The 56,689-nt window shown below is 72.3% G+C and carries 50 protein-coding genes, 9 tRNA genes and 3 pseudogenes (2 of these 62 cut by a window edge); 33 read left to right on the top strand and 29 right to left on the bottom strand.

Translation table 11 applies throughout. The features are described from left to right. The 5 genes and pseudogenes from K7B10_RS21395 to K7B10_RS21415 form a co-directional block, all read left to right on the top strand. A pseudogene (locus K7B10_RS21395) lies at positions 1–622 on the top strand (DNA polymerase III subunit gamma and tau); the annotation flags it as partial. 60 nt (positions 623–682) lie between these two features. Further along, positions 683–1,936 (top strand): phosphoribosylamine--glycine ligase, encoded by a 1,254-nt coding sequence (purD, locus tag K7B10_RS21400; RefSeq protein WP_229338137.1) that lies wholly within the window; start codon positions 683–685, stop codon positions 1,934–1,936. A 289-nt stretch (positions 1,937–2,225) separates the two neighbouring features. Beyond that, positions 2,226–3,833: a M48 family metalloprotease gene (locus tag K7B10_RS21405; protein WP_229338139.1), complete on the top strand. Its 1,608-nt coding sequence runs from the start codon at positions 2,226–2,228 to the stop codon at positions 3,831–3,833. A gap of 190 nt (positions 3,834–4,023) precedes the next feature. Continuing rightward, positions 4,024–5,520 (top strand): N,N-dimethylformamidase beta subunit family domain-containing protein, encoded by a 1,497-nt coding sequence (locus K7B10_RS21410; protein ID WP_229338141.1) that lies wholly within the window; start codon positions 4,024–4,026, stop codon positions 5,518–5,520. Positions 5,521–5,605: 85 nt separating this feature from the next. Beyond that, positions 5,606–6,508: a phosphoribosylaminoimidazolesuccinocarboxamide synthase gene (locus K7B10_RS21415; RefSeq protein WP_229338143.1), complete on the top strand. Its 903-nt coding sequence runs from the start codon at positions 5,606–5,608 to the stop codon at positions 6,506–6,508. 120 nt (positions 6,509–6,628) lie between these two features. Here the strand turns inward: K7B10_RS21415 and K7B10_RS21420 are convergent. From K7B10_RS21420 to K7B10_RS21445, 6 genes are all read right to left on the bottom strand, one after another. Beyond that, positions 6,629–6,704 (bottom strand) — tRNA-Gly (locus K7B10_RS21420). Between the two features lie 24 nt (positions 6,705–6,728). Continuing rightward, positions 6,729–7,340 (bottom strand): response regulator transcription factor, encoded by a 612-nt coding sequence (locus tag K7B10_RS21425; protein ID WP_229338145.1) that lies wholly within the window; start codon positions 7,338–7,340, stop codon positions 6,729–6,731. After that, positions 7,337–8,563 (bottom strand): sensor histidine kinase, encoded by a 1,227-nt coding sequence (locus K7B10_RS21430; protein WP_229338147.1) that lies wholly within the window; start codon positions 8,561–8,563, stop codon positions 7,337–7,339. The genes K7B10_RS21425 and K7B10_RS21430 overlap by 4 nt, the downstream gene beginning before the upstream one ends. A gap of 70 nt (positions 8,564–8,633) precedes the next feature. Continuing rightward, positions 8,634–8,706 (bottom strand) — tRNA-Gly (locus K7B10_RS21435). Between the two features lie 80 nt (positions 8,707–8,786). After that, positions 8,787–8,858 (bottom strand) — tRNA-Gly (locus K7B10_RS21440). A 151-nt stretch (positions 8,859–9,009) separates the two neighbouring features. Further along, a complete protein-coding gene (locus K7B10_RS21445; protein WP_229338149.1) occupies positions 9,010–9,327 on the bottom strand; it encodes a histone-like nucleoid-structuring protein Lsr2 in 318 nt (105 codons plus the stop codon). Positions 9,328–9,650: 323 nt separating this feature from the next. Between K7B10_RS21445 and purS the strand changes: the two genes are divergently transcribed. The 5 genes from purS to K7B10_RS21470 all read left to right on the top strand — a co-directional run bounded on the left by purS (position 9,651) and on the right by K7B10_RS21470 (position 14,643). Beyond that, the gene (gene purS / locus K7B10_RS21450; protein WP_008740952.1) at positions 9,651–9,902 is read left to right on the top strand and encodes a phosphoribosylformylglycinamidine synthase subunit PurS; all 252 of its coding nucleotides are present in this window, start codon (positions 9,651–9,653) and stop codon (positions 9,900–9,902) included. A gap of 2 nt (positions 9,903–9,904) precedes the next feature. After that, complete coding sequence (gene purQ / locus K7B10_RS21455; RefSeq protein ID WP_229338151.1) at positions 9,905–10,609, top strand: phosphoribosylformylglycinamidine synthase subunit PurQ; 705 nt, start codon at positions 9,905–9,907, stop codon at positions 10,607–10,609. Then, positions 10,606–12,855 carry a phosphoribosylformylglycinamidine synthase subunit PurL gene (gene purL, locus K7B10_RS21460; RefSeq protein ID WP_229338153.1) on the top strand — a complete coding sequence of 750 codons (2,250 nt, stop codon included), beginning with the start codon at positions 10,606–10,608 and terminating at the stop codon, positions 12,853–12,855. Before purQ ends, purL begins: the two co-directional genes overlap by 4 nt. A gap of 137 nt (positions 12,856–12,992) precedes the next feature. After that, a complete protein-coding gene (locus tag K7B10_RS21465; RefSeq protein WP_229338155.1) occupies positions 12,993–13,784 on the top strand; it encodes a maleylpyruvate isomerase family mycothiol-dependent enzyme in 792 nt (263 codons plus the stop codon). A 46-nt stretch (positions 13,785–13,830) separates the two neighbouring features. Continuing rightward, positions 13,831–14,643, top strand: coding sequence for an META domain-containing protein (locus K7B10_RS21470; protein ID WP_229338157.1), 813 nt, complete (start codon positions 13,831–13,833; stop codon positions 14,641–14,643). A 270-nt stretch (positions 14,644–14,913) separates the two neighbouring features. Here the strand turns inward: K7B10_RS21470 and K7B10_RS41625 are convergent. Then, positions 14,914–15,246: pseudogene (locus tag K7B10_RS41625) on the bottom strand (sulfatase-like hydrolase/transferase); the annotation flags it as partial. 48 nt (positions 15,247–15,294) lie between these two features. Beyond that, on the bottom strand, positions 15,295–15,423 hold the full coding sequence (locus K7B10_RS41630; RefSeq protein WP_372481557.1) for a putative leader peptide: 129 nt from the start codon (positions 15,421–15,423) through the stop codon (positions 15,295–15,297). A gap of 114 nt (positions 15,424–15,537) precedes the next feature. On the opposite strand from K7B10_RS41630, the gene purF reads away from it, so the two are divergent. Beyond that, positions 15,538–17,055, top strand: a complete 1,518-nt coding sequence (gene purF / locus K7B10_RS21480) for an amidophosphoribosyltransferase (protein ID WP_030160137.1) — start codon at positions 15,538–15,540, stop codon at positions 17,053–17,055. 108 nt (positions 17,056–17,163) lie between these two features. After that, entirely contained in the window at positions 17,164–18,234 is a 1,071-nt protein-coding gene (gene purM, locus K7B10_RS21485; protein WP_030857983.1) for a phosphoribosylformylglycinamidine cyclo-ligase, read from the top strand. Between the two features lie 90 nt (positions 18,235–18,324). Here the strand turns inward: purM and K7B10_RS21490 are convergent, their stop codons facing one another. Then, a complete protein-coding gene (locus tag K7B10_RS21490; RefSeq protein ID WP_229338159.1) occupies positions 18,325–18,591 on the bottom strand; it encodes a DUF3073 domain-containing protein in 267 nt (88 codons plus the stop codon). A gap of 281 nt (positions 18,592–18,872) precedes the next feature. Continuing rightward, positions 18,873–19,985 carry a Leu/Phe/Val dehydrogenase gene (locus tag K7B10_RS21495; RefSeq protein WP_308284616.1) on the bottom strand — a complete coding sequence of 371 codons (1,113 nt, stop codon included), beginning with the start codon at positions 19,983–19,985 and terminating at the stop codon, positions 18,873–18,875. Between the two features lie 195 nt (positions 19,986–20,180). Here K7B10_RS21495 and K7B10_RS21500 point away from each other — a divergent pair, with 195 nt between their 5' ends. Together K7B10_RS21500 and bldC are read left to right on the top strand one after the other, a co-directional pair. Continuing rightward, positions 20,181–21,035, top strand: coding sequence for a DUF8083 family protein (locus K7B10_RS21500; protein ID WP_229338161.1), 855 nt, complete (start codon positions 20,181–20,183; stop codon positions 21,033–21,035). Positions 21,036–21,535: 500 nt separating this feature from the next. Then, on the top strand, positions 21,536–21,742 hold the full coding sequence (gene bldC / locus K7B10_RS21505; protein WP_003949541.1) for a developmental transcriptional regulator BldC: 207 nt from the start codon (positions 21,536–21,538) through the stop codon (positions 21,740–21,742). 532 nt (positions 21,743–22,274) lie between these two features. On the opposite strand, the gene K7B10_RS21510 is transcribed toward bldC, so the two are convergent. Both K7B10_RS21510 and hrpA read right to left on the bottom strand, forming a co-directional pair. Next, positions 22,275–22,348, bottom strand: a tRNA-Asp gene (locus tag K7B10_RS21510). 69 nt (positions 22,349–22,417) lie between these two features. Further along, positions 22,418–26,377, bottom strand: coding sequence for an ATP-dependent RNA helicase HrpA (hrpA, locus tag K7B10_RS21515; protein WP_229338163.1), 3,960 nt, complete (start codon positions 26,375–26,377; stop codon positions 22,418–22,420). A gap of 118 nt (positions 26,378–26,495) precedes the next feature. Here hrpA and K7B10_RS21520 point away from each other — a divergent pair, with 118 nt between their 5' ends. Genes K7B10_RS21520 through K7B10_RS21530 form a run of 3 tightly spaced genes read left to right on the top strand, consistent with a single transcriptional unit; the run spans position 26,496 to position 28,610 of the window. Continuing rightward, positions 26,496–26,936, top strand: a complete 441-nt coding sequence (locus K7B10_RS21520) for a hypothetical protein (RefSeq protein WP_229338164.1) — start codon at positions 26,496–26,498, stop codon at positions 26,934–26,936. Between the two features lie 55 nt (positions 26,937–26,991). Beyond that, a complete protein-coding gene (locus tag K7B10_RS21525; RefSeq protein WP_229338166.1) occupies positions 26,992–27,768 on the top strand; it encodes a DsbA family protein in 777 nt (258 codons plus the stop codon). Next, on the top strand, positions 27,765–28,610 hold the full coding sequence (locus tag K7B10_RS21530) for a cytochrome c biogenesis CcdA family protein (protein WP_229338168.1): 846 nt from the start codon (positions 27,765–27,767) through the stop codon (positions 28,608–28,610). The genes K7B10_RS21525 and K7B10_RS21530 overlap by 4 nt, the downstream gene beginning before the upstream one ends. A 36-nt stretch (positions 28,611–28,646) precedes the next feature. Here the strand turns inward: K7B10_RS21530 and K7B10_RS21535 are convergent. From K7B10_RS21535 to K7B10_RS21545, 3 genes are all read right to left on the bottom strand, one after another. Then, positions 28,647–28,723 (bottom strand) — tRNA-Phe (locus K7B10_RS21535). Between the two features lie 22 nt (positions 28,724–28,745). After that, positions 28,746–28,819, bottom strand: a tRNA-Asp gene (locus K7B10_RS21540). A 38-nt stretch (positions 28,820–28,857) separates the two neighbouring features. Next, positions 28,858–28,930: transfer RNA gene (locus tag K7B10_RS21545), tRNA-Glu, on the bottom strand. Between the two features lie 127 nt (positions 28,931–29,057). Here K7B10_RS21545 and K7B10_RS21550 point away from each other — a divergent pair. The 6 genes and pseudogenes from K7B10_RS21550 to K7B10_RS21575 all read left to right on the top strand — a co-directional run bounded on the left by K7B10_RS21550 (position 29,058) and on the right by K7B10_RS21575 (position 33,864). Beyond that, positions 29,058–29,408: a metallopeptidase family protein gene (locus tag K7B10_RS21550; RefSeq protein WP_030857999.1), complete on the top strand. Its 351-nt coding sequence runs from the start codon at positions 29,058–29,060 to the stop codon at positions 29,406–29,408. Continuing rightward, positions 29,405–29,911, top strand: coding sequence for a fluoride efflux transporter FluC (locus tag K7B10_RS21555; RefSeq protein ID WP_372481440.1), 507 nt, complete (start codon positions 29,405–29,407; stop codon positions 29,909–29,911). Before K7B10_RS21550 ends, K7B10_RS21555 begins: the two co-directional genes overlap by 4 nt. Next, positions 29,908–30,282: a fluoride efflux transporter FluC gene (locus K7B10_RS21560; protein ID WP_229338170.1), complete on the top strand. Its 375-nt coding sequence runs from the start codon at positions 29,908–29,910 to the stop codon at positions 30,280–30,282. Before K7B10_RS21555 ends, K7B10_RS21560 begins: the two co-directional genes overlap by 4 nt. A 213-nt stretch (positions 30,283–30,495) precedes the next feature. Then, positions 30,496–31,008, top strand: a complete 513-nt coding sequence (locus K7B10_RS21565) for a hypothetical protein (protein WP_229338172.1) — start codon at positions 30,496–30,498, stop codon at positions 31,006–31,008. A gap of 277 nt (positions 31,009–31,285) precedes the next feature. Then, positions 31,286–33,629 (top strand): annotated as a pseudogene (locus tag K7B10_RS21570) (DEAD/DEAH box helicase). Positions 33,630–33,791: 162 nt separating this feature from the next. After that, positions 33,792–33,864 (top strand) — tRNA-Lys (locus K7B10_RS21575). Between the two features lie 50 nt (positions 33,865–33,914). Here the strand turns inward: K7B10_RS21575 and K7B10_RS21580 are convergent. After that, entirely contained in the window at positions 33,915–34,070 is a 156-nt protein-coding gene (locus K7B10_RS21580; RefSeq protein ID WP_229338174.1) for a hypothetical protein, read from the bottom strand. Positions 34,071–34,397: 327 nt separating this feature from the next. Here K7B10_RS21580 and K7B10_RS21585 point away from each other — a divergent pair, with 327 nt between their 5' ends. Further along, positions 34,398–35,381 carry a helix-turn-helix transcriptional regulator gene (locus K7B10_RS21585; RefSeq protein ID WP_229338175.1) on the top strand — a complete coding sequence of 328 codons (984 nt, stop codon included), beginning with the start codon at positions 34,398–34,400 and terminating at the stop codon, positions 35,379–35,381. A gap of 29 nt (positions 35,382–35,410) precedes the next feature. Here the strand turns inward: K7B10_RS21585 and K7B10_RS21590 are convergent, their stop codons facing one another. From K7B10_RS21590 to K7B10_RS21645, 12 genes are all read right to left on the bottom strand, one after another. Next, positions 35,411–35,905 carry a rhodanese-like domain-containing protein gene (locus K7B10_RS21590; RefSeq protein ID WP_229338178.1) on the bottom strand — a complete coding sequence of 165 codons (495 nt, stop codon included), beginning with the start codon at positions 35,903–35,905 and terminating at the stop codon, positions 35,411–35,413. Beyond that, positions 35,841–36,869 (bottom strand): hypothetical protein, encoded by a 1,029-nt coding sequence (locus K7B10_RS21595; RefSeq protein WP_229338180.1) that lies wholly within the window; start codon positions 36,867–36,869, stop codon positions 35,841–35,843. Before K7B10_RS21595 ends, K7B10_RS21590 begins: the two co-directional genes overlap by 65 nt. Then, positions 36,866–38,509, bottom strand: a complete 1,644-nt coding sequence (locus K7B10_RS21600; RefSeq protein ID WP_229338181.1) for a methionine--tRNA ligase — start codon at positions 38,507–38,509, stop codon at positions 36,866–36,868. The genes K7B10_RS21595 and K7B10_RS21600 overlap by 4 nt, the downstream gene beginning before the upstream one ends. Next, on the bottom strand, positions 38,506–39,144 hold the full coding sequence (gene epsC, locus K7B10_RS21605) for a serine O-acetyltransferase EpsC (protein WP_229338183.1): 639 nt from the start codon (positions 39,142–39,144) through the stop codon (positions 38,506–38,508). Before epsC ends, K7B10_RS21600 begins: the two co-directional genes overlap by 4 nt. Then, complete coding sequence (locus tag K7B10_RS21610; protein ID WP_229338185.1) at positions 39,131–40,339, bottom strand: NAD(P)/FAD-dependent oxidoreductase; 1,209 nt, start codon at positions 40,337–40,339, stop codon at positions 39,131–39,133. Before K7B10_RS21610 ends, epsC begins: the two co-directional genes overlap by 14 nt. Beyond that, positions 40,336–40,794 carry a cupin domain-containing protein gene (locus tag K7B10_RS21615; protein ID WP_229338187.1) on the bottom strand — a complete coding sequence of 153 codons (459 nt, stop codon included), beginning with the start codon at positions 40,792–40,794 and terminating at the stop codon, positions 40,336–40,338. The genes K7B10_RS21610 and K7B10_RS21615 overlap by 4 nt, the downstream gene beginning before the upstream one ends. A gap of 15 nt (positions 40,795–40,809) precedes the next feature. Continuing rightward, entirely contained in the window at positions 40,810–42,135 is a 1,326-nt protein-coding gene (locus K7B10_RS21620) for a SidA/IucD/PvdA family monooxygenase (protein WP_229338189.1), read from the bottom strand. Further along, positions 42,132–43,550, bottom strand: a complete 1,419-nt coding sequence (locus K7B10_RS21625) for a diaminobutyrate--2-oxoglutarate transaminase family protein (protein ID WP_229338191.1) — start codon at positions 43,548–43,550, stop codon at positions 42,132–42,134. Before K7B10_RS21625 ends, K7B10_RS21620 begins: the two co-directional genes overlap by 4 nt. Before the next feature lie 20 nt (positions 43,551–43,570). Then, complete coding sequence (locus K7B10_RS21630; RefSeq protein WP_229338193.1) at positions 43,571–44,914, bottom strand: lysine N(6)-hydroxylase/L-ornithine N(5)-oxygenase family protein; 1,344 nt, start codon at positions 44,912–44,914, stop codon at positions 43,571–43,573. Continuing rightward, positions 44,911–46,425 carry an ABC transporter substrate-binding protein gene (locus K7B10_RS21635; RefSeq protein WP_229338195.1) on the bottom strand — a complete coding sequence of 505 codons (1,515 nt, stop codon included), beginning with the start codon at positions 46,423–46,425 and terminating at the stop codon, positions 44,911–44,913. Before K7B10_RS21635 ends, K7B10_RS21630 begins: the two co-directional genes overlap by 4 nt. Positions 46,426–46,528: 103 nt before the next feature. Beyond that, a complete protein-coding gene (locus K7B10_RS21640) occupies positions 46,529–47,809 on the bottom strand; it encodes an ATP-grasp domain-containing protein (protein ID WP_229338197.1) in 1,281 nt (426 codons plus the stop codon). Beyond that, positions 47,806–49,077 (bottom strand): ATP-grasp domain-containing protein, encoded by a 1,272-nt coding sequence (locus tag K7B10_RS21645; RefSeq protein WP_229338199.1) that lies wholly within the window; start codon positions 49,075–49,077, stop codon positions 47,806–47,808. The genes K7B10_RS21640 and K7B10_RS21645 overlap by 4 nt, the downstream gene beginning before the upstream one ends. Positions 49,078–49,313: 236 nt before the next feature. Between K7B10_RS21645 and K7B10_RS21650 the strand changes: the two genes are divergently transcribed. The 9 genes from K7B10_RS21650 to K7B10_RS21690 form a co-directional block, all read left to right on the top strand. Beyond that, positions 49,314–50,558 (top strand): MDR family MFS transporter, encoded by a 1,245-nt coding sequence (locus K7B10_RS21650; protein WP_229338201.1) that lies wholly within the window; start codon positions 49,314–49,316, stop codon positions 50,556–50,558. A 115-nt stretch (positions 50,559–50,673) separates the two neighbouring features. Continuing rightward, a complete protein-coding gene (locus K7B10_RS21655; protein WP_229338203.1) occupies positions 50,674–51,303 on the top strand; it encodes a DinB family protein in 630 nt (209 codons plus the stop codon). 46 nt (positions 51,304–51,349) lie between these two features. Beyond that, entirely contained in the window at positions 51,350–52,126 is a 777-nt protein-coding gene (locus tag K7B10_RS21660; protein WP_229338205.1) for a 2OG-Fe dioxygenase family protein, read from the top strand. Beyond that, complete coding sequence (locus tag K7B10_RS21665) at positions 52,126–52,623, top strand: GNAT family N-acetyltransferase (RefSeq protein ID WP_229338207.1); 498 nt, start codon at positions 52,126–52,128, stop codon at positions 52,621–52,623. Before K7B10_RS21660 ends, K7B10_RS21665 begins: the two co-directional genes overlap by 1 nt. Then, the gene (locus tag K7B10_RS21670; RefSeq protein WP_229338209.1) at positions 52,611–53,492 is read left to right on the top strand and encodes an AzlC family ABC transporter permease; all 882 of its coding nucleotides are present in this window, start codon (positions 52,611–52,613) and stop codon (positions 53,490–53,492) included. The genes K7B10_RS21665 and K7B10_RS21670 overlap by 13 nt, the downstream gene beginning before the upstream one ends. Next, entirely contained in the window at positions 53,489–53,815 is a 327-nt protein-coding gene (locus tag K7B10_RS21675; RefSeq protein ID WP_229338212.1) for an AzlD domain-containing protein, read from the top strand. The genes K7B10_RS21670 and K7B10_RS21675 overlap by 4 nt, the downstream gene beginning before the upstream one ends. Positions 53,816–53,936: 121 nt before the next feature. Further along, positions 53,937–54,010: transfer RNA gene (locus K7B10_RS21680), tRNA-Met, on the top strand. Between the two features lie 211 nt (positions 54,011–54,221). After that, complete coding sequence (locus K7B10_RS21685; protein WP_372481441.1) at positions 54,222–55,451, top strand: PP2C family protein-serine/threonine phosphatase; 1,230 nt, start codon at positions 54,222–54,224, stop codon at positions 55,449–55,451. Between the two features lie 293 nt (positions 55,452–55,744). After that, a protein-coding gene (locus K7B10_RS21690) for a M23 family metallopeptidase (protein WP_372481442.1) crosses the window boundary here: on the top strand, positions 55,745–56,689 show its 5' portion. Its footprint extends 78 nt past the window's final position; the window shows 945 of its 1,023 coding nt (coding positions 1–945); the start codon lies at positions 55,745–55,747; the stop codon falls past the right edge of the window. After that, a protein-coding gene (locus K7B10_RS21695) for a PrsW family intramembrane metalloprotease (RefSeq protein WP_229338214.1) crosses the window boundary here: on the bottom strand, positions 56,676–56,689 show its 3' portion. 1,339 nt of this gene lie beyond the right edge of the window; the window shows 14 of its 1,353 coding nt (coding positions 1,340–1,353); its start codon lies off the right edge, out of view; its stop codon occupies positions 56,676–56,678. The genes K7B10_RS21690 and K7B10_RS21695 overlap by 92 nt on opposite strands.

Consider the following 56,689-nt stretch of genomic DNA (forward strand, 5'->3'; position numbering starts at 1 on the left):
CGCCCCGGCCCCCGCGGCCGCTCCCGCCGCCGCCCCCTCGCCCGGCATGGCCGCCGGCGCCGGGCAGGTCCAGGCGATGTGGCCCGGCATCCTCGAGGCCGTCAAGAACCGCCGCCGCTTCACCTGGATCCTGCTCAGCCAGAACGCCCAGGTCACCGGCTTCGACGGGACCACCCTGCAGCTGGGCTTCCCCAACCCCGGAGCCCGCGACAACTTCGCGAGCAGCGGCAGCGAGGACGTGCTGAAGGCGGTCCTCGCCGAGCAGTTCCAGGTCAACTGGAAGATCGACGCCGTGGTCGGCGCGGGCGGCGGCCAGCCCGCACCGGCCCCGTCCGCGTATGCGGCCCCGCCCGCCCACAACCCGGCTCCCGCCGCCCCGGCCCCCACCCAGCAGCCGGGTCCCGCCGCGCAGCAGCAGCCGTACCAGCCGCCGCAGTCCCCGGCCCAGCAGGGCGGTTCCGCACCGCAGCCCCCCGTACAGCAGGCACCCCCGCCGGTCGCGCCCGAGGACGACGTACCGGAGGAGGACGATCCGGACCTGGTCGACAGCGCCCTGACCGGACACGACCTCATCGTGCGCGAGCTCGGAGCCACCGTCATAGAGGAATACACAAACGAGTAGGGCCGTCTCATTGGGTGGCCGCACGAAGGGCATCCCGCCGCGCGGGCTAGGCTGCAGGGCGTGAAGGTCCTCGTCATCGGCGGCGGCGCCCGCGAACATGCCCTGTGCCGCTCTCTGTCCCTCGACCCCGACGTCAACGCGCTGTACTGCGCTCCCGGCAACGCCGGCATCGCCGAGGTGGCGGAGCTGCGCCCGGTCGACGCCCTCGACGGCGCGGCCGTGGCCCGCCTCGCCACCGAACTCGGAGCCGACCTGGTCGTCGTCGGCCCGGAGGCGCCCCTGGTCGCCGGCGTCTCCGACGCCGTCCGCGCCGCGGGCATCCCCGTCTTCGGCCCGTCCGCGCAAGCGGCGCAGCTGGAGGGCTCCAAGGCGTTCGCCAAGGACGTGATGGCCGCGGCCGACGTCCCGACCGCCCGCAGCTACGTGTGCACCACCCCCGAAGAGGTGGACACGGCCCTCGACGCCTTCGGCGCCCCGTACGTCGTCAAGGACGACGGCCTGGCCGCCGGAAAGGGCGTCGTGGTCACCGGGGACCGGGCCGCCGCCCGCGCGCACGCGCTCGGCTGCGACCGCGTCGTCATCGAGGAGTACCTCGACGGTCCCGAGGTCTCCCTCTTCGCCATCACCGACGGCGTCACCGTGCTGCCGCTCCAGCCCGCGCAGGACTTCAAGCGCGCGCTCGACGGCGACGAGGGCCCCAACACCGGCGGCATGGGCGCATACTCGCCACTGCCCTGGGCCGACCCGAAGCTGGTCGAGGAGGTCATGGAGACCGTCCTCCAGCCGACCGTGGACGAGCTGCGCCACCGCGGCACCCCCTTCTCCGGACTGCTGTACGCCGGTCTCGCGATCACCTCGCGCGGCGTCCGCGTCATCGAGTTCAACGCCCGCTTCGGCGACCCCGAGACCCAGGTGGTCCTGGCCCGGCTGCGCACCCCGCTCGCGGGCGTGCTGCTGCACGCCGCCAACGGCACCCTTGACGCCGAGCCGCCGCTGCGCTGGAGCGCGGACGCGGCCGTGACCGTCGTCATCGCCTCCCACAACTACCCGGAGACCCCGCGCACCGGGGACCCGATCGAGGGCCTGGCCGAGGTGGCCGCCGAGGACGGTCCCGACGCGTACGTCCTGCACGCCGGGACCCGGCGCGAGGGCGAGGCGGTCGTCAGCGCGGGCGGCCGCGTGCTGTCGGTGACGGCGACCGGTTCCGATCTGGCACGGGCCCGCGAGAAGGCGTATAAGGCCGTCGCGCGGATCCGGCTGGACGGCTCCCAGCACCGTACGGACATCGCCGCCAAGGCGGCCGAAGGCCGCTGAGCGGCGGGGCAACCGTCACGCGGGCCCGGTGCGCACCCAGGTGCGACCGGGCCCGCGCGCGTGTCCGCGTACGAGTGCATCCGGCCGCGTTCGAACGCAGCCACCTTTACCCAAAGCCATTCCATCGGGTGATGGTCACCCGGTCCGGCTGACTGCCGGTCGCTCCCCAACTAGGGTGCGATGCCAAGCATTCCGGCACTTGGCCCACCGGCATTGCGATGTCAGTGGCGGGTGTCACAGTGGGGGAGTGAGCAAAACCGCCGCAGGGCAGAGGGGGTGAGGTCCGGCCGTGTCCGGAACGGGTTCGATCGTTGAAGGGGGCGCGCCGTCCGCGCGTTCCCGGGCCCTGGCCGTGCTGCGCGTACGCAGCCGGGCACTGGCCCTCGGGGTGCTGCCCGCCGCCCTGGCGGTGGTGCTGCTGAGCGCCCGGATGACGGGTCGGCTGGCCGGTGGTCCCTGGCCGGTGGTGACGCTCGTCGTGTGCGTCGTCGCCGTACTGGTGCTGCTCGTCGGCGGGGTGTTCGCCGCGGTGGTGCTGCGGGCGAGCCCGGCCGTGACGCCGACGGTGCCGCTGCCGGAGTCCACCGCGCCCGACCTGTACCGGCTGGTGCGGGATCTGGCCGACCGGATGGACGTGCCGGCGCCCTCGGCGATAGCCCTGACGCCGGACTGCGACAGCTGGCTGGAGGACCGTACGCATGCGGCCCACCGGCGCAGCGGAATACCGGGCGGGCGCGAGGCGGAGCCGGGTGCGGCTCCCGTGCTGGTGATCGGCTCGCCGTTCCTCTGGTGGATGCGGGTCGCCGAACTGCGGGCGGTCCTGGCGCCGGTCGTCGCCGGTACGGGCCCTTCGGCCCATCCGGACATAGCCGACGCCCGGGGCTTCGTGCGCGGGCTCGACGCCGCCGTGGACGTGGGCAGCAGGCCCGGCCTCGGCTGGATCGGGGGCCCGGCCCGGCTGCTGCTGAGGCTGTGCCAGGCGGACGCCGCCGAGATGGAGCGCGGGGTCGCGGCCGCTGCCTCGGACCGTGCGCAGGGCGTGGACTACGGGCTGCGCATCGTCGCCCAGGAGCAGGTCGGCCTCGCCTACGCGGGCTGGGACCGGCTGTTGACCAGGGTCGCGCTGCCCGCGTGGCGGATGGGCCGCTGGCCGGCGCACCTCGACGCCGGGGTGGTCTCCGCGCTGACCGAGCTGTCCCGGCGGGACCGGCTGGCCGAGGGGTTCACCTCGCGGCTCGGCGAGCGGCCCGCGTGCGATCTGCTGGAGCGGCCCGGAGTGATCGACGAGGCGGCTTCGCTGCTCGCCGCCCGGCTGTTCCACGGCGGTCCGGCCGAGGCCGGCCCGGACTGGTCGCCGGTGGACTGGGCGGCGTATCCGGAGGAGGTCGTGGACCGCAAATGGCGTGCGGAGGCGACCCGGCTGCACGCGGCGCTGGACGCCCTCGCCGTCCCGCCCGGCCCGGGGCCGACGCTGGACCGGGTGCTGGGCTATCTCACGGACGCCGCCGGAGAGGGCGCGGCCGGAGAGGCGCTGGCCGGCCGGCTCAGCGGTGACCTGGCCAGGGAGGACCGCTCCACGGGAGCGGGAAGCGCCGGCGCCGGAGTGGCGCGCGGGGCGGACACCGTGCCGCTGTTCCCGCTCCAGCCGCCCCGCAGCGGGCGGGACCTGCTCGCCGACCACGTCACGGCGATGGTGTGCGCCGCGGCCGTCGACTCGGCCGATGCCGCGCCCGGGCTGGACTGGCTGGACGGCCCGGTGCTCCTGGTCGGCGGCGAACGGCGCGCGGACCTGGCCCCCCGGGTGCTGACCCTGGTGGAGGACGGGGACCCCGAGCCCCTGCGCGACTGGCTCGCGGAGCTCGGCGTACGCCCGGAGAAGCCGGTCCGCCTCCTCTGACGACGCGGGCGATCGCCCCTTCGCCGTCCCGGCCCGGCGGACCGAGCACTTCACGCCTCCGGATGTGGCGAACGGTGACGGAATGCGTGCGTTATGTGATGTGCTGGGACCGGTGGCGGTTCGTTGTCCCGCAACCGTGCCGTGCCGGCGTGTTCAGAGAACGTTCGGGGGAGCGAGGGAGGGGAGCGGTATGGGTGGTGCGGACCAGATCCGGCGTTGGGAATCAGGTGCGCTCGCGCACGCGGTGACCGACCCCTTCGGCCAGGGCCCGCTGCCGTGGTTCCGGGGCAGCGAGCTGTACTTCGACGACACCGGGCACGTCGTGCCCTGGTACGTGGACCCGGCTCTCGCCGACCCCGCGCTCGCCCCCGGCCAGATCCCGCGCGCCCGCGGCACCGGCGGCCCGCGCACCGCCGACGACGTGCACCGGCAGATCAAGGGCTTCGCCTCCACCGGGGCCGTCACCCCCGGCGAGGCCATCGACTTCCACATCACCGTGGACCCGCCCCAGCAGTTCTCCGTCGACGTCTACCGCATCGGCCACTACGGCGGCGACGGCGCCTCCAAGATCACCACGAGCCCCCGGCTCTCGGGCATCGTCCAGCCGGCCCCCCTCACCGCCGACCGCACCGTCTCCTGCCACCACTGGTGGCTCTCCTGGAGGCTCCAGGTCCCCTCCTACTGGAGCGTCGGCGCGTACGTCGCCGTCCTCACCACCGCCGACGGGTACCGGTCCCACATCCCCTTCACCGTTCGCGACGACCACCCCGCCGACCTCCTCCTGCTGCTGCCCGACATCACCTGGCAGGCCTACAACCTCTACCCCGAGGACGGGCGGACCGGCGCGAGCCTCTACCACGCCTGGGACGAGGAGGGCCGGCTGCTCGGCGAGCAGGACGCGGCCATCACGGTCTCCTTCGACCGGCCCTACGCGGGGGCCGGCCTGCCCCTGCACGTGGGCCACGCCTACGACTTCATCCGCTGGGCCGAGCGCTACGGCTACGACCTCGCCTACGCCGACACCCGCGATCTGCACGCCGGCCGTGTCGACCCCACCCGCTACCGCGGCCTGGTCTTCCCCGGCCACGACGAGTACTGGTCGGCCCCCATGCGCCGCACCGTGGAGCGCGCCCGCGACCACGGCACCTCGCTCGTCTTCCTCTCCGCCAACACCATGTACTGGCAGGTGGAGCTGGGCCCCTCCCCCTCCGGGGTCGACGACCGGCTCCTCACCTGCCGAAAACGCCGCGGCCCCGGCCGCCCCAGCCTCTGGCGCGAGGTCGACCGCCCGGAGCAGCAGCTGCTCGGCATCCAGTACGCGGGGCGGGTCCCCGAGCCCGCGCCCCTGATCGTGCGCAATGCCACGCACTGGCTCTGGGACTCCACCGGCGCCGCCGAGAACGACGAGCTCCCCGGCCTGGTCGCCGGCGAGGCCGACCGGTACTTCCCGCGCACCCAGCTCCCCGAGCACCAGGACCGGATCCTGCTCGCGCACTCCCCGTACCGCGACGGCGAGGGCGCGAAGCGCCACCAGGAGACCTCCCTGTACCGGGCCCCGAGCGGCGCCCTGGTCTTCGCGTCGGGCACCTTCGCCTGGTCCCCGGCCCTGGACCGCCCCGGGCACGTCGACGAACGGGTCCAGCGGGCCACCGCCAATCTCCTCGACCGGATCTGCAAGCGGGACTGAGCGGGGCCGGACACCCCCGGAGCCGGGCACGGCCCCCGGTACGGGAGAATGGGGCTGCGCTCGTACAGAACCACAGGGAGACCCCGTGTCCGGATTCGTCGAAAAGCCCGAGCCGGTTCAGGTGCCCGGCCTCGTCCACCTCCACACCGGCAAGGTGCGCGACCTCTACCGTGACGGCGACGGCAATCTCGTCATGGTCGCCAGCGACCGGATGTCCGCGTACGACTGGGTGCTCCCCACCGAGATCCCGGACAAGGGCCGCGTCCTGACCCAGCTCTCGCTCTGGTGGTTCGACCAGCTGAGCGACCTCGTCCCGAACCACGTGATCGGCACGGACCTGCCCGAGGGCGCCCCCGCCGACTGGGCCGGCCGCACGCTGATCTGCAAGAACCTCGAGATGGTCCCGGTCGAGTGCGTGGCCCGCGGCTACCTCACCGGTTCCGGCCTCGCCGAGTACGAGAAGACCCGTACGGTCTGCGGACTCGCCCTCCCCGAGGGGCTCGTGGACGGCTCCGAGCTGCCCGCCCCGATCTTCACGCCGGCCGCCAAGGCCGCCGTCGGCGAGCACGACGAGAACGTCTCGTACGAGGAGGTCGCGCGCACCACCGGCGCCGAGACGGCGGCGCTGCTGCGCCAGACCACCTTGGCCGTGTACGGCCGGGCCCGGGACATCGCCCGCGAGCGCGGGATCATCCTGGCGGACACCAAGTTCGAGTTCGGCTTCGACAAGGAGGGCGTCCTCGTCGCCGGCGACGAGGTGCTGACCCCGGACTCCTCCCGCTTCTGGCCGGCCGACCAGTGGGAGCCGGGCCGCGCGCAGCCCTCCTTCGACAAGCAGTTCGTCCGCGACTGGCTCACCTCCCCCGCCTCCGGCTGGGACCGCACCGGCGAACTCCCGCCGCCGGCCCTCCCGCAGGAGGTCGCCGAGCAGACCAGCGCCAAGTACATCGAGGCGTACGAGCGCCTCACCGGCCTCGGCTGGGCCTGACGCCCGGTGTCCCAGGCCCGAACCGGGCCTGGGACACGGCCCGGACCCGGCGCGGGACACAGCCCGGACCGGCCTGAGACACGAAGAAGCCCCCGGTCACAGGACCGGGGGCTTCTTCGATGGAGCGGACAACGCGACTCGAACGCGCGACATCCACCTTGGCAAGGTGGTGCTCTACCAACTGAGCTATGTCCGCAGGTGCGCCGTAACGCGAGACCTACTATACCCAACCTCGCTCGCGTGCGAGACGCACTGCCGTGTGCCGGTTCTCGGCGCCCAGCTTCGTCGCCGCCGACGACAGGTAGTTCCGTACGGTCCCCGGCGAGAGCGAGGCCCGCTCGGCGATCTCCGCGATCGGCGCCCCGTCCCCCGCGAGTTCCAGCACCTCGGCCTCGCGCGCGGTCAGCGGGGAGTCTCCCGCGCTGATCGCGTCGGCCGCCAACTCGGGGTCCACATAGCGCCCTCCGGAGTGCACGGTCCGGATCAGCTCGGCCAGCCGCTGCGCCGACACCGTCTTCGGCGCGAAGGCGCGCACCCCCGCCGCGAGGGCCCGCTTCAGGTGCCCGGGACGCCCGTGGCTCGTCACGATCATCGTCTTGCAGTCGGGGAGTTCGGCCCGCAGCGATGTGGCCACACTCACACCGTCCGCCCCCGGCATCTGCAGGTCCAGCACCGCCACGTCCGGCCGGTGGGCGCGCGCCATCGCGAGCGCCTCCGGCCCCGAGGCCGCCTCCGCGACGACCAGCAGATCGTCCTCCAGGGCCAGCAGCGCCGCGAGCGCCCCGCGGATCAGGTGCTCGTCGTCGGCCAGCAGTACGCGTACGGGGCTCATGCCCGCGCCTCCAGTCCTCGCAGTCGTCCCCCCGGGATCCGGGCCTGCAGCCGGAACCGGCCGCCGCCGACCGGTCCGGCCTCCAAGGTGCCGTCCAGGGCCGCGAGCCGCTCCCGCAGGCCCGCGAGGCCGGAGCCCGGCGGTCCGGCCGGCACCTCGGGGGCCCCGTCGTTCTCCACCACCAGCGTCAGCGCGCCCCCGTCGGGCGCCGTGAGCCGGATCACGCAGCTGCGCGCGTCCCCGTGGCGCAGGACGTTGGTGGTGGCCTCCCGGACCACCCAGCCCAGGGCCGACTGCACGTCGGGGCGCAGCACCCCGCCCGCCTCGACCTCGACGCGGCAGTCCATCCCGGCCGCGCTGAGCACCCCGCGCGCGCCCTCCAGTTCCGCGGTGAGATCGGCCTCGCGGTAGCCGCGTACGACGTCGCGCACCTCGCGCTGCGACTCGCCGGCGATCCGCTGGACCTCGATCATTTGGTCCACGGCCTCGGGGCGTTCGCGCCGGGCCAGCTGGACGGCCAGCTCGCTCTTGAGCGCGATCACCGCGAGGTTGCGGCCCATCACGTCGTGCAGGTCCCGTCCGAAGCGCAGCCGCTCCTGTGCGACGGCGAGCTGCGCCTGGAGCTCTCGGGCCCGGTCGAGCTCGTAGACCGTCTTCAGCAGCCAGGAGGAGAAACCGCAGGCCAGGACGAGCAGGACGCAGGTGAGGAGGACGCCGACCCCGTAGCCGGCCGCCTCTCCGGCAGGGTGCCCCACCGCCAGGGCCACGGCCGCCGCCGCGGCGCCCGCGGCAGGGGCCACGCAGAGCATGTGCCGGACCCGCGTCAGGGCCAGCGTCAGCGAACCCGATGCGAACGCGACCGTGTTGACCACGAGGGCGGGGGCGACGCCCGCGTGGGAGACGGTGCCGGCCGAGCGCAGGACCAGGACGGCGACCGCCAGCGCGGCGGTCAGCACGGCGACGGCCACCGCCAGGCGTACGGGCCGCTCGCGGCGGCCGAGCACCCAGTCCAAGGCCCTGGAGGACAGCACTCCGCACAGCGCGATCTGCGCGCACAGGGGCAGGAGCAGGGCGCCGCTGACGGCTCCGAGTCCCTCGGGTGCGAGGCCGAAGAGCACCGAGGAGGATTCGAGGAGGACGAACAGGTGGAACGACCAGCGGGTGTAGAGCTCGATCTTGGCCGCACTGCTGCGGTTCCTCCACCACCCCGTCAGCTTCGACACGGTCCCACCCCCCGGTGATTGAACGCATACGACAAAGGCCCTGATCGATGATCAGGGCCTTTGCACGCTGAGCGGACGACGCGACTCGAACGCGCGACATCCACCTTGGCAAGGTGGTGCTCTACCAACTGAGCTACGTCCGCATGCTGCCTCGGCATGAATGCCGCTGCGATGCGTGCATCACTCTACCCGATCCACCGGAGTGGTCGGTAAAGCGTTGCAGAGCGGGTGACAGGGATCGCACACTGCGCCTTCCCCCTGGAAGGGGGATGTTCTGCTACTGAACTACACCCGCACGACCTTCGGGGCTTTGACCTGCGGCCTCGCCCCTCGGCGTGATCCACACACTAGCGGATCGGAGGGGGTGGATGGCAAATCGGCCCCCGGCAGGCCCCGTTAGCGGCCCTCGGCGGGGCCCGCGGCGCGCGCCGCGGGCCCCGGTGGACTCAGTGGGCCTCGTTGTACGCCGCGTACACCCGCTTCGGGATGCGGCCGCGCGGCGGCACGTCGAGGCTGTTGGACCGGGCCCAGGCGCGGACGACCGCCGGGTCCGGGGCCAGCGAGGTGTGCTTGTAGGTCTTCCCGGAACGGGCCTGCCGGCGCCCGGCCGCCACGAAGGGCGCGAGGCTCTTCCGCAGTTTCTTTGCGTTGGCCAGATTGAGATCGATCTCGTACGACTTACCGTCCAGGCCGAACGTGACCGTTTCCGCCGCTTCCCCGCCGTCGATGTCGTCGGAGATCGTGACTACTACGCGATGCGCCACGGATATCGGTCCCTTCGCGCGACGCCGCCCACCCGTCGGGACGTGCGGTGATGTCGCCTGTGTGGATGTTTCGGAGCAATGCGTGATTCTGCTGGAATCCTGATGGAATCCTTTGTATCGCGATTCCCATTGCATTGCGAAGCCCAGTTAATTGTCTCCGCGTGTCCCGCCGCAATCCCGGGTGCGTGTTTTTCCGGTGGATTTTGCGAAGCGTTGGTGAAGCCGAAACGGGGGGTCGGAGGCGCCCGAAGGATATCTACCCGCGTAGAAATTTCGGCCGGGTACGCTGAGGGAACCGCCTTCGCACCAACCACCCATCGGGAGTGCCAGTGGCACGCGTCGTAGTCGACGTCATGCTCAAGCCGGAGATCCTCGACCCTCAGGGCCAGGCGGTGCAGCGTGCACTGCCGCGCCTGGGCTTCGAGGGCATCGCCGACGTCCGCCAGGGGAAGCGCTTCGAACTGGAAGTGGAGGGACCGGTCGACCAGGCCGCCCTCGACCGCATCCACAAGATGGCCGAAACGTTCCTCGCCAACACCGTCATCGAAGACTTCACCGTGAAGGTCGAGGCCTGACGGTGACCACTCGCATCGGAGTCGTCACGTTCCCCGGAACGCTCGACGACCGTGACTCGCTGCGCGCCGTCCGCCTCGCGGGGGCCGAGCCCGTCTCGCTGTGGCACCGCGACAAGGACCTGCACCAGGTCGACGCGGTCGTCCTCGCGGGCGGCTTCTCCTACGGGGACTACCTGCGCGCCGGAGCCATCTCCCGGTTCTCGCCGGTGATGGAGACCATCATCGAGCAGGCCAAGGCCGGCATGCCGGTCCTCGGCATCTGCAACGGCTTCCAGATCCTCACCGAGGCCCACCTGCTGCCGGGGGCGATGCTCCGGAACAACCACCTGCACTTCATCTGCCGCGAGCAGAAGCTGCGGGTGGAGAACGCGGAGACCGCGTGGACCGGCGACTACACCGCCGGCCAGGAGATCTCCGTACCGCTCAAGAACATGGACGGCCGGTACGTGGCCGACGAGCACGTCCTCGACGAGCTCGAGGCCGAAGGCCGCGTGGCCTTCCGGTACGCGGTCGACGGCGAAGCCGCCGACGGGTACGGCAACCCGAACGGGTCGCTGCGCGACATCGCCGGCATCACCAACGCCGCGGGCAACGTGGTCGGCCTCATGCCGCACCCCGAGCACGCGGTCGAGCCGCTGATCGGGACGGGCCGCACCGACGGCCTCCCGTTCTTCACCTCGGTCCTGAAGAAGCTGGTCTCCGCATGAGCCTCGACACCGTCAAGAACGCCACCGAGACCCCGGACGCCTCCCAGCCCTGGAAGGAACTCGGCCTCAAGGAGGACGAGTACGCCCGGATCCGGGAGATCCTCGGCCGCCGCCCCACCGGCGCCGAGCTCGCCATGTACTCGGTCATGTGGTCCGAGCACTGCTCGTACAAGAGCAGCAAGGTCCACCTGAAGCAGTTCGGCGAGAAGGTCCCCCAGAACGACGCCATGCTCGTCGGCATCGGCGAGAACGCGGGCGTCGTCGACGTCGGCCAGGGGTACGCGGTCACCTTCAAGGTCGAGTCGCACAACCACCCCAGCTACATCGAGCCCTACCAGGGCGCGGCCACCGGCGTCGGCGGCATCGTCCGCGACATCCTCGCCATGGGCGCCCGCCCGGTCGCGGTCGTCGACCCGCTGCGCTTCGGCGCGGCCGACCACCCCGACACCAAGCGCGTCCTGCCGGGCGTGGTCGCGGGCATCGGCGGCTACGGCAACTGCCTGGGCCTGCCGAACATCGGCGGCGAGGTCGTCTTCGACGCCTGCTACCAGGGCAACCCGCTGGTCAACGCCGGCTGCATCGGCGTGATGAAGCACGAGGACATCCACCTCGCCAAGGCCTCCGGCCCCGGCAACAAGGTCATCCTCTACGGCGCCCGCACCGGCGGCGACGGCATCGGCGGCGTCTCGGTCCTCGCGTCCGAGACCTTCGACGACAGCAAGCCCACCAAGCGCCCCGCGGTGCAGGTCGGCGACCCCTTCCAGGAGAAGCTCCTCATCGAGTGCACCCTGGAGATCTTCAAGGAGAAGCTGGTCGCGGGCATCCAGGACCTCGGCGGCGCCGGGCTCTCCTGCGCCACGTCCGAGCTGGCCTCCGCCGGTTCCGGCGGTATGCGCGTCGAGCTGGACACCGTCCCGCTGCGCGACGCGACGCTCTCGCCCGAGGAAATCCTCATGAGCGAGTCGCAGGAGCGCATGTGCGCGATCGTCGAGCCGCAGTACGTCGACCGCTTCATGGAGATCTGCGAGAAGTGGGACGTCATCGCCACCGTCATCGGTGAGGTGACCGAGGGCGAGCGCCTGGAGATCTTCTGGCACGGCGAGCAGATCGTGGACGTGCCCCCGGGCACCGTCGCCCACGAGGGCCCGGTCTACCACCGCCCGTACGCCCGCCCCGAGTGGCAGGACGCCCTCCAGGCCGACGACGCGGGCAAGCTGCCCCGTCCGCAGACCTCCGAGGAGCTCCGCGCGCAGGTCCTGGCGCTGGTCTCGTCCCCGAACCAGGCCTCGAAGTCCTGGGTCACGGACCAGTACGACCGCTTCGTCCAGGGCAACACGGTGCTCTCGCAGCCCGAGGACGCCGGCATGGTCCGCATCGACGAGGAGACCAACCTCGGCGTGGCCATGGCCACCGACGGCAACGGCCGCTTCGCGAAGCTCGACCCGTACACGGGTGCGCAGCTCGCGCTGGCGGAGGCGTACCGCAACGTCGCCGCGACCGGTGCCAAGCCGCTCGCCATCTCCGACTGCCTGAACTTCGGCTCGCCCGAGGACCCGGGCGTCATGTGGCAGTTCGCCGAGGCCACACGCGGTCTCGCGGACGGCTGCCTGGAGCTGGGCACCCCGGTGACCGGCGGCAACGTCTCGCTGTACAACCAGACCGGTGAGACCGCGATCCACCCGACCCCGGTCGTGGCGGTCCTCGGTGTGATCGACGACGTCAACCGGCGTACGCCGATGGCGTTCGCCGAGGCCGGCCAGCTGCTGTACCTGCTGGGCGACACGGCCGAGGAGTTCGGCGGCTCGGCCTGGTCCCAGGTCGTCCACGACCACCTCGGCGGCATGCCGCCCAAGGTGGACCTGGGCCGCGAGAAGCTGCTCGGCGAGATCCTGATCTCGGCGTCCCGCGACGGCATGGTCGACGCGGCGCACGACCTGTCCGACGGCGGCGTGATCCAGGCGCTCACCGAGTCCTGCCTGCGCGGCGGCAACGGCGCGCGGATCGTCGTGCCCGAGGGCCTGGACGCCTTCACCTTCCTGTTCTCCGAGTCCGCGGGCCGGGCCATCGTGGCCGTCCCGCGCAGCGAGGAGCTCCGCTTCACCGACATGTGCGGTGCGCGGGGCCTGCCGGCCACCCGCATCGGTGTGGTGGACGGCGAGGAGATCGAGATCCAGGGCGAGTTCACCATCCCGCTCGCGGAACTGCGTACCGCGCACGAGACGACGATCCCGGCGCTGCTCGCCTGATCCCGCGCTCGTTCCCGAGCCCCCGTCCGGAGACTTCGAGTCCTCCGGGCGGGGGCTCGGGCGTTGGCGGGTGCGTCCGGTGCCGTGCGGTGTTGCGCGCCCGGTCCGTTGTCGGCCCCGGCGGATAGGGTCGGGCCATGCCACCCGCCAAGAAGAGGGCGCGTACCTACGACGCCGTGAAGATCCGGGCCGCGGTCACCGCGCAGTTCGGGCATGTGAGCGATGCCGTCAGGGAGTTGGACGAGGAGCAGCTCGCGCGGCCCAGCGGGGTCGGGGAGTGGAGCGTCGCGGAACTCGCCGCGCACATCGCGTGGATCGCGCACTCGCTGGCCGCCGGACTGGCCCGGCCCCCGGCCGCCGTGCCGGAACTGACGGCCGTCGAGTGGCCCTTCGCCACCGCGTCCCTCGCGGGGAAGATCGCCGAGGCGGCCAGGGAGACCCTGGGCGGCGCCCCGCTGACCGAGCTGTACGAGCGCGCCGGCGCCCGTATGGCCGAGGAGCTGGCCGCGAACCCGGGCGGCCGGGTGATGGACCTGTGGATCGGGGACATGACCCTGGCCGACTTCCTGGTCACCCGCACCGTGGAGCTCGTGGTCCACACCGACGACCTCAACCGGGCGGTCGGGGCGGACGTCCCGATCGACCGGCAGGCCCTGGCGGCCTGTACGCGGCTGCTCGCGGACGCCCTCGCGCTGAAGGCCCCGGGCGGCTCGGTGGAGGTACGGATCCCGCCGTTCGCCGTGGTCCAGTGCATCGAGGGGCCCCGGCACACCCGCGGCACCCCGCCGAACGTGGTGGAGACGGATCCGCTGACCTGGATCCGGCTGGCCACGGGGCGTACGGACTGGGCCGCGGCCGTGGAGAACGCGCAGGTCAGAGCCAGTGGCGAGCGGGCCGACCTGTCGGCGCTGCTCCCGGTCATGAGCTGAGCCGCCCCGCGTGGAACCGGTGCCGCACGGGATCCGTCCCAGGGGCATGCGAACGCCACGGCACCTCCCCGTCGCCCTCGTCGCCCTCGTGACCCTGGCCGCAGCCACCGCCTGCAGTGACGGCGGTCCGCGCGGCACGCTCCCCGGCCACGGCTCGGCCGGGACCTGGTTCGTCCAGAGCCTGACCACGGGCGGTAAGACCCTCACGGCGCCGCCCGTCGCCCAGGTCCGCTTCCCGGCGTCCGAATCCGACCGGGCCACCGGAAACTACGGCTGCAACGGGTTCATCGCGAAGGTCACGTACGACGGCCCGGGCGCCATCACCGTGGAGCCGGGCTCCACCACCGCGATGGCCTGCGAGAACACGGAGTTCGAGACCGCCTTTTCGAAGCTGCTCACCGGCCGTCTGGCGGTCGAGCACCAGACGGGCCGGCTCACCCTGAAGACCGCCGACGGGAGCACCATCGCGATGAGCTCGGAACCCCCGGCTCCGGACGCCCCGCTCACCGCCACCGCGTGGACGGTGACCTCCCTGCTCAGCGGCGAAACCGCCGCCTCCGTACCGGCCGGGGCGGCCGGCAAGGCCGTCTTCACGATCGCCCCCGACGGCGCCGCGAGCGGCAGCCTCGGCTGCAACCGCTTCAGTGCCAAGGCGGCCGTCGAGGGCCCCAAGGTCTCCTTCGGCCCGCTGACCAGCACCCGGATGGCCTGCCAGGGCCCGCAGGGCGAGCTGGAGGCGAAGCTGACCGCCCTGTTCGGCAGCGGTCCGCTCGGCTGGAAGGTCCGGGGCGACACCCTGACCCTGACCGCGGCCGACGGCAGCGGCCTGACCGCGAAGGCGGCGTCGGCCGCGGAATGACCGGCCGCGAGGCCCTGCACGGCCACCGGTACCCGCCCCCCCGGGCGCCTGCCCGGGTACGGCAGCAGCCCCGCGTCCACCTTCTCCCAGGCCGCGCGCAGCTCTGCCAGCCGGGCCGGCTCCAGGGCCGCCTTGTCGGCCTGTTCGCGGACGTCCCCGGCCAGGTTGAACAGCCCCGTCCAGCGGGTGGGCCGGGTCCGGCCGGGTCCGGGCCAGCTCCGGCAGGGTCGCCGTCCAGTGCCACAGGCCCCGCGCGTCGCCGGCCTTGATCCGCCGCTCGACCTCGGCGCTCGCCGCGGTGTCCCCGCAGGTGGCGGAGCCGGAGTAGGCGTCGGTGAAGCGGAGCCCCCGGCGGGCGAGCCGGTCGAGGTTCGGGGTCTTGATGCGGGGGGAGCCGTACGAGGACAGGTCGGCCCAGCCCAGGTCGTCGCCGAGGGTGAACAGGACGTTCGGGCGCCGCGAACGCCGGCCGCGGCGGTCGCGCCGACGGCACTTCCGAAGGCCTGGCGGGACAGGTTGCCGTTGGACGAAGACACAGGGACTCCGAGGCGCGGCTCGGCGGCCCCGCCCCGGGCGGGCGCGGGACGGCGCGCGGCACGGCAGGGCGGGGCTCGGCGGAGCGAAAGGGAAAAAGAAGAGGGAGAGTTGTGGCTACGCGGAACAGCGACAGACGGCGCTCGCGACGCGGACCAGGTCTACGTGGCGGCGCTCGACGAGGGTGACGGAACGGTCACCGAGAGGCTGCTTGGGGCGAGAGCCTGTACGAATACCTTCGTAGATGTCAACAAAGGCTCCGAATAGCGAGACAGAGTCACGCCGTCACCCTCTGTGCTGTGACATTTCCCGGCCATCCCCAATTCGGACCAGTGGTCGATCTCGCCTACACTCGGGAGCGTGCCTCGTGGTGATGGACGACTCAACCACGACCTGCTCCCCGGCGAAAAGGGCCCCCAGGACGCTTGCGGCGTCTTCGGTGTCTGGGCTCCGGGTGAAGAGGTCGCCAAGCTCACCTACTTCGGACTGTATGCGTTGCAGCACCGTGGACAAGAGTCCGCGGGAATCGCTGTGAGCAACGGTTCCCAGATCCTCGTCTTCAAGGACATGGGCCTCGTTTCCCAAGTCTTCGACGAAACCTCTCTCGGCTCGCTCCAGGGTCATATCGCGGTCGGTCACGCCCGCTACTCGACCACCGGAGCCTCCGTCTGGGAGAACGCGCAGCCCACTTTCCGCGCGACCGCCCACGGCTCCATTGCCCTGGGTCACAACGGCAACCTGGTGAACACCGCCGAGCTCGCCGAGATGGTCGCCGACCTCCCCCGTCAGGACGGCCGCGCCACCCAGGTGGCGGCCACCAACGACACCGACCTGGTCACCGCCCTGCTGGCCGGCCAGACGGACGACGACGGCAAGCCCCTGACGATCGAGGAGTCGGCCACCAAGGTCCTCCCGAAGGTCAAGGGCGCCTTCTCGCTCGTGTTCATGGACGAGGGAACCCTCTACACCGCCCGTGACCCGCAGGGCATCCGCCCGCTGGTCCTCGGCCGCCTGGAGCGCGGCTGGGTGGTCGCGAGTGAGACCGCCGCCCTCGACATCTGCGGCGCCAGCTTCGTCCGCGAGGTCGAGCCGGGCGAGCTCATCGCGATCGACGAGAACGGTCTGCGCACCTCTCGCTTCGCGGAAGCAAAGCCCAAGGGCTGTGTCTTCGAGTACGTCTACCTGGCGCGCCCGGACACCGACATCGCCGGCCGGAACGTCTACCTCTCGCGTGTCGAGATGGGCCGGCGCCTGGCCAAGGAAGCCCCGGTCGACGCCGACCTGGTGATAGCGACACCGGAATCCGGCACGCCCGCCGCCGTCGGCTACGCCGAGGCCAGCGGGATCCCGTACGGATCCGGCCTGGTCAAGAACGCCTACGTGGGCCGGACCTTCATCCAGCCCTCGCAGACGATCCGCCAGCTGGGCATCCGGCTGAAGCTCAACCCCCTCAAGGAAGTCATCCGGGGCAAGCGCCTGGTGGTCGTCGACGACTCGATCGTCCGCGGCAACACCCAGCGCGCCCTGGTCAAGATGCTCCGCGAGGCCGGCGCGGCGGAGGTCCACATCCGGATCTCCTCGCCGCCGGTGAAGTGGCCGTGCTTCTTCGGCATCGACTTCGCCACCCGGGCCGAGCTGATCGCCAACGGCATGACGGTCGACGAGATCGCCACGTCGCTCGGCGCGGACTCGCTCTCGTACATCTCGCTCGACTCGATGATCGAGGCGACGACCATCCAGAAGCCCAACCTCTGCCGTGCCTGCTTCGACGGCGAGTACCCCATGGAGCTGCCCGACCCGCAGCTCCTGGGCAAGCAGCTCCTGGAGAGCGAGCTGGCCGGCGGCACCGACGCCGCCGACGCGCTCCGGCGCCCGTAGCGCCGCGACCCGCGACCCCGGCTCCACCTGCGCCGGGCCCTGCCTTTACGAGTGCTTCTCCCAGGGCCCGGCACCACCCGCAGTAACGACACGAAAGCTCTCCCTGTCATGACAGAGAAGACCACCGGTGCCAGCTACGCAGCCGCGGGCGTGGACATCGAAGCCGGAGACCGCGCGGTCGAACTGATGAAGGAGTGGGTGAAGAAGACGCAGCGCCCCGAGGTCCTCGGCGGCCTCGGCGGATTCGCCGGCCTCTTCGACGCCTCCGCCCTCAAGCGCTACGAGCGCCCGCTGCTGGCCTCCGCGACCGACGGAGTCGGCACCAAGGTGGACATCGCGCGCCAGCTCGGCGTGTACGACACCATCGGCCACGACCTCGTCGCGATGGTCATGGACGACATCGTCGTCTGCGGCGCCGAGCCGCTCTTCATGACCGACTACATCTGCGTGGGCAAGGTCCACCCCGAGCGTGTCGCGGCGATCGTCAAGGGCATCGCCGAGGGCTGCGTCCTCGCCGGCTGCGCCCTGGTGGGCGGCGAGACCGCCGAGCACCCGGGTCTGCTGGGTCCGGACGACTTCGACGTGGCGGGCGCCGGCACCGGTGTCGTCGAGTACGACCGCCTCCTCGGCGCGGATCGCATCCGTACGGGTGACGCCGTCATCGCGATGGCATCGTCCGGCCTTCACTCGAACGGGTACTCGCTGGTCCGGCACGTCCTTTTCGACCGCGCCGGCATGTCGCTCGACCAGCACGTGGAGGAGCTCGGCCGGACCCTCGGCGAGGAGCTCCTGGAGCCCACCAAGATCTACTCGCTGGACTGCATGGCTCTCACCCGTACGGCCGAGGTCCACGCCTACTCGCACATCACCGGCGGCGGACTCGCGGCGAACCTGGCCCGGGTCATCCCGGACCACCTGCACGCCACGGTCGACCGTTCGACCTGGGCCCCCGGCGCGATCTTCGACCTGGTCGGCAAGGCCGGTCAGGTGGAGCAGCTGGAGCTGGAGAAGACCCTGAACATGGGCGTCGGCATGATGGCCGTGGTCCCGCAGGAGTCGGTGGACGTGGCGCTGACCGCGCTGGCCGACCGGGGCGTGGACGCCTGGGTCGCGGGAGAGATCCTGGACCGCGAGGACCGTACCGAGGGCGCGACCCTGACCGGCTCCTACGCGAGCTGAGACGGTCGGGGCAACACTGAAACCCGGTCCGGGGCGAGGCCCCGGACCGGGTTTCAGTGTTTGTTGCTTTCGTGCAGACGCGAAAAAGCGTCAAGCGCCGCGACGCTGTGCCGACGGACCGGACTCCTCGTCCTCGTCGTCGTCATCGCTGTTGTACAGATCCGCGTACTTGGCGTACGGGTCGTCGTCGTCATCCAGATCGTCATCGACTTCGACCGGCTCGCTGACAGGCAGCAGCGGATCCGTCGGCGATGCGCCCAGCTCATTGGCCAGACGCGAGAGGTCAGTCCCGCCGCTGTTGTACTTCAGCTGGCGGGCGACCTTTGTCTGCTTGGCCTTGGCCCGGCCGCGCCCCATGGCTCGACCCCCTCGGTGACGGGGCTCGACGGCCCCAGAGTCTGACACGCGTTCATGGTTCGGAGCGGGCTCTCCGTGAAGAGACCGTCCGTAGGGGTTTAACGGTACCTGCTTCCGCGGCCATACGGTACGCCGCCCGCATGACGTGCCCCGGAGCAGGACCAATGAGGCGCCCCGTCCTCGCTGGTCAGCTGCGATTTTAACCCTTTCCTGGCGGGCGACCCGCCGAAGTGCAGTGAGTTCCGTCTCGCCGCAACCCCGGCGGGCGCACGCAGGGGGTGTTACAGGGCCGCGGACGAGCCCTTCGCGGCCTTCGCCGCGCGGGCGTCCGCCATCCGCTGCTCGGCGATCCGGTCGGCCGCCGCGGCCGGCGGGATGCCGTCCGCCTTCGCACGAGCGAAGATCTCCAACGTGGTGTCGAAGATCTTCGTGGCCTTCGCCTTGCAGCGGTCGAAGTCGAAGCCGTGCAGCTCGTCGGCGACCTGGATGACCCCGCCCGCGTTCACCACGTAGTCGGGCGCGTAGAGGATCCCGCGGTCCGCGAGGTCCTTCTCCACGCCCGGGTGGGCGAGCTGGTTGTTCGCGGCGCCGCACACGACCTTTGCGGTCAGGGCCGGTACGGAGTCGTCGTTCAGAGCGCCGCCGAGCGCGCAGGGGGCGTAGATGTCCAGGCCCTCGGTGCGGATCAGCGCGTTCGTGTCGGCCGCGACGGTGACCTGCGGGTGCTTGTCGAGGACGCGGCGCAGGGACTCCTCGCGCACGTCCGTGATCACGACCTCGGCGCCGTCCTCCAGGAGGTGCTCGACCAGGTAGTGGCCGACCTTGCCGACGCCGGCCACGGCGACCTTGCGGCCGCGCAGCGTCGGGTCGCCCCACAGGTGCTGGGCGCTGGCCCGCATGCCCTGGAAGACGCCGAAGGCGGTGAGGACCGAGGAGTCGCCGGCGCCGCCGTTCTCGGGGGAGCGGCCGGTCGCCCAGCGGGTCTCACGGGCCACGACGTCCATGTCCGCCACGTACGTGCCGACGTCGCAGGCCGTGACGTAGCGGCCGCCGAGGGACTCCACGAACCGGCCGTAGGCCAGCAGCAGTTCCTCGGACTTCAGTACGTCGGGGTCGCCGATGATGACGGCCTTGCCGCCGCCGAGGTCGAGACCGGCGAGGGCGTTCTTGTACGACATGCCGCGCGAGAGGTTCAGCGCGTCGAGGACGGCCTCCTCGTCCGAGGCGTACGCGTGGAAGCGCGTACCGCCGAGGGCGGGGCCCAGGGCGGTGGAGTGGATCGCGATGACGGCCTTCAGGCCGGAGGCTCGGTCCTGGCACAGCACGACTTGCTCGTGGCCGCCCTGTTCCGTGCGGAACAGGGTGTGCAGGACGCCGTCGGTCATTTCGGTCACGGTGGTGACTCCCATGGAAGAGATGCGGCGGAATGACGCCCGCCCTGCGGGTGGGGGAGGGCGTGCTGGGAGCAGAGTAAGACCTGCGGGCCGTGTGCAGGTGACCTGTCCGGAGATCGGGACGCTCCCGGGGTGCGGGGGCTCCCGCGGGGGGCCCGGCGAGTAGCTCCCGGCGGGGCGGGGGAGTACGAGAGCGTGAGTGAATCCTCCGACCCCAAGCTGCCCGCGGCGCGCTCGGCGCCGACCGTCCCGTACGCCTCCTACCTGCGCGTCTACGAGCCCCTGGCGGCCTTCGCGGAGCCGGAGCGCACGCACTGGGCCTCGTACGCGCGGCGCGGGGTGGTGGCGACGGCCCAGGACGAACTGCGACGGTCCCTCTCCGACTTGGTCCGGGTCCCGGTGGTCGGGGTGCCGGCGCGCGAGAGCGCGGACGCCTTCACGGCGGAGGTGGACGGGGTGCTGCTGGTCTGCCCGTGGCGGACCAGACTCCGCGGCTGGCTGGCGCTCCAGGAGCTCGTCGACCAGTTCCCGCTCCCGGTGCTGGACGCGGCCCTCCCGCCGGGCGCGCGGCGGCGTGCGACGCAGGAGTACGAGCGCTGGCGCGAGCGGAACCCGGACGCGCGCCCGTGGATCCGTACCGGGGTGTGGCAGGTGCCGCTGCGCTGGTTCGTGCTGGTGGCCGACGACGAGCGGGAGTACCTGCCGGGCGAGCGGATGCGCTACCGGACGCCGATGGTGCAGGCCCGGCGGCGGCTCGCGCGGGCGCTGCGCATCCTGCGGGAGGCTGAGGGGTACGCCGGGCTCGCGGAGGGGCTCGTGGACGTCGGCAGCTGGCTGGAGGAGTTCCACCCGCGCTCGATGGTCGAGCTGGACTACGGGGGCCTGGTGCACGCCCTGCCGGCGGACCGGCTGCGCACCGACCGGTCGGCCCGGGACGTGGCGGCGGGGATCGCGGCGCTGCGGGCCGGGGACCGGGACGTGGCGGCGGAGGCGTACGCGGAGCTGGCGGAGCGCTGGCGGGAGGTCCGGGAGAGACTGTTCGCCAACTGACCCCCGAACCGGTCGCCCGAGTTCTTGATCGCGACGCTTTCGGGCCTTAGTTCCAGGACCTACGTCCCGATACGGGCCATTGACTCAAGCGTGACGGACCGCACTATCTACACCCTTGCGCCCTTCCCCTACCCTCGTGCCAAAATAGGACAAGGAGTCCGGGGAGGGTTCCTTCCACCCAACTTTGGGCGGAATGCTCGGCATTGCACTCTACGGGGGGTCCTGACGACTCCTGATCGCTCTGTGACTGATCGTCACAGTGGGGTGACTGTCCGTTATGGGACGGTCCATCGGCTTCCGCCGCTGATGAACACCTCGGAGGGCAATTCCATCGGTTTGGCCGTCACGGCTGGACGGATGGTGTAGTTGTAGTGCCGAGGACAAGCCGTTCGTCCTATAACCGACTCGGCCCGCGTATGTCCATTTCGGGCAACGCGGGCCAAGGTGCAGAATTTAGAGGAAAGAACCGAGATGGTTCGGTTCTCCCGAGGAGGCCGCTCATGACCGCTCGCACCCCTGATGCCGAGCCGCTGCTGACCCCGGCTGAGGTTGCCACGATGTTCCGCGTGGACCCGAAGACGGTCACCCGCTGGGCCAAGGCTGGCAAGCTCACGTCCATCCGCACCCTGGGTGGACACCGCCGATACCGCGAGGCCGAGGTTCGTGCTCTGCTCGCGGGAATTCCGCAGCAGCGCAGCGAGGCCTGAGGTCGCGCAAGCACCCCGCTTTACCGGGCTTGAATCGGGTCCCCCAATCCGATGAAACCCACAACGCTTCACGCGGCCGGACCTGCCCCAACAGGTTCCTGTCGTCGGATCGCGCTGGACTCCGCCGGGTCCAGCGCGATCCTTTTTTATGCCCGGGGAGGGGTGGGGCCGGGTCCGCACCGGAGGCCCACAGGGTGGGTGCCATTGCACATATTAAATTGAGCACGCGTATGGGTGCGATAAATGTGCGAGTCCCAAAAACTCATGTGGTGACTCCCGTCACAGGCAGTAACTCTTGTACAACCCGCAATGCACCCGTAAGGGGACGTGCGTCGCAGAGTGCCTCATGCGGACGGGGGATATTTCGGCCCGGGTGCTCACGGGTGCTCACGGGTGCTCCTGGGTGCTTCCAGGTGCTGCCGGAGGTCCGGGCTGCCCCGCCGGCCCAGGTGGTCGGGCCGGCCCGGATGTTCCGGAGGGGCAAACGCAGCAGGGCCCGCATCCCTGGGGGATGCGGGCCCTGCTCTTCTTGCGAACCTGACGGGACTTGAACCCGCGACCTCCACCTTGACAGGGTGGCGAGCTAACCAACTGCTCCACAGGTCCTTGATTTGCGGCCGCTCGGCGGCTGCGAATCAGACTGTACCCCAGCTCAGGGGGTGCAGTCGAACCCGATCAGCGGGCCGGCCCGGGAGCCGCCGCGTCCACCGCCTTCACGATGCGCTTGTCGGAGATCGGGTACGCCGTCCCGAGCGCGTGTGCGAAGTAGCTGACCCGGAGTTCCTCGATCATCCAGCGGATGTCGGTGACCGAGGACGGCACCGGCCGGCCCTTCGGCAGCTGCTCCAGCAGCCACGCGTACTCGTCCTGCATCTCGTGCACCTTCTGCATGCGCGTGGTGTCGCGCTGGGCGCCCGTCGGCATCTGCTGGAGCCGCCGGTCCACCGCCACCAGGTAGCGCATCAGGTCCGGCAGCCGGCGCAGGCCCGTCAGGGTCACGAAGCCCGCCGGTACGAGGGCCGCCAGCTGCGTCCTGACGTCCTGCACGTTCGCCACCAGGGCCAGGCTGTTCGTGGCCTTCAGGCGGCGCTCACAGGCCTGCCAGGCGGCCAGCACCTGCTGTACCTGGGCCACCGTCCGCACGGTCGTGTCCACCAGGTCGGCGCGGACGGCCTCGTAGAGGGCGCGGAAGGAGGCCTCGTCCCAGGCCGGGCCGCCGTGGTCGGCGATCAGCTTGTCGGCCGCCGCGGTCGCGCAGTCGTCGAACAGCGCCTGGATGGAGCCGTGCGGATTGCGGGACAGGGCCAGCTTCTGCTGGTTGGTCAGGTGGTCCGAGGCGAACTTCGCCGGGTTCACCGGGATGTTCAGGAGGATGAGCCGCCGCGTGCCCAGCCACATCGCCCGCTGCTGTTCGGCCTCCGTGTCGAAGAGCCGTACGGAGACCGTTCCCGCTGCCGCTCCCTCGTCCACCAGCGCCGGGTACGCCTTCACCGGCTGACCGGCCCGCCGGGTCTCGAAGACCTTGGTCAGCGTGCCGATCGTCCAGTCGGTCAGCCCGGTGCGCTCCAGCGACTCCCCGCCGGCGCGCTCGGCGGTGGCCGCGGCGGCCTTGGAGAGGGCCTGGCGGGCCTTCGGCTTCAGCTTCAGCCGCAGGGCCTCCAGGTCCTTGTCCTCGGCGAGGTTCTTGCGCCGCTCGTCGACGATCCGGAAGGTGATCTTCAGGTGGTCCGGGATCCGGTCGAGGTCGAAGTCCTCGGCGGTGACCGGGACCCCGACCATCCGCTGGAGCTCGCGCGCCAGGGTGACCGGCAGCGGCTCCTGCAGCGGCACCGCGGAGTCCAGGAAGCGGGTCGCGAAGTTCGGCGCGGGCACGTAGTGCCGGCGGATCGGCTTCGGCAGCGAGCGGATCAGCTCGGTGACGACCTCTTCCCGCAGGCCCGGGATCTGCCAGTCGAAGCCCTCGTCGGTGACCTGGTTCAGCACCTGGAGCGGGATGTGGACGGTCACGCCGTCCGCGTCCGCGCCGGGCTCGAACTGGTAGGTCACCCGGAACTTGAGCTGCCCCTGGCGCCAGGAGTCCGGGTAGTCGGCCTTGGTGACCCCGGCCGCCTTCTCGGTCAGCAGCATCTCGCGCTCGAAGTCGAGGAGTTCGGGCTCCTCGCGCTTCTTGTGCTTCCACCACGAGTCGAAGTGCGCGCCCGAGACGACGTGGTCGGGGATCCGCTGGTCGTAGAAGTCGAAGAGGGTCTCGTCGTCGACCACGATGTCGCGGCGCCGCGCCCGGTTCTCGAGCTCCTCCACCTCGGTGAGGAGTTTGCGGTTGTCGGCGTAGAACTTGTGGTGCGTGCGCCAGTCGCCCTCGACCAGCGCGTTGCGGATGAACAGCTCGCGCGAGACCTCGGCGTCGATCCGGCCGTAGTTGATCTTCCGCTGGGCGACGATCGGCACGCCGTACAGCGTGACCTTCTCGTACGCCATGACGGCCGCCTGGTCCTTCTCCCAGTGCGGCTCGCTGTACGTGCGCTTGATCAGGTGCTGGGCGAGCGGCTCGACCCACTCCGGCTCGACCTTGGCGTTGACGCGGGCCCACAGCCGCGAGGTCTCCACCAGCTCCGCCGACATCAGGAACTTCGGCTGCTTCTTGAAGAGCGCCGATCCGGGGAAGACCGCGAACTTGGCGGACCGGGCCCCCAGGTACTCGTTCTTGTCGGTGTCCTTCAGGCCGATGTGCGAGAGCAGGCCGGCCAGCAGCGAGATGTGGACGCTCGTCTCGGGGGCGTCGGCCTCGTTGACGTGGATGCCCATGCCCCTGGCGACCGTGCGCAGCTGCGAGTAGATGTCCTGCCACTCGCGGATCCGCAGGAAGTTCAGGTACTCCTGCTTGCACATCCGGCGGAACGAGGACGAGCCGCGCTCCTTCTGCTGCTCGCGGATGTAGCGCCACATGTTCAGGAACGAGAGGAAGTCGCTGGTCTCGTCCTTGAAGCGGGCGTGGTTCTGGTCGGCCTGGGTCTGCTTGTCCGAGGGCCGCTCGCGCGGGTCCTGGATGGACAGGGCCGCCGCGATGACCATGACCTCGCGGACGCAGTTGTTCTTGTCCGCCTCGACGACCATGCGGGCCAGGCGGGGGTCCACGGGGAGCTGGGAGAGCTGGCGGCCCATCGGCGTGAGCCGCTGCCCCTTCTTCCCCTCCGGGGAGGACTTCTCGCCCGTCTCCAGCGCGCCGAGCTCCTGGAGCAGCTGGACGCCGTCGCGGATGTTGCGGTGGTCCGGCGGGTCGATGAAGGGGAACTTCTCGATCTCGCCGAGGCCGGCCGCGGTCATCTGGAGGATGACGGAGGCCAGGTTGGTGCGCAGGATCTCGGCGTCCGTGAACTCGGGCCGGGAGAGGAAGTCGTCCTCGGAGTAGAGCCGGATGCAGATGCCGTCGCTGGTGCGGCCGCAGCGGCCCTTGCGCTGGTTGGCGCTGGCCTGGGAGATCCGCTCGATGGGCAGCCGCTGGACCTTGGTGCGGTGGCTGTAGCGGGAGATCCGGGCGGTGCCCGGGTCGATCACGTACTTGATGCCGGGGACGGTGAGGGAGGTCTCGGCGACGTTGGTCGCGAGAACGATCCTGCGCCCCGTGTGCTGCTGGAAGACGCGGTGCTGTTCGGCGTGCGAGAGGCGGGCGTAGAGCGGGAGCACCTCTGTGAAGCGCAGGTTCCGCTTGTTCAGCGCGTCCGCCGTGTCGCGGATCTCGCGCTCGCCGGAGAGGAAGACCAGGATGTCGCCGGGGCCCTCGGAGTGGAGCTCGTCGACGGCCTCGCAGATCGCGGTGATCTGGTCGCGGTCGCTCTCCTCGCTGTCGTCCTCGAGGAGCGGGCGGTAGCGCACCTCGACGGGGTACGTACGGCCGCTGACCTCGACGATCGGGGCCTCGTCGAAGTGCCGGGAGAACCGCTCCGGGTCGATCGTCGCCGAAGTGATCACGACCTTGAGGTCGGGGCGCTTCGGGAGCAGCCGGGACAGGTAGCCCAGCAGGAAGTCGATGTTGAGGGACCGCTCGTGGGCCTCGTCGATGATGATCGTGTCGTACGCGCGCAGCTCGCGGTCCGTCTGGATCTCGGCGAGCAGGATGCCGTCGGTCATCAGCTTCACGAAGGTCGCGTCCTGGTCCACCTGATCGGTGAACCGGACCTTCCAGCCGACCGTCTGGCCGATCTCGGACTTCAGCTCCTCGGCGATCCGCTCCGCGACCGTGCGGGCCGCGATCCGGCGGGGCTGGGTGTGCCCGATCATGCCCCGGACGCCGCGCCCCAGCTCCATGCAGATCTTGGGGATCTGCGTGGTTTTGCCGGAGCCGGTCTCACCGGCGACGATCACGACCTGGTGGTCGCGTATCGCCTCGGCGATCTCGTCCTTCTTCTGGCTGACGGGAAGGTTCTCGGGATACGTGACCTCCGGCATCCGCGAGGCACGGCCGGCCAGTCGCGCGGCGGCCTTCTCGGCCTCCGCGGCGATCTCGTCGAGCACGGCCTGCTTGGCCTCGGGCTTTCGGATGCGGCGGGCGCCTTCGAGGCGGCGGCCGAGGCGGTGCGCGTCACGGAGGGAGATCTCACCGAGAAGCGTCTGCAGGGCGGCGAAGGAAGTAGACATACCTGATCGAGGATCTCACCCGCAGGCGCCGGGTGGCGAACGCATTTGTGCCCCCTCCCCGTACCATTTCGGGACGAGATCGCCTGAACCGCCCCGACGACCCAGTGAGAGGCCCGCCATGTCCCGCGCCCGTGGTGTGTGGTGGCTGCTCGCTGCCGTGATCGCGGTGCTCGTGGGGTGTGGGGTGTCCGCGGCGGCGCTTCCGGCTCCCGGTTCCGTTTCCGCTCCGGTTCCGGGTGCGGTGTCCGCTTCGGCCGGCGGCTCGGGCGCTGCTTCGGCCGCCGCTTCGGCCACTGGTCCGGCCGCCGCCGCGGACCTCGCCCCGGTCCGCGCCGTGGCCTCCGCCGACCGGGGGCCCGCGTGCGATCCCGGGACCCGGGACCACGGCCAGGCCCCCGGCGTGCCGCCCCGCGGCGCCGGGGAGCACGCCCACGCCCCGGTGGCGCGGCCCGCCGTGGAACAGGCCTGGGCGGACCGGACGGCGCCGGTGCGGGTGCTCGTACGGGGGCCGGACCAGCCGGCTCCGGGGCCCGTGGAGCTGTCCGTGATGCGGGTGTAGAGGACCGGCCCTCCCGCCGGTCCACCTTCGCCACCCGCAGCTCTGGAGCACCCGTATGTCCCCTTCTCCCTCCTCCTCCTCTTCCACTTCCGCGCGCAGGCGGCTGCTGATCTCCGCCGGAGTCGCGGTCGCCGCCGTCACCCTCGGGATCGTGTCCTGGCAGGCCACCGCGCCCGAGGACAGGCCCGCCCGGACCTCCTCCTCGGCCGCGCCCGCGCCCAAGGGCTCCGACGTCCACGCCGAGCTGGCGAAACTGGCCCGTCGTGAGTCCGGCGACAAGCTGGCCGCCGGCCGGGCGGACGCCCCCGTCGTGCTGATCGAGTACTCCGACTTCAAGTGCGGCTACTGCGGCAAGTTCGCCCGCGACACCGAACCCGCACTGGTGAAGAAGTACGTCGAGGACGGCACCCTGCGCATCGAGTGGCGCAACTTCCCGATCTTCGGCGCCGACTCCGAGGCCGCCGCCAAGGCCGCCTGGGCCGCGGGCCGGCAGGACCGGTTCGCGCAGTTCCACGCGGCCGCGTACGCCGACGGGGCCAAGGAGAAGGGCTTCGGCCAGGCGCGGCTGCTGGAGCTGGCCCGTGAGGCCGGGGTCCCGGACCTGGACCGCTTCCGGCAGGACATGGCCGGTGAGGCCGCCGCGGCCGCCCTGCAGAGGGACCAGGAGGAGGGCTACCGCATCGGCGTCACCTCCACCCCGTCCTTCCTGGTCAACGGCCGGCCGATCGCGGGCGCCCAGCCGCTCGACGCCTTCGCCGCGGCGATCGCCCAGGCGAACGCGCAGGCCCGGCCCCAGGGTGCCGGGCAGGCCGACGGCCAGGCCGCCCGGTGACCGGCGCCGGTGACGTCGGGTACCTGGCCGCGCTGCTGGGCGGGCTGCTCGCGCTGCTCAGCCCGTGCAGCGCCCTGCTGCTGCCCGCGTTCTTCGCGTACTCGATCGACTCCGCCTCGCGGCTGCTGGCGCGCACCGGGATCTTCTACGCGGGCCTCGCGAGCACCCTCGTACCGCTGGGGGCGGCGGGCTCGTACGCCGGGCGGTTCTTCCACGGCAACCGCGACGGGCTCGTCCTGGCCGGCGGCTGGCTGATCATCGCGCTCGGGGTCGCCCAGATCCTGGGCCTGGGCTTCGCCTCGAAGCGGATCTCGGAGCTGTCGGGGCGGATCCGGCCGACCACGGTGCTGTCGGTGTACGCGCTGGGCGCGGTCTACGGGCTGGCCGGGTTCTGCGCCGGCCCGATCCTCGGCAGTGTCCTGACCGTCGCGGCGGTCAGCGGCAGCCCGGTCTACGGCGGCCTGCTGCTGGCCGTGTACGCGCTGGGGATGGCCGTGCCGCTGTTCCTGCTGGCCCTGCTGTGGGAGCGGTTCGACCTGGGCCGGCGGCGCTGGCTGCGCGGGCGTGCGGTGCGGGTGGGCCGCTTCGAGCTGCACACCACCTCGCTGCTGTCGGGGCTGTTCTTCATCGCCCTCGGCGCGCTGTTCCTCGCGTACGACGGGGCGAGCGCGCTGCCGGGGCTGCTCGACGTGGACGACTCGTACGCGGTCGAGCAGCGGGTCCGTACGGTCGCGGACGCGGTTCCGGACTGGGCGCTGCTCGGGCTGGTGGCGGCGGGGGCGGCCGCGGTCGGCGTGACCCAGTGGCGCCGCGGCGAGCGCCGGGAGAGGGAGAACGGGTAACGCAGAAGGCCCCGTCCGATGGACGGGGCCTTCTTGTGGTGGCTGGGGCCGGGGTCGAACCGGCGACCTATCGCTTTTCAGGCGATCGCTCGTACCAACTGAGCTACCCAGCCACGAGACCGTTTCCGGCCTCAGCGATCCTGACGGGACTTGAACCCGCGACCTCCACCTTGACAGGGTGGCGAGCTAACCAACTGCTCCACAGGACCTAGCAGTGTGCGAGACAAGTCTTGCACACGGTAGTGCGTACCCCCAACGGGATTCGAACCCGTGCTACCGCCTTGAAAGGGCGGCGTCCTGGGCCACTAGACGATGAGGGCTAAAGGCCCGCCGGGCACTTCTTCAGCGCGTCGGGGACGTGAGAAGCATATGGGATCCGGGGAGCTATCGCCAAAACGGTTTCTCCCCACATGCGGGAGGTGCCCCCACCGGAGGGACAATGGCCCGGTGCTGGAGATGACGCGCGAGGAGTTCGAAGAGCTCGTCGCAGAGGCCCTGGACCGCATCCCGCCGGAGCTGACGCGGCTGATGGACAACGTGGCGGTGTTCGTCGAGGACGAACCGCCGGCGGACGACCCCGAGCTGCTCGGCCTCTACGAGGGGACCCCGCTGACGGACCGCGGCGAGTGGTACGCCGGGGTGCTGCCGGACCGGATCACGATCTACCGGAACCCCACGCTGCGGATGTGCGAGGACCGGGAGGGCGTGATCGCGGAGACGGAGATCACGGTGGTCCACGAGATCGCCCATCACTTCGGGATCGACGACGAGCGGCTGCACGCGCTGGGGTACGGGTGACCGGCCCGGGTGGGGACGGTGCGGCGGAGGCGATCGATCCGGACGTCGACCTCCATGTACCCGGGCAGCGCGCCGAACGGCAGGGGCCCGTGCTCGCCGCGATCGCGGTGGGCGGCGCGCTCGGGGCCTCGGCACGGTACGGGGCCTCGCTGCTGTGGCCGGCCGCCGGGCCCGGGGCCTTCCCGTGGACGACCTTCTGGACGAACGTGATCGGCTGTGCGCTGATCGGGGTGCTGATGGTGCTGATCAGTGAGGGCGGCCGGACACCGCCGCATCCGCTGGTCCGGCCGTTCGCCGGGGTCGGGGTGCTCGGCGGGTTCACCACGTTCTCCACGTACGCGGTGGACTTCTCGCGGCTGCTGGACGCGGGGGAGGCGGAGCGCGCGCTGGCGTACGCCGGGCTCACTGTGGTGGCGGCGCTGGGCGCGGTGTGGGCCGGGGCCGCGGTGACCCGTCTCGCGGCCGGTCTTCCCGCACGGGGCGGCCCGCGGAGGCGGGCGTGAACTGGATGATCGTGGTGGTGGGCGCGGTCGTGGGGGCGCCGCTGCGCTATCTGACGGACCGTGCGGTGCAGGCGCGGCACGATTCGGTGTTCCCGTGGGGGACGTTCGCGGTGAACGCGGGCGCGTGCCTGGTGCTCGGGGTGCTGACCGGGGCGGTGCTGGCCGGTGCGGCCTCCGAGCGGCTGAGCCTGCTGCTGGGGCCGGGGCTGTGCGGGGCGCTGAGCACGTACTCGACGTTCTCGTACGAGACGCTGCGGCTGTACGAGCGCGGCTGGCGCTTCCTGGCGGCGGCGAACGTGGCGGCCTCGGTGCTGGCGGGGCTGGGCGCGGTGACGCTGGGGTCGCAGGTGGCGCGGCAGTTGTTCGCCTGAGTCCCTGAGCCCCCGGGTCCCGGGTCCCGGGCCCGGGCCCGGGACCTGACGCGTCCGGGGGCCGGTGCCGGGCGGCCGGCGGATTGCGGACGGGCGGTGTCCCCAAGGGCGTGTCTCTTGCGGGGCAAAGGGAGTTGGGCACATTGACCCGCTCTCCGCGGACCCTGACCGCCCACCCCCGGCTGCCGCCGGGGGACCCCCAGGAGGTGCCCCGTGCGCCAGTTGTCCGCTTCCCTCCGGTTGGCCGCCGCCGTGCTCGCGGTCGCGGCCACGGCGGGCTGCATGAGCGTCGGCGAGGACGGCGCGAAGCCCGGGCCCTCCTCGTCGGCGGCCGGCAAGGCGGCTGCGGAGGCGGCCGGGGGTTCCGCTTCCGGCAAGGGCTCGGGGGTGCGCGGCGGGCACGGCTCGAAGCCGGGTGCGGCGGGCGAGGAGGGCAGGCCGGCCGAGGACGGCAAGGCGTCCGGCGCCACCGGGGCCACTCCCAGCCCGGGTGTGCCCGCCGGCCGGCCCGGGGCCCCCTCGCCGTCGGCCGGCCCGGGTGGCGGGCCCGGCGGCCAGGGCGGACAGCAGCCGACCTCGGGCGGATCCGGAAGTGGAGGTTCCGGTGGGACGCAGATCACACCGCCGCCCGCGCAGTCGCCCACCCCGGAGCCGCCCGTGACTTCGCCCACTCCGCCGGTTCAGACGCCCCCGGCTCCGGACCCGAGCCCGACGGCCTCTTCGTAGCCGCGGCCTCCTCCCGGGGCCGGCATCGCGCGGTTGCCGGACTCCCGGATCGGGGGAATCGTCGCAGGTCAGAGCGGATCGGGCCGAAGCGACTTGCCAGACCCCGGGGAGGGTGCGTATGGTTATAGATCGTTTGATCCCATTGCCCGGCGCCGAATCCGAAGAGCGCCGTGTGGCGCGTACTCTCCCTAGCCGTGGCTGACCGCATTGAGGCGGTCGATTTGCGATTCACGGAGTTTGGGCGCGTGCCGAGACTCCGGAAGGTTTCGCATTTCGCATGTCCATTTCCAGTTCTGACCGTGCCGTCATGCCCGAGAACGACTCGAACGAGATCGTCGACGCCGTCGAGGCCCTTGTGGTCACCGAGGCGATCGAGGCCGCTGAGGCGGACGAGATCATCGAGGCTCTTGAGGCCGACGTGACGACCGACCAGTCCATCGACGCCGAGGCGGACGACGCCGACGCCGAGCCCACCATCACCTTCGGCGACCTCGGTCTGCCCGAGGGCGTCGTGCGCAAGCTCGCGCAGAACGGTGTCACCTCCCCCTTCCCGATCCAGGCCGCGACCATCCCGGACGCCCTGGCCGGCAAGGACATCCTCGGCCGCGGCCGCACCGGCTCCGGCAAGACCCTCTCCTTCGGTCTGCCGACCCTGGCCCGCCTGGCCGGTGGCCACACCGAGAAGAAGAAGCCCCGCGCGATCATCCTCACGCCGACGCGTGAGCTCGCGATGCAGGTCGCGGACGCCCTCCAGCCGTACGGCGACGTGCTCGGCCTCAAGATGAAGGTCGTCTGCGGCGGTACGTCGATGGGCAACCAGATCTACGCCCTCGAGCGCGGTGTCGACGTCCTCGTCGCCACCCCGGGCCGTCTGCGCGACATCATCAACCGCGGCGCCTGCTCCCTGGAGAACGTCGAGGTGGCCGTCCTCGACGAGGCCGACCAGATGGCCGACCTGGGCTTCCTGCCCGAGGTCACCGAGCTGCTCGACCAGATCCCCGGCGGCGGCCAGCGCATGCTCTTCTCCGCCACCATGGAGAACGAGATCGGCACCCTGGTCAAGCGCTACCTGTCCAACCCCGTCACGCACGAGGTCGACAGCGCGCAGGGCAACGTCACGACCATGACGCACCACGTCCTCGTCGTGAAGCCGAAGGACAAGGCGCCGGTCACGGCCGCCATCGCCGCCCGCAAGGGCCGCACCATCATCTTCGTCCGCACCCAGCTGGGCGCCGACCGCATCGCCGAGCAGCTCGTCGAGGCCGGCGTGAAGGCCGACGCGCTGCACGGCGGCATGACGCAGGGCGCCCGTACCCGCGTCCTCGCGGACTTCAAGGACGGCTACGTCAACGCGCTCGTCGCCACCGACGTCGCCGCCCGCGGCATCCACGTCGACGGCATCGACCTGGTCCTGAACGTGGACCCGGCCGGCGACCACAAGGACTACCTGCACCGCTCGGGCCGTACCGCCCGTGCCGGCAAGTCCGGCGTCGTGGTCTCCCTGGCCCTGCCGCACCAGCGCCGCCAGATCTTCCGCCTGATGGAGGACGCGGGCGTCGACGCCTCGCGCCACATCGTCCAGGGCGCCGGCGCCTTCGACCCGGAGGTCGCCGAGATCACCGGTGCGCGTTCGCTGACCGAGGTCCAGGCCGACTCCGCGAACAACGCCGCCAAGCAGGCCGAGCGCGAGGTCGCCGACCTCACCAAGCAGCTGGAGCGCCTGACGCGCCGTGCCGCCGAACTCCGCGAGGAGGCCGACCGCCTGGTCGCCCGCTCCGCCCGTGAGCGCGGCGAGGACCCCGAGGCCGCTGTCGCCGAGGTGGTCGAGGCCGCCGAGGCCGAGGTCGCGGCTGCCGTCGCGGCCGCGCCGGTCGCCGAGGAGCGCCCGTCCTTCCAGGCCCGCGACGACCGCGGCAACTACGAGCGCCGCGACAACCGTCGTGACGACCGCGGTGGCGACCGCGGTGGCGACCGTGGCGGCTTCCGCCGTGACGACCGTCCCTCCGGTGGCTTCCGCTCCGGCGGCGAGCGTCGTGACGACAACCGTGGTGTTCCGCCGTGACGACCGTCCCTCCGGTGGCTTCCGCTCCGGCGGCGAGCGTCGTGACGACAACCGTGGTGGCGGCTTCCGTCGCGACGACCGTCCGTCGGGCGGCTTCAACCGTGACGACCGCGGTGGCGACCGTGGCGGCTTCCGCCGTGACGACCGTCCTTCCGGTGGCTTCCGCTCCGGCGGCAGCGACCGCCCGTCCGGCGGCTTCCGTCGCGACGACCGTCCGTCGGGCGGCTTCAACCGTGACGACCGCGGTGGCGACCGTGGCGGCTTCCGCCGTGACGACCGTCCCTCCGGTGGCTTCCGCTCCGGCGGCGAGCGTCGTGACGACAACCGTGGTGGCGGCTTCCGTCGCGACGACCGTCCCTCCGGTGGCTTCAACCGTGACGACCGCGGTGGCGACCGTGGCGGCTTCCGCCGTGACGACCGTCCCTCCGGTGGCTTCCGCTCCGGCGGCAGCGACCGCCCGTACGGCCGCCGCGACGACAACCGCCCCTCCGGCTCCGGCTCGACCGGTTCCTTCGGCGGCCGCCGCGACGACAAGCCCCGCTGGAAGCGCAACGGCTGATCCGGCCCCCCGGACCAGCGGCTGAGCTGACTGCCTGACAGGGCCCCCACGACACCGTCGTGGGGGCCCTGTCCGCGATTTGTGAGCCGCGCCGGACCCGGTCGGCCGATACTCGATCGGCTGACGGTTGGTCTCCGGCTATGCTCTGGGGTGAGCACCCACGGGCCATTAGCTCAATTGGCAGAGCAGCGGACTTTTAATCCGTTGGTTGTCGGTTCGAGTCCGACATGGCCTACAGCTCACGAAGCGCCCCACCCGATCCTTCGGGTGGGGCGCTTCGGATTTTCAGGACCAGCCCGGGTCTTGAGGGGCTGACACCGACCAGCCCGGGTCCTTGGGCGGGGCTGCGAGGGTCTGAGCCTGGCCGGCGGTGCCGGTGGCGATCACCGCGATCAGGGCGGCGGCGGTGACGGTGATCAGAGTGACGAACGAGCGACGCATGGTGACGGTGCCTCTTGTTGAGCGGGTGCGGATGCGGATGCGGGAAGGGGCGGGAGTGGTTGGCCGGATCTCTCGTTCCGGCGTGTCGCCATCGTGCCGAGCCGGGCAGGGCCGTGTCGCCGGTTTGAGCTGGCACAAAGCGATCTGACATATCCGTGCCAGGGCGCTCGCCGTGTCCGCGTGATGGACGGTGTTTGTGCGGGCGCTGGCCGGTATGGACAATCCAGGGTGCAAGATCGGCCCATCGGAGGGGCCCATGCCGCCAGCGTTGTCGGTTCAGGTTCACGGTTGTGCTGCCGCTCCGAACCGCGAGCTGGGGGGCTCCTCTTGTTGGTTTCTCTTGGGCTGACCGAACGTTCCGACGCCCTCTATCGCCTCGTCCTCAGACGGCCGGATCTCGCCGTCCCCGATGTCGCCGTCGAACTCGCGCGGACCGAGGACGACGTGCGTGCGGACCTGGAGGAGCTGACGCGCCTCTCCCTCCTCGCGCCTTCCTGGCGGACCGACGGGCGGCTGCGCGCGGTGAACCCGAAGGCCGCGCTCGATTCGCTGCTCGCCCACCAGCAGGCGGAGATCGCCCAGCGCCACCGGGCCCTCGCCGAGAGCCAGGCGGCGGCGAGCGCGCTGCTGTCGCAGTACGCCGAACTGCACCCCGCCCAGCCGGCGCACGAGGCCGAGCGCTTCCTCGGCGTCGAGGCGGTCCGGGCCAAGCTCAGCGACATGTCCGCCCGGACCCGCCGCGAGTCGATCAGCTTCCATCCCGGCGGACCGGTCCCCGCCGCGCAGTTCAAGGCCAGCGAGCCGATCACCGAGGACCTCATCGCGCGCGGCGTGAAGATCCGGACCGTCTACCAGGACGCCATCCGCAACGACGCCGGCAGCCTGGAGCACGCCCGCTGGCTGACCGAGCGGGGCGGCGAGGTGCGGACGGCCCCCTCGCTGCCGATGCGCATGGTCATCGCCGACCGGGAGTTGGCGCTGATGCCGATCGACCCGGCGGACAGCGCGCAGGGCGCGGTCCTGCTGCGCGAGCCGGGCGCGGTCGCCGCCTTCTGCGCACTGTTCGACTCGGTGTGGGAGACGGCCACCCCCTTCGGCGAGCCGCCCCGGCGCAGCCTCGAAGACCCCGGCTCGCAGCCGCGCGAGCTGCTGCGGCTGCTGGCCCAGGGCTATACGGACGAGGCCGCCGCGCGCCGGCTGGGGATCTCCCTGCGCAGCGAGCGGCGGCTCATCTCGGAGCTGATGGAGAAGCTGGACGCGCAGAGCCGCTTCCAGCTCGGGCAGCGGGCCGTCGAAGAGGGCTTGTTGTAAGAAGCCCCCCCGGCTCAGAAGGCGCCGGTTCAGCAGCCGCAGGCCGCGTCCGCTGCGACCGGGGCCGTCAGCGGGTCCGGCGGCGACTGGCGGGTGCCGGCGGAGTCCTCGACGGGGAAGCCCTCCCGGGACCAGTACTCGAAGCCGCCGAGCATCTCCTTGACCCGGTACCCGGCGCTCGCGAAGGCGTACGCCGCCCGAGTCGCGCCGTTGCACCCCGGACCCCAGCAGTACGTGACCACCACGCTTGCGGGCGGCACCAGTTCGGCCGCGCGCACCCCGATCTCGTCGGTGGGCAGGTGCACGGCCCCCGGAATGCGGCCCTGCGCCCAGGCCTCGGCGCTGCGGCTGTCGACGAGCACGAAGCCCCCGGCGCCGGACTCCACGTCGGCGTGCACGTCGGCGACGTCGGCCTCGAAGGTGAAGCGGCGGTGGAAGTGGGCCGCGGCGGTGGCCGGATCAGCGGGCGGAACGCGCAGCACCTTCGAGGACGCGGTGACGCTCTGCAGAGTGGTCGTGGTCATGGTCGGTGGGCTCCTGAGGACGGGGGCGGCGTACGGCCGCCACGGCGATGAGGGTGTACAGGGCCGCGGTGGCTGCACCGGGGCCGATGAGCAGGACGGGCAGGTCCCAGCGGGCGGCCCGCCCGAGGGCGAGCACCCCGAGGGCGATCAGGCCCGCGGCCACGAGCCCGCCGCGCCGGGTCCGGCCGGTGAGCTCGGTCCAGCGGGCGGCGGTGGCGCGGAGGTTGGTGCGGCAGTACGTCCAGCAGAGCGCGGCGGAGCCGAGCCCGAGAGCGGCCGCCGCGGCCGGGGTCGGCGCCTGCGCGCCGACGGCCGGCGGGCCCGCCAGTACGGCGTACAGCGCGGCCGCGAGCGCGATGCCGAGCAGGGTCCCGCCCAGGGCCCGGCGCCGCGCCACGGCGGGAACCGCCCCTTCGAGGCCGACCCAGCCGAACAGCAGGGGCACGGCCACCGGGAACGCGCCCCACCCTTCGCCGCCCGGCCCCGGCAGCGGCCCGCCCAGCGCCCGCCAGGAGACGGCCAGCGCCAGTACCGCGGCCAGCCGCAGCCGCCGCCACGCCGGGGACGGTCCCCGCGGAACGCACCAGGCGTACGCGGCCGCGCTGCCCAGCACCAGGGCGGCGACGGCGTACGCCCGCCAGCCGGAGTCCCCGAGCGCGAACTCGGCGGCGCCCAGGGCCACTGCGGCCTGCCCGGTGGCGAAGCCGCCGAAGTAGAGGGCGGTGGCCGTGCGGGCCGGCCCCGGGCCGAGCCGGTCCCGTACGAAGGCCACGGGCCCCGAGTCCTCCGTACCGCCGGCGGCGGCGACGAGCAGGCACCAGCCGGCCAGCACCCCCGCCACCGCGACCCAGGTCCAGGGTCCGGGTCGCGGGCCGAGGGAGGCCGGGAGGAGCAGGGCCCCGGCCCCGAGGACGGCGCCCAGCACCTTCGCGGCGCCTCCGGACCGGGTGTCCGTACGCGTCACGACAACTCGTGGAAGAACAGCGGGGTGGCCGCCGGCAGCGCCGCGCCCTCCGCCAGGAGCCGCCCCTCCACGCCGTCCCACACGGGCATCCGCGTGCCGAGGTCCACCGGCAGGCCCAGGTGCCCGGCGAGGAAGGCGGACCAGCCCGGCATCAGCGGCGCCGCGGTGACCGCGACCGCGGCCAGCAGCTCCACGTGCGCCGCGAGCCGCCCGGCGTACTCGGCGCGCGGCCCGGCGGCCCGCAGCAGGGCCAGCTGCCGCAGGTCGGCGTCGGCCCGCTCGATCACGGTGGCCAGGACGTCGGCGGCGCGCTGCGGCGAGAAGGCCTCCGCGCCGAGGGCGGCGGCGATCTGCCCCGGCAGCGCCGCTCGTTCGGCGGACAGCGCGCCGTCAGCGGGCCCGGCGGCCGGCACGACGGAGTCGAAGTCCTGGGCGAGCAGGTCCAGTACGGTGTCGGTCCACCGCTCCAGCCCGCCGGCCAGGACGGTGCTGAGGGTGTCCGCGAACTCCTTCATGGAAAAGTTGTTCTGCGCCCGCTCCGGGCCGGTCAGGCACAGGTGGAAGCGGAGCGCGTCGGCGTTGACCCGGCGCAGGAACTCGCCGCCCCAGATGGCGTGGCCGCGGCTGGTGGAGAACTTGTCGCCCTCCAGCCGGTAGAACTCGTTGATCACCACCTGTGCCGGCAGGGTCAGTTCACCCTGGGCGAGGAGCAGCGCCGGCCACAGCACGGCGTGCGAGAACGAGCAGTCGAAGCCGATGAAGTTGACGATCCGGGTCTTGGGGTCGGTCCACAGCCGCTCCCACTGCGAGCGGTCGCCGTTCGCCTCGGCGACGCGGGCGGTGCCCGCCGCGTAGCCCCAGATGCCGCTGAACCAGGTGTCGAGGACGTGGCCCTCCCAGCCGGGCAGCGGCACCGGGATGCCGTAGTCCGCCTCGCGGCTGATCGCGGTGGCGGGCAGGGTCCGCTCGAACAGGCCCTCCAGGTAGGAGATCAGCCGGGGCCGCCACTCCGCCCTGGCCTGCGCGTCGGCGTAGTACGCCCGCAGGCGCTCGCGCCAGCGCTCCAGCGGGAAGACGATGCGGCGCATGGTCGTGGTCTCGGGGGCGTTCCAGCAGGCGGTGCAGCGGGGCGCGGCGAGTCCGGCCGGGTCCTGGGGCAGGCCGCAGGCCTCGCAGTACACGCCGTCGGAGGGCTCGGCGCAGAACTGGCACTCGCCGCGCACCTCGGCCTCGTACAGGTACCGCTCGCAGGGCACGCAGTGGAAGACGGGCAGCTCCTGCACCTCGAGGGCGCCGGATTCCCACAGTTCGAGGAAGAAGCGCTGGACGAACTCGGTGTGGGTGGGGTCGGTGAGCGGGCGGGTGAACCAGTCGTGGTGCATGGCGCCCAGCGAGAGGGTCTCCTCCATGCGGTCGCCGAAGAGCTTCGCGGTCGGGTAGGCGGTGGAGCCGATCTCGGCGGCCCGGCGCGGTACGTAGCAGGAGTGCTCGTCGGAGTAGCCCACGTAGCGGACGTCGTGGCCGCGCTGGCGCAGGTGCCGGGTCAGGACGTCGGCGCCGAGGAAGGGGCCGGAGAGGTGGCCGAGGTGGAGGTCGCCGTTCGGGTTCGGCGGGGCGCTGGTGACGACGTACGAGGTCATGATGCGTGGGTCCCTTCGGGGACGGTCAGGGCGGAGGAGTCGAGGGGGGCCGCGGTGTCGAGCGGCGGCAGGGCGGCGGAGGCGGCGGCGACGACGCGGCTGCGCGGCGGGAGGTCGTCGAGGACGACCGAGTGGGCGCCGATCCGGGAGTCGGCGCCGATGGTGACCGGGCCGAGGACGCTGGCCCCGGTGCCGATGACGACGCGGTCGCCGACGACGGGGTGGCGGCGGGATCCGGAGGGCCGGCGCAGGTCCTTCCACCAGCCGACCGAGCCGAGCGTGACCTGGTGGTAGAGCATCACGTCGTCGCCGATGCGGACGGTCTCGCCGATGACGACGGCGGTGCCGTGGTCGACGAAGAAGCGGCGGCCGATCCGCGCCCCGGGGTGGATCTCGATGCCGGAGACGGCGCGGGCCAGCAAGGACAGGGCGCGGGCGGCGACCCGGTGGCCGCGGCCCCAGAGCCAGTGCGCGACCCGGTAGGTCCACAGGGCGTGGATGTGCGGGTAGAGCAGCACCTCGGCGCGGGACGTGGCGGCCGGGTCCTTGGCGAGGACGGTCCGCACGTCCTCGCGCAGCACCTCGCGCAGCGGGCGCCGCACCTCGGCCTCCGGGCCGGTCTCACATGTGGTCATACGGGGCCTCCGGACGGATCGGGCGGCCCGCGAGGAAGCGCTGAGGCCGGTACGGTTCCAGCAGCTCCTGTACGGCCTTGCCGGGTACGGCCCCGCCCTCGACGATCTCCTTGGCGGCGAGCTCGGCCACGGCGGGGGCCAGCTTGAAGCCGCCGCCGCTGAAACCGAGTGCGAGGTACAGGCCGTCGGGGCCGGCCGCGCCCACGACCGGGCGCTTGTCCGGGGTGTAGCCGTCGAGCCCGGACCGGGTGCCCGCGAGCGGGGCGGTGGCGGCGGCCGGGACCCGGCCGGCGATCGCGGCGATCGCGGACTCCAGCTCGGCCTCGGTCAGCGGCTCCACGTCGCGGCCCAGTTCGGTGTCGGGCTTGCTGGGGACGCCGAAGTAGAAGCGGTTGAGGCCGTCGGGCCGGAAGTAGCTGCCGGTGGTGTCGTCGATGCAGGTCGGTACGGAGGCCGCCGACCCGCGCCGGCCCGCGCCCGGGAGCTCGGCCTGGGCCAGCCCGATCCGGCGCGCGGTGACCGGGATGTGGATGCCGAGGTGCTCGGCCGGGGCGGAGCCCCAGGCGCCGCCCGCGAGGACGACCAGCGGGGCGTCGATGCGGCCGATGGAGGTGAGGACGCCGGTGACGGTGCCCGCGGTCTCCAGCACCTTCATGGCCCGGATGCCCTCGGAGGGGGAGACGCCGAGCCGGTAGGCGGCGGTGAGCAGGGAGGCGGAGGCGGCCATCGGGTCGGCGTAGCCGCCCTCCGGCTCGTACGCGGCGAGGGCGACGCCCTCGGTCCGCAGGCCGGGGTAGATCTCCTTCAGTTCGGCGGCGTCGATGACCTCGACACGGCGGTATCCGGCGGCGTCCGAGGAGGCGGCGGCGTTGTGGCGGAGGTCGTCGGCGTGGTTCTCGCCGACGATCATGACGAAGCCGGTGCGGCGGTAGCCGCAGTCGCCGCCGATGACGTCCGACCACTGCTCGAAGACGGGCAGGCTGCGGGCGGCGAGCCGGGTGTCGGCGGCGGCCGTGTGGTGCAGCCGCAGCAGTCCGCCGGAGCGGGAGGTGGCGCCCTGGGCGTTGACCCGGCCCTGGTCGCACAGGACGATCCGGCCGATGCCGGCGAGGGCGAGCTGGTGCGCGATGGCCGCGCCGATCACCCCGCCGCCGACGACGATGGCGTCGGCGTGCGCGTGGACGATGGGACTCATGCGTCCACGCTCCGGTCCTTCGCCGCGGCGCCCGGGTCCGCCGGGCCCGCGCCCGCCGCGCCCGGGTCATCGATGCCGAACTCGGCGGCCCACTTGGCCCGGTCGCGGGCCACGGCGTCCGATCCGCCCCACCAGACGGTGACGAAGCGCAGCCGGACGTCGCCGTCGTTGGTCAGGTCGTGGTCCTGGAGCGGGGTGATGAACACGGTCTCGCCGGCGCGGACCCGGCGGGTCTCGGTGCCGATCCGCATCACCCCGCTGCCCTCGACGATGAAGAACATCTCGTTCTCGTCGTGGTCGTGGGGCGTGGAGGTGGCGCCGGGCGCCACGTCGACCCAGGCGCCGCCCCAGTTGGGCTCCTCGACGGCCTCGGGCCAGGGGAAGATCCGTCGGCCGCTGACGTTGTACGGCTCCTCGAAGACCATGTCGTCCTCGTGGGCGGTGAAGATGTGCATCGCGTACGGGTCCAATCAGGCGGCGACGGGGTGGCGCAGGCGGGCGCGCAGGTCGCGGTGGATGGTGTCGGCCTTGGCGGCCATCTGGCTGAAGGAGGTGGCGCTGCCGATGCCGTGCCGCCACTCGGTGAGCCCGTCGAGGTAGATCCCCACCTCGCAGTCCTCGGTGGTGCGGGCGCGGTAGGCGCGGGTGACCTCGGGACGGCCCTGCGCGTCCAGGCGCAGGTGGGGGACGAAGGCGGCCAGCGGGCGGGGCAGGGCGGCCTCGCGGTAGCCGGTGCAGACGATCACGGCGTCGGCCTCGATCAGGCCGCTCCCGCCGGTGAACACCTCCTCGGTGCGCAGCCGCACCCGGCCGTCCGGGGTCTGGTCGACCGCGGTGACCTCGGTGCGCTTGTGCATGTGCAGGCGCTGTCGGCCGGTGAACCGGTCCTGGTAGACGGCCTGGTAGAGGGCGGTGGAGACGTCGGGGTCCACGGCCGCGTAGTTCGTGGCCCGGGCCTGGTCCAGGGCGCGTTCACGCTGCTCGCCTTCGAGTCCGTAGAAGTAGTCGGTCTCGTCGGGGAAGTACACCTCGTTGCTGAAGTGGCCGAGCTCGTACATCCGGAAGCCCGCGTGGCGGACCACCGAGTGGATCTCGGCGTCCGGGTGCTGCGCCGCCAGGTGCAGGACGATCTCGCCGGCGGTCTGCCCGGCTCCGATGACGGCGATGGAGCGCGGCGGGCGGTCGCCGGAGGCGGCGAGGGCGGCAAGGGACGGCAGCAGCTTGGAGGCGTGGAAGACCCGTTCGCCCAGGTGCGGGCGGAACAGCTCCGGTACGTAGGCCTCGTGGCCGGTGGCGAGGGCGATGTTGCGGCCCTCCACGGTGTGCAGGGAGCCGTCGCGGGTGTCCCGGGAGAGCACGCGGGCGGTGCGGACGCGGCCGTCGGCGCCGGTGACGGGCTCGACGCTCAGCACCTCGCGGTGGTAGTCGACGGGGCCGCGGACCTGGCGGGCGGCCCACTGCACGTAGTCCGACCACTCCAGGCGGCTGACGTAGCCGCCCATCAGCGTGAACGGGTAGAAGCGTCCGCTCTGCTGGAGGTAGTGGGGGAAGGTGAAGCGGGAGCGGGCGTCGCGCGGGGTGGCGAAGTCGCGCAGGAAATGGTGCTGGATGTCGGTGCCGGGCAGGACCAGGTTGGGCTGCCACGCGGAGTCGGCGGCCCGCTCCAGGTAGCGGGCGGCCAGCGGGGCCGTGCCGGCTGCGTCGTCGTGGTCCTCGACGGCGGCGGCGAGCGCGATCCCGGAAGGGCCGAAGCCCGCCACCACCAGGTCCTGGACGGCGGTGTCGCGGGTGGTCATCGGGCACCCGCCGGCGTCGTCGGGCCGAGCGCGGCCAGGGCCGCGGTCAGGGACTCGCGGATGATCCGGCCGGCCTGGTCGATCTCGCGGGCCGAGCAGTTCAGCGGCGGCAGCATGCGCACGACGCAGTCGTCACGGCCGCCGAGCTCGATGATCAGGCCACGGCTGACGGCCTCCCACTGGACCCGCTTGGCGAGGGCTTCGGCGGGCAGCCCGGTCTCCGGGTCGGTCAGCTCGACGCCGGTCATCAGGCCGAGGCCGCGTACGTCGGCCACGTACGGGGTGAGCTCGCGCAGGCCCTGGAGGTGGACCATCAGCTGGTCGGCGCGGGCCCGGACGTTCTCCAGGACGCGCTCGCGCTTGACGACCTTCATGGTGGCGACGCCGGCGGCGAACGCGGGCTGGTTGCCGCGGAAGGTGCCGGAGTGGGCGCCGGGCTTCCACACGTCGAGCTTCTCGTCGTAGAGGATCACGGAGGCGGGCAGGCCCATGCCGGACAGGGCCTTGGAGGCGCACACGACGTCGGGCTCGATGCCGTACTGCTCGAAGGCGAACCAGGTGCCGGTGCGACCGCAGCCGCTCTGCACCTCGTCGACGATGAGGGGGATGCCGAGCCGCCGGGTGACCTCGCGGATCCGCTGGACGAACTCGACCTCGGCGGGGATGACGCCGCCCTCGCCCTGCACCAGCTCCATGATCACGGCGGCGGGCAGGGTGATCCCGCCGTTGACGTCGGTCAGCGCCTTCTCCAGGAACGCGGCGCAGTTGACCTGGCAGTCGTCCCGCTTGAGGCCGAGCGGGCAGTTGTGGCAGTTGGAGTACGGGAAGAAGTGCACGCCCGGCATCCGGCCCCGGACCGGCTCCTTCTGCTCGACGAGCCCGGTGACGCTCAGCGCGGCCAGGGTCGCCCCGTGGAACCCGCCCTGGAAGGTGATGATCTCCTCGCGGCCGGTGGCGGTCTTGCAGAGCTTGAGGGCGGCGTCGACGGCGTTGGCGCCGGTCGGCCCGCAGAAGTGGATCCGGGTGCGCTCGCGCATCGGCTCCGGCAGCATCCCGATGGTCAGCTCGGTGAACTCGTCCTTGACCGGGGTGGGGAAGTCCAGCCCGTGCACGAACTCGTCGAGCTGGCGGTGGGCGGCCGCGAGCGGCTCGGGGTGGTTGTGGCCCAGGGAGAGCACCCCGGCGCCGCTGAGGAAGTCGAGGAAGACGTTCCCGTCGAGGTCCTCCACGTACGAGCCCTTGCCGCGGCGGATCGCCATCGGCAGCTTGCGCGGGTAGGAGCGGGAGTTGGACTCGCGGCCGGCCTGGCGGTCCAGCAGCTCGGCGCTGAGCGGACCGGGCAGCGGACCGGTGATCACGGGGGCGGTGTAGACCCGCGGCGCGGCCGCGACCGGGGTGTCGATGGTGGCAGTCATGGGGAAGGGGACCTTTCCGGTCAGGCGGCGGCGAGTACGGCGCTGCGGTCGGCGGCGGAGGTGGCGGCGCCGGTCAGGCGGGCGGTCAGGGCGTCGGTGAGGCTCGCGGCGCGCAGCGACAGGAGGCTGAAGGAGCCCGCGTCGCCGATGCCGTGGCTGGACTCGCACAGGCCGTTCAGGAAGAGCGGCGGGGTGCCGTCGGCGACCGGTTCGAGCGCGTAGTCGGCGGACACCTGCAGGCGGCCGTCCGGCTCGGTGGCGAAGAGCTGCGCGAGCGGGGCCATCAGCGGCGGGCAGGGCTCCTCGTGCGGGCCGGGGCCCATGTTGCGGAAGCCGGTGGCGAGGACCGCGAAGTCCACGGTCTCGCTGATCCGCTCGCCGGTGGTGCGCTCGACGAAGTCGAGGGCGATCCGGTCCGCGCCCTCCCGGGCCACGCCCACGGCCTCGTGGTTGCCGCGGACGAACACCTTCTGGTCGCCGTCGAGCTCCTGCTCGTAGATCGTCATGTAGAGATCGCGCAGCACGTCGCCGTCGGCGGAGGAGTAGTTCGTGCCGTGCATGTAGGCGTCCAGGGCCTTCTTGCCCTCGCGGGAGGCCCGGAAGTAGTACTCGGTGAACTCGGGGAAGTAGCCCTCCTCGCTGAAGGGACTGGTGTCCTTAAGGCGCAGCGAGTGCGAGCGCGTGTACGTGGTCACCTTGGTGCGCGGGAACCGCCGGTGCAGGTCCAGGGCCAGTTCGACGGCGCTCTGGCTGCCCCCGATGACCGCCACCGACTCCGGGGCCCGCCCCCCGCCGGTCAGCTCCGCCAGCTTCGGCAGGTACTGGGTCAGGTGGAAGATCCGCGGGGTGCGCAGCGCGTCGTACGGAGCCGGGACGTACGGGGTGCGGCCCGGGCCCATCACCAGCGTGCGGCCGAGGTAACGGCTGCCCGACATGGTGGTCACCTCGTAGAGGCGTTCGCCGAACTCCTCGACGATCTCGACGCGTGCGGCCCGCTGGTTGCAGTCGACCAGGTGCGAGAAGAACCCGGCGGCCCAGCGGATGTAGCCCGCGTACTCCTTGCGGAGCGGGAACTCCGAGGGGAGGTTCAGGTGGCGCAGCAGCCGGCCCTGCTCGTGCAGGTAGTTCAGGAAGGTGTAGCGGCTGCGCGGGTTGCGCAGGGTCACCAGGTCGCGGCTCGGGTGGTTCTGGATGTCGGAGCCGTCCAGCAGCATCCCGGGCTGCCACTCGGGGCTCGGCCGGGCTTCCAGGAAGCGGGCCGTCAGCGGCGATTCGCGCTCCTCCAGGGCGATCGCGAGGGCCAGGTTCGCCGGGCCGAAGCCGATGCCGAGGATGTCGTGGACGGGAGTCGTGCTCGCGCTCATCGGGTGGTCTTCCTTGCCTTGACAGTGGTGAGGGTGGGGTTTCCGTCGAAGTCGATGCGCAGGCCGGTGATCCGGTCGGCTGCGTGGACCCGCTGGTCGGTCCGGTACCAGAGCGGGATCAGGGCCAGGTCCGCCATCGCGGTACGGTCCGCGCGGCGCCAGGCGTCGGCGCGCTCGGCCGGGTCCGTGGAGGCCCGGGCGCGCGCCACCAGGGCGTCGAACTCCGGGTTCACGTACCGGCCTTCGTTGTCGCCGTGGGCGGTGCCCTCGGCGTCGGGCGCGGTGCACGAGGAGTGCAGCAGCGGGAAGAGCATGTTGTCGGGGGTCGGGTAGTCGCAGGCCCAGCCGGCCCGGCAGAACCCGGCCGCCGCGACCGAGGTGCGGTGGTCCACCAGCCCGCGGGCGTCGGTGCGCAGCAGCACGATCCGCCAGCCCAGGACCTCCTCCAGGCCGCGGGCCAGCGCCCTGACCCAGTCGTCGTGCCCGGCGCCGGTGTTGTACGCGAACTCGACGCGGCTGCCGGGCCCGAGGCCCGCCCGCAGGGCCGCCGCACGGGCCCGCTCGGGGTCGTACGCCGACCAGCCGGAGTCGGGACCCGGTTCCGCCCGTGGGGTGTGGGCCTTGCCGAACCACGGCGAGAGCAGGGAGTGGGCCGCGCTGCGCCGCCCCTGGAAGTAGGTGTCGATCAGCCCCTGGCGGTCGATGGCCGCGGACAGGGCCCGGCGGGCGTCCAGCGAGTCCATCGGCGCCCGGTGGCAGAACGGGATCAGGTAGAAGAGACCGGCGCCCTCCTGCTCCAGGAAGCCGCCGTGGGCAGCCGCCTCGGCGGTGCGCGCCGGGGGGATCCGGGCGTAGTCGTAGTCGCCGGCCAGGAAGCGCTCGTACTCGTCGTCCAGGCCGGTGACCGCGTCGAGGATGTCGATGTGCACCTCGCGCACCTCGGGCGCGGGTCCCGTCCACAGGTCGTTGCGCTCCAGCCGGATCGCCGTCCCGTGCTCCCAGGGGCCGGCCATCTTGAAGGGGCCGTTCCCGATCGGGAGGTCGTTGTACCGCGGGTTCAGTGCCGGGCCGGCGCATTCCGGCACCGGGCTGAAGATCGGCTGGAGGGTCTTCAGGTCGAACTGCACGTCCGGCTCGGACAGTTCGACCACCAGCGTGGTGTCGTCGACCGCCGTGAAGGAGCGCACGCCCGCCAGGTGGTACGCGGTCTCCGTATTCGCCTCGGGGTCCAGCGCCCGGGTCCAGCCGCGTACGAAGCTGTGCGCGGTGACCGGCTCGCCGTTGCTGAACACCGTTCCGGCGCGCAGCGTGAAGGTCCAGGTCGTGGCGGTCGGATCGCTCTCCCAGGAACGGGCGGTGGCCGGGATCGGCGCGCCGTCCTCGTCCAGGGCGAGGAGCCCGGTGAACAGGGCCTTGCAGACGAGGATTCCCTCCCCTTCCTGGGCCTTGTACGGGTCGATGGCGGTGGGCTCCGTGATTCCCATCCGGAACACGGGGTCGTTGGCGTGCACGTGGGGCTCTTTCCGCGGTCGGTGGAGTGAGGGGAGTCGGGTGAAGTCACCGCTGACGGACGATGTTTCACGTGAAACATCGCCCCGGTCGGTGCGCGGCCGGTCAGGCGGCCGGTACGACGACCACGTCGAGCCGCTCGTCGAGGTCGGCGGCGATCCGCTCCACCCGGTCGATGTCGGCGGCGCTGCGGTAGGGCGCGGCCACCGCGAGGGAGCCGGCGATCTCGTACCAGCCCTCGGGGGCGCGCCGCAGCCGGTCGCCCGGCTTCGAGGCGGGGATGTACGAGCGGAAGTACGGGGAGTGCGTCGCGTCGCCGGAGTTGTTGCGGACGAGCGTCCCGGTCCGGTAGGCGAACTTGATGCAGGTGGCGGCGCGCGGGGTCGCGGCCCGGACCACCTCGCCGTCCAGGAGCGTGCCGAGGGCGTACGCGTCGTCCCCGGCGAGGACCGCCTTGGCGTAGAGGCGGACCGCGTCGATGCCGTGGACCTCGCGCAGGTTGCGGTAGTTCTGGCCGCCGCTCATGCGGGTGGCGAACTCCACGACCCGGTAGCGGCCCTCGGAGTCCTGCCGGAACTCGGCGTTGAACAGGCAGTGCCGCACGCCCAGACCCGCCACGATGCCCTCGGCGACCGCGACCAGCTCCGGCTCCTCCTCCGGGGTGCGGAACGGGAGGGTGTAGAAGTCCTCCTCGAAGTACGGGCCCGGCATCTGCATCTTGTTGGTGACGCCGACCAGGTGGAAGGTCCCGTCCAGGACCACCCCGTCGAGGGTGACCTCCTTGCCCGGGAGGAACTCCTCCAGCAGCGCGATCTCGGGGCCCTCGCTGGGGAAGTAGCCGCCCCACTCCTCGGCGAGCCGGGCCACGTCGGTCAGCGCCCGCTCCAGCTCGGCGCGGTCGCGGACCAGGCTGACGCCGATGCTGGCGGCCAGTGCGCTCGGCTTGACGATGAAGGGGTAGGTGAAGGCCTCCGCGGCGGCGAGACCGGCCTCGACCCCGTCAACGCCCGCGAACCGCGGGCCCGGCAGGCCGTGCCGCTCCAGGAAGGAGCGCTGGAGCTGCTTGTCGCGGGAGATCAGATCGGCCTCGGGACGCGGCCAGGCGTGCCCGAGGAGCTGGTTGACCCGGGAGGTGACGGCGATGTCGCTGTCGTAGAAGGTGATCGCCGAGGCGATGCCCAGCCGGCGGGCCGCGGTCGCGCAGAACTCGGCGAGCTCCGCGCCCTCCAGCCCCTCCGGGACCGGCACGACGTTCGCGAACCGGCCGTCGTCGGCGGCCTGCGCGACCCGGGTCGCCAGGTGGATCTCCAGACCCATCCGCTCCAGGGTCTCGATGTGTTCGCGGTGCCACGCGTACGTGTTCCGCATGATCAGGAGGATCTTCATGACGCGGTCTTTCCGTGGGAGGCGTGCAGGGGGGTCGTGACGACGGTGACCTTCTCGGTGAGCCGCTCGGCGGTGGCGACGGCGGCCTCGGTGTCCGCTCCGGTGACCAGCACCTGGCCGACCCGGTCCCAGTTGCCGCGCAGCTCCCCGACGCTGTCGCCGGGCCGCACGGTGGTCTCGACGTCGATGACGTCGGGCAGGGCCCGGGCGTCGTCCGCGCCCTGGATCTCCACGACCGTGCCCGGCTCGGCGGACAGGAAGCGGGTGGCCGCCGCGTGGCGGGGGAGGGGGCGCTCGGCGAGGGCCGGGATCAGCCCGAACTGCCAGGCCACGATCCACTCTTCGAGGTCGATGCCGTAGGCCGAGTCCAGCAGGTCGAAGATCCGGTCGCCGCCCATGCGGTTGTGGCTCTCGATGATCTGCGGGCCCGTCGGGGACAGCCGCAGCTCGGTGTGGGCGGCTCCGTCGGTCAGGCCCATCGCGTCGAGGAAAAGGGCGACCGCCTCCTCGACGCGCCCCTCGTCCACCGGGTCGAGGCGGGCCGGCAGGGCGTGGCCGAGCTCGATGAACCCGCCGCCGGTGAGCTTCTCGGTCACCGCCAGGACGATGTGCCGGCCGGCGAAGGAGAAGCTCTCGACGCTGTATTCGGGGCCGGGGATGTACTGCTCGGCGATGAACCGGCCGATGGTGAAGAACGCTCCCCACTGGAGGTCGGTGCGGGCCCGCAGGGCCTCCACCCCGGCCCAGGCCTCGGCGGCCTGCTCCGGCCCGTCGATCCGTACGACGCCCAGGCTGGCGGTGGCGTCGACGGGCTTGAGCACGAAGGGGTAGCCGTGCTCCGCGCCGAAGGCGGTCAGGGCCTCGGCGCTGTCGACCTCGGCGGCGGCCACCGACAGGGCCCGCACCTGCGGGGAGGGGGAAGCGGCCAGGTGACGGCGCATCGCGTGCTTGTCGCGCAGCAGCTCGGCGACCTCCTCGGAGGTGTTGCCGAGCCCCAGGTGGTCGCTGATCCGGCCGGCCGGGACCAGGCCCGGCTCGGTGATCGAGGCGACCCGGGTGAACCCGTACGCCCGCTGAGCGGCCTCCACCAGCGGCCGGGTGACGTCCCAGTCGGTGTAGTCGGCGATCAGGACGGCCTCGGCCAGCGCGGCGGCCTCGGGCACGAACTGGTCCTTGTGCTGGATCAGCACGAAGCGGATTCCGAGGGCCGCCGCCTTGCGCAGCGTCTGTATCCGTCCGCCGACGACGAGAAGCATGTGTTCGGTCATGGCCAGAACTCTGCAGCAGGATTCCGGGCCGGGAAATGGATTCGGACTGGCACAAGCGTGCCCGGCACGAATGACGCAGCAGCCCCTTTCAAGTGATCTTGAAGTGGGTGCCCGGGCAGGAATGTGCCAGCCCCCTTTGTGCCAGCCCTCAGCCCTGGGCAGGGCCTTGACCGGCGGGTTTCATGGTGAACGCCACCGCATCCGTGATGCTTTACCCGATCGAGAAGGAGCCCCCCATGGCCGGCGAGGACCCCTTGCGCCGACGATTGCAGGACCTGCCCAGAAGTGCCTGGGTGATCTTCTCCGGAATGTTCCTCATCAAATTCGGCAATTTCCTGAACGTATTCCTGGTGCTCTTCCTCGTCGCCCGGGGATTCTCCGCGTTCCAGGCCGGCGTGGCCCTCGGCGTGGTCGGAGTCGGCGCCTTCATCGGCAACGCCGTGGGCGGCGCGGTCGCCGACCGGTTCGGCCGGCGCACCGCCATCGCGGTGTCGATGTTCGGCAGCAGCGCGGCCACCGCCCTCGTCCCGCTGACGGACGGGCTGATCGCCACCACCGCGCTGGTCGGGCTCGTCGGCGTCTTCGCCCAGCTCTACCGGCCCGCGGCCGGCGCACTGCTCGTCGACGTGGTCCCCGAGAAGCAGCGGGTGACGGCCTTCGCCGTCCTGCGGCTCGCCATCAACGTCGGCATGGCGGTCGGCCCGCTCGTCGGCGGCCTGCTCAGCGGGGCCTCGTACACGTACGTCTTCCTCGGCGACGCGCTGTTCTCCTTCGCCTTCGGCGTGCTCGCGCTGAGCACGCTGCCGGGCGGGCGCCCGCCGGTGGAGGAAGCTCCGGCCGCCCGGAGCGGCAAGGGCAAGGGGGGCTACCGCGAGGTGCTCTCCGACCGCCCGTACCTGCTCTTCCTCGGCTCGATGGTCGCCGCGACCTTCGTGTACGGGCAGTCCACCGCGACGCTCCCGCTGCACGTCACCGACGCGGGCTTCGACAACAAGGTGTACGGCCTGCTGCTCGGCCTCAACGCCCTGCTCTGCGTGGTCGTCGAACTCCCGCTCACCAAGCACACCGAGCGCCGCAACCCGCGCCGGGTGATCGCCGCCGGCCTGGCCCTGCTGGGCATCGGCATGGCCCTCACGGGGGCGATGCAGGCCGTCTGGCTGCTCGCGCTGACGGTGGTGGTGTGGACGGTTGCCGAGACCGTGTACACGCCGATCGCCAACGCGTACCCCGCCGAGTTCTCACCGGCCCACCTGCGAGGCCGCTACCAGGGCGCCGAGGGCATCGCCCACACCCTCGGCGGCGCCCTCGGCCCGGCCGTGGGCGGCCTCCTCTACAGCATCTCGCCGCCGCTGCACTGGACCGCCTGCGCGGCCGTCGCCGCCCTCGGCGCCCTCCTGGTCCTGGGCGCCGACCCGGGCCGCCGCGGGCAGGTGAGCGCCCCGCAGCCCGCGGAAACCCCGCAACCCGCCCCGGCGGCCTGAGGCCCTCCGGCGCCGGATCCGCGGCCCGCGCACCGGCACCCGCACCCGCACCCGTCCCCGTCCCGGTCCGTCCCCGTACCGGCACCCACCGAGCCCACCCGAAAGGCACCCGCGCATGACCACCAGCACCACCACCGGCAGCGCCGTCACCACCGACGGCGTCCACCGCATCGACATCCCGTCCGCCACCGAGGACCCCGCCGCGTACGTCTCCGCCCTCCTCGAAGTCGCCGGTGAGCGCGACGCGTTCGACGTGCTCGCCAAGACCCCCGTCTGGGCGGCGCGGCTCTTCGCCGACCTGCCCACCGACCTCGCCGAGACCGTCCCCGAGCCGGGCGAGTGGCCCGCCGCCTTCATCGTCGGCCACCTCTTCGACGTCGACATCGTCTACGGCTTCCGCTGGCGCCTCGTGGCCACCGAGGACAACCCCGTCTACCCCGGATACGACGAGCAGCTGTGGGCCCCGCTGCCCCGGCTCCCGTTCCGCCAGATGCTCGACGCCTGGACCGGCCTGCGCGCCTCCAACGTCGCCCTCCTCGCCGCGCTCACGCCCGAGGAGTGGCAGCGCACCGGCCGCCACGGCGAGCAGGGCGGCGAAACGATGGAGGTCATGATCCGCAAGGTCATCGGCCACGACATCGCGCACATCAACCAGATCTACCGGGCCATCCGCCTCGTGCGCGAGGCCGCCGGCCTCGACGTCGCCGAGCTGGACGCCACGTACGAATCGCTGGGCCTGCGCTGAAGCCCCGGCGTCCGCCTTCCACCGCCTCCAGAGAGAGAACACCGTCGTGACCACCGTTGCCCACAGGCCCGCCCCCGACACCATCACCTCCGTCGGCCCCGACCTCCGCGACGCCCTGCGCGAGCAGCGCTACGCCCTCGTGCCGGCCGCCGACCTCACCCTGTCGCCCGAGCTCGCCGCCGCCTTCGACGGCCTCCAGGCCTCCTGGGCCCGGCTCACCCCCGACACCCACTTCGGCGGCGGCGACCGCGCCGTCCGCACCCGCCGCTACAGCGACTTCACCTACGTGCCCGCCACCGGCGAGCTCGCCCCGCTCGACCACGTCGCGTACTACCAGAGCGAGGCCATGAACGCCTTCGTGGGCGGCATCGAGCGCCACTTCGGCGACGTCGAGGAGACCACGTACCGCAACCCGCTCTTCCAGGCCCTGGTCCGCTACGACTTCGACAACCTGCCGATCGAGGACGAGTACCGCGACCGCGCCTGGGTCTGCCAGATCCACCAGATCCGCATCGAGATCAACCCCGGCAAGTACAACGAGCTGGTCCCGGAGGGAATCCACTCCGACGGTTACCCGTGGGCCGGCCTGCACCTCATCTCCCGCGTCGACGTCGAGGGCGGCCACAGCACCGTCTTCACCTGGGACGAGGAGCCGCTCGCCAAGGGCACCTTCCTCACCCCGCTCGACTCGCTGATCTTCGAGGACCGCGCGATGAAGCACCACGTCACCGGCCTCGCCGCGGGCGAGGACAAGGGCGGCTACCGCGACGTCCTCGCGATCTCCTTCTCCCTGCCCGGCTCCCCCTACGAGACGCTGGTCTGATGAGCGCCGCAGCTCTGGCGCTCGAGGAGCCGCACGTGCTGGCCGGGCCGTACGAGCCCGGCGCCCCGGCCACCGCACCGGCCGTCTCCGCGCCCATGACGGCGGCCGACATCCCGCAGGTGATCGAGCTGCTGCGGGCCGCGGCGCAGGCCGCGTACTGCGAATGGGAGGACGAGCGGCTCCTCTCCGGGCACCTCGCCCACTCCTCCGACCTGTGCCGGGTGATCCGCACCTCCTCGGGCCGCGTCGTCGCGGCGCTGCTCGCCGGCTCGTTCGGCGTACGGGGCAGCATCAGCCACGCCGTGGTCGACCCCGGCCACCGCAGGCTGGGGCTGGCCCGGGTGCTGGCGGTCGACACCCTGGCGGCCTTCCGCCGCCGCGGGGTCAACCGCATCTTCCTCGCCGTCCTCGACGGGAACGAGGCCGCGACCGGCCTCTGGACGGGCGTGGGCTTCCGCCCGGCCCTGGGGGAGAGGACCTTCGAATGCGATCTGTAGCGACGGGCTCCCCGGCCCCGGCGCACCCCGCCGCGGTCGGGGACCCGGGGGCGCGCGGGGCGGGGGCCGTCCGACCGGCCGCCCCCGTCCCGGCCGCCCCCACCGGGCCGGCCCGCGGGCCGCGGGCTCCGGGCGCCACCCGGGCCGCCTGGGCGGCGGGCTTCGGGCAGGCCGTCCCCGTGATGCTCGGCTACGTGCCGGTGGCCTTCGCGTTCGGCGTGCTGGGCCACACCGCGGGGCTGCCCTGGTGGGCGATGCTCGCCATGTCGGCCTTCGTGTACGGCGGTTCCTCGCAGTTCGCGGCCCTCCAGCTGCTGGCCGTCGGCGCCGCCCCGTACGCGATCGTCCTGACCACCTTCGTGGTCAACCTGCGCCATCTGCTGCTGTCCGCCGCGATCGCACCCCGGCTCGCCGGGTGGCGCCGCCGCGAGCAGGCGCTCTTCGCGTACGAGCTCACCGACGAGGCCTTCGCGGTGCACTCCGCCCAGTACGCGGAGCGCGCCGGGCGCCCCAAGGCCGAGGTCTTCACCTTCAACGCCGCCGTGCACGCCTCCTGGGTGGCGGGCACGCTCGCGGGCGTGCTGGCCGGGGACCTGGTCACCGACGTGGAGGCGCTGGGCCTCGACTACGCCCTGCCCGCCATGTTCATGGCCCTGCTGGCGGCCGGGATCGTCGCCGACCGGCGAGGGCTGGCCGTCGCGGTGGTCGCGGGCGGCGGGGCGGTGGGCCTGACCCTGCTCGGCCTCCAGTACTGGGCCGTACTCGTCGCGGCGGCCGTCGCGGCCACCTTCGGCCTGGCCATCGCACCCCGCGAGGGGCGCCGCGAAGACACCGACGAACCCGGTACGGAAGGAGCGGTGGGCCGATGAGCGACCTCACGCTCGCCCTGACCATCGCCGGCATGGCGGCCGTCACCTTCGGCCCCCGGCTGGTGCCCACCCTCTTCCTCGCGGCGGCCTCCCTGCCCCGCCCCGTCGTGGTCTGGCTGCGGCAGGTGCCGCCCGCGGTGATCGCCGCCCTGCTGGCCCCGTCCCTGTTCGCACCCGCCGGGACGCTGGACCTCGGTCCGGGCAACCACGGCCTCTGGCTGGCGGCACCGACCCTGCTGCTGGCCTGGCGCACCCGGAACTTCTACCTGACCATCGCCTTCGGTATCGGGTCACTGGCCCTGCTCCGCCTGGTCACGGGCTGATGCGAGCTGTCTTTCCGGCCCTCTGTACGGCTCTGACCTGCGAATATGTCGGTCCTGGAGGTGGCGGGAAGGTTAATTGGCGCAACCCCTCTCCGCGATGACGTAGAGTTGTGTTTACCGACGCGGGGTGGAGCAGCTCGGTAGCTCGCTGGGCTCATAACCCAGAGGTCGCAGGTTCAAATCCTGTCCCCGCTACTCAGCACGAAGGCCCGGTTCCCCTTGGGAACCGGGCCTTCGTCGTTTCTTCTCCTCTTTCTCCTTCCCCTCCTCTTTCTCCTTCCTCCCGCGCCGCACCCTCACCCGATCGGCCCGGGCCGGGTCGCCGCGCGGCCGCGGCTGCCGCCAGCCTTGAGGGGCGATGCGGCGGCGGCCCGCACCCGCGCGAAGCACCGGGCAGGAGAGCAGCGTGTTGGGGCAGGGGCGGCAGCAAGGTGGTGACGAGGACCCGGGCGGCACCGGCAACGGCACCCGCAACGGCACCGGCAACGGCACCGTCACCGGCAACGGCGACAGCACCGGCAACGGCGCCGCCCGCAAGGTGGTCCGCGCGCTTCCGGCCGTACTGATCGCCGTCGGACTGGCCTTCGACCTGCTCACCCCGCCGGGCTACACCGGATCCCCCTTCTTCTCCGCGGCCCCGCTGATCGCCGCCCCGCTCTCCTCCCTCCTGGTCACGTTCCTCACCGGCGTACTGGCCTCGCTCGCAGTGGTCCTGCTGCATCTCCTCAACGGCACCACCTGGAAGGTCGAGGGGCTGACCGAGCTGGTCACCGTCATCACCGTCGCCGGGCTCGCGGTCCTGATCAACCGGGTCGTCCGGCGCAGCGGCGAGCGGCTCGCCTCGGCGCGCGGGATCGCGGAGGCCGCCCAGCGCGCCGTCCTGCCGGAGCCCGCCGAGCGCATCGCCGGCCTGCACGTCCGGGCCCGCTACGAGGCCGCGCAGGCCGACGCCTTCATCGGCGGGGACCTGTACGCCGTCCAGGACACCCCGTACGGAGTGCGGCTGGCCGTGGGAGACGTACGGGGCAAGGGGCTGGGGGCGGTCGAGGCCGTGGCGGTGGTCCTCGGGGCCTTCCGGGAGGCGGCCGAGACGGAGCCGACGCTGGAGGGCCTGGCCCAGCGGCTGGAGCGGGCGCTCACCCGCGAGGGCACCCGGCGCGACACCCTGGACTCGGTGGAGGGGTTCACGACCTGCGTGCTCGGCGAGATCCCCGCGGGTGCGCAGATGCTGCGCCTGGTCAACCGGGGCCATCCCGAGCCGCTGCTGCTGCACGCCGACGGGCGCCTGGTCGTCCTCGCCCCGGCGGAGCCGGCGCTCCCGCTGGGCATGGGGGAACTGGCCGCGGGCCGGCCGGACCGGGCCGAGGAGTGGCCCTTCCCCGTCGGGGCCACCCTGCTCCTGTACACGGACGGGCTGACCGAGGCCCGCGACGCGGCGGGGGTCTTCTACGACCCGGCGGAGCGGCTGGCCGGCCGCGTCTTCCCCGGCCCCGGGGAGCTGCTCGGCGCGCTCAGCAGCGATGTGCGCCGGCACACGGGCGGCGGGGCGACGGACGACATGGCGCTGCTCGCGGTGGGTCGGCCGGGAGAAGGTGAGCCGGAGCGGCGGCGTACCGTCCCCGTGGTCGCTCCGTGACGGTGAGTAACTGAAATGATGTGTCCTGAAAGGTTTATGACGGGCCGTCAAGAGGTGGGTGTGGCTGGAGAGATGTGGATCTTGGTTGATTTTTGCCCGAGTTGATCCACTTAAGTGGCTTTAGTGATGGCCAAGGCCGCGCAGAGGGTGGCTGATTACCGCCAACGATCCATCGCAACAGCTTGGAATCACTCCCCTCCGTATATTACCGTTCGATAACGCAGCGCGGTCGTCCCAGCCGTCGCAAGAGACGGCGCCGTGCGCGTGCGCGTCCCCCTGAGGAGTGTGGCCCGGTGGCCTCCAACTCGCCTGCCCCCGAAGGCATAGAACTCCAGGAAGAGCCCACCGCGGGAGCCTGGGGTGAGTGGAACCCCACCGAGGACTCGGCCCGCCCGCCGCGCGGCAAGCACCGGGTCGCCAAGCAGCGCGGGGGACTTGCCCGCAGCTCCACCGTGCTCGGTGTCGGCGTCATCGCCGCTGTCGGCGCGGGCGGTATCGCCACTGCGCAGGACCGGCCCCAAGTCGCCATCTCCATGCCCTCGTTGCCCGACTTCGGCATGGGCGGCGGGGACGACGGGCAGCGGCACGCGGAGGCCGCGGGCCCCGCCGCGGGCGGCGGCGCCTCCGCCGGGTCGACCGGCATCATCGCGCAGCAGGCGGCCCAGCACGCCGACGCCGGCGCCACCCTGGTGGGCCGCATCCTCCAGCAGGCCGAGTCCCAGGAGACCGCCGCCGAGGCCCAGATCCGGGCGCAGGCCGAGCGGGAAGCGCAGGAGGCCGCGGCCGCGGAGGCCAAGGCCAAGCGGGAGACCGCCCAGAAGGAGGTGGAGGACGCCCGGCTGGCCGCCGAGAAGGCGGCGAAGGAAGCCCAGGAGGCCGCCGACGCCAAGGCCGAGCAGGAGCGGATCGCCAAGCTCTCCGGCAGCTACTCCCTCCCCACCTCCGCCTACACCCTCACCTCGCACTACGGCGACGCCGGCTCCATGTGGTCCTCCGGCCACCACACCGGCCTCGACTTCGCCGCCCCGACCGGCACCCCCGCCAAGGCCGTCGCCGCCGGGAAGATCACCTCGGCCGGCTGGTCCGGCGCGTACGGCTACCGGATCGTGCTGGAGCTCGAGGACGGTACGGAGATCTGGTACTGCCACCTGTCCTCGATGTCGGTGACCTCCGGCTCGGTCGGCGCCGGCGACACCATCGGCCGCGTCGGCGCCACCGGCAACGTCACCGGACCCCAT

The sequence above is a fragment of the Streptomyces flavotricini genome, assembly GCF_020639365.1.
GTDB lineage: Bacteria > Actinomycetota > Actinomycetes > Streptomycetales > Streptomycetaceae > Streptomyces > Streptomyces flavotricini.

Coding starts and splice junctions, on each gene's coding strand:
- K7B10_RS21655 (WP_229338203.1), top strand. CDS start 50,674: ATGACCACCAGCACCACCACCGGCAGCGCCGTCACCACCGACGGCGTC.
- K7B10_RS21425 (WP_229338145.1), bottom strand. CDS start 7,340: ATGAGCCCCGTACGCGTACTGCTGGCCGACGACGAGCACCTGATCCGC.
- K7B10_RS21620 (WP_229338189.1), bottom strand. CDS start 42,135: ATGACCACCCGCGACACCGCCGTCCAGGACCTGGTGGTGGCGGGCTTC.
- K7B10_RS21615 (WP_229338187.1), bottom strand. CDS start 40,794: ATGCACATCTTCACCGCCCACGAGGACGACATGGTCTTCGAGGAGCCG.
- K7B10_RS21630 (WP_229338193.1), bottom strand. CDS start 44,914: ATGAGCGCGAGCACGACTCCCGTCCACGACATCCTCGGCATCGGCTTC.
- K7B10_RS21640 (WP_229338197.1), bottom strand. CDS start 47,809: ATGAAGATCCTCCTGATCATGCGGAACACGTACGCGTGGCACCGCGAA.
- K7B10_RS21610 (WP_229338185.1), bottom strand. CDS start 40,339: ATGAGTCCCATCGTCCACGCGCACGCCGACGCCATCGTCGTCGGCGGC.
- K7B10_RS21520 (WP_229338164.1), top strand. CDS start 26,496: ATGTCCCGCGCCCGTGGTGTGTGGTGGCTGCTCGCTGCCGTGATCGCG.
- purM (WP_030857983.1), top strand. CDS start 17,164: ATGACAGAGAAGACCACCGGTGCCAGCTACGCAGCCGCGGGCGTGGAC.
- epsC (WP_229338183.1), bottom strand. CDS start 39,144: ATGACCACATGTGAGACCGGCCCGGAGGCCGAGGTGCGGCGCCCGCTG.
- purL (WP_229338153.1), top strand. CDS start 10,606: ATGAGCCTCGACACCGTCAAGAACGCCACCGAGACCCCGGACGCCTCC.
- K7B10_RS21470 (WP_229338157.1), top strand. CDS start 13,831: ATGCGAACGCCACGGCACCTCCCCGTCGCCCTCGTCGCCCTCGTGACC.
- K7B10_RS21670 (WP_229338209.1), top strand. CDS start 52,611: ATGCGATCTGTAGCGACGGGCTCCCCGGCCCCGGCGCACCCCGCCGCG.
- bldC (WP_003949541.1), top strand. CDS start 21,536: ATGACCGCTCGCACCCCTGATGCCGAGCCGCTGCTGACCCCGGCTGAG.
- K7B10_RS21465 (WP_229338155.1), top strand. CDS start 12,993: ATGCCACCCGCCAAGAAGAGGGCGCGTACCTACGACGCCGTGAAGATC.
- K7B10_RS21525 (WP_229338166.1), top strand. CDS start 26,992: ATGTCCCCTTCTCCCTCCTCCTCCTCTTCCACTTCCGCGCGCAGGCGG.
- K7B10_RS21580 (WP_229338174.1), bottom strand. CDS start 34,070: ATGCGTCGCTCGTTCGTCACTCTGATCACCGTCACCGCCGCCGCCCTG.
- K7B10_RS21490 (WP_229338159.1), bottom strand. CDS start 18,591: ATGGGGCGCGGCCGGGCCAAGGCCAAGCAGACAAAGGTCGCCCGCCAG.
- K7B10_RS21665 (WP_229338207.1), top strand. CDS start 52,126: ATGAGCGCCGCAGCTCTGGCGCTCGAGGAGCCGCACGTGCTGGCCGGG.
- K7B10_RS21600 (WP_229338181.1), bottom strand. CDS start 38,509: ATGACCTCGTACGTCGTCACCAGCGCCCCGCCGAACCCGAACGGCGAC.
- K7B10_RS21625 (WP_229338191.1), bottom strand. CDS start 43,550: ATGACTGCCACCATCGACACCCCGGTCGCGGCCGCGCCGCGGGTCTAC.
- K7B10_RS21410 (WP_229338141.1), top strand. CDS start 4,024: ATGGGTGGTGCGGACCAGATCCGGCGTTGGGAATCAGGTGCGCTCGCG.
- K7B10_RS21675 (WP_229338212.1), top strand. CDS start 53,489: ATGAGCGACCTCACGCTCGCCCTGACCATCGCCGGCATGGCGGCCGTC.
- K7B10_RS21590 (WP_229338178.1), bottom strand. CDS start 35,905: ATGACCACGACCACTCTGCAGAGCGTCACCGCGTCCTCGAAGGTGCTG.
- K7B10_RS21650 (WP_229338201.1), top strand. CDS start 49,314: ATGGCCGGCGAGGACCCCTTGCGCCGACGATTGCAGGACCTGCCCAGA.
- hrpA (WP_229338163.1), bottom strand. CDS start 26,377: ATGTCTACTTCCTTCGCCGCCCTGCAGACGCTTCTCGGTGAGATCTCC.
- K7B10_RS21645 (WP_229338199.1), bottom strand. CDS start 49,077: ATGACCGAACACATGCTTCTCGTCGTCGGCGGACGGATACAGACGCTG.